This is a genomic window from Qipengyuania qiaonensis, from assembly GCF_019711515.1.
Lineage (GTDB): Bacteria > Pseudomonadota > Alphaproteobacteria > Sphingomonadales > Sphingomonadaceae > Qipengyuania > Qipengyuania qiaonensis.
Map to the genome: position 1 here is coordinate 1 of NZ_JAIGNO010000007.1, position 56,388 is coordinate 56,388.

Below are 56,388 nucleotides of genomic sequence, written 5' to 3' on the forward strand. Positions count from 1 at the left end.
TCACCGCGTGAGGCCCGCGGGTTCGGGCACCGTCGACTTTCCGACGCCTCGCGGCGTCCGAAACTCTAAACGAAAGCGGACCGTCCGATTCCCGGTGGGTGAGAGAACAACCCACTCTCAACTCCCACCGCCGCCGCATTATCTCGTAGAGGCAACTAGGACTAGATAAAGCATTGGCTTTCGGAAATGAACTCTACCTTCATCCCTTCACGCAGCCGTACCGCATTGCTCGGACTGCGCCCTTCTAGGTCAGCCTACAAGGCCAAGTTGCGAAACGCAGATCTTTCTCCGGCCCTTCGCGTAAGCTGTCGCTCTTGCCACTTGTCTCACTGATTTGGGGCTTTGTTGCTGGCCTCTCCGCTTGGCAGTCCGAATGCCCCTTCGACGTGAATAGGTCGACTAAAGACTCGTCACACTTCTAGTCAGTGAGGCTCAAGAAGCTGCCGAAGCACTTCCGCCAGGCAACGGTCTTTAAGACTCATCGCTTGAAATTCACGCCCACCCATACGGCGCGCCCATAGCGCACGAATTCGAACCAGTTCGGATTGCCGCTGACAAGATTCTGGTTGGTAAACTCCTGCTCATTCTCGAACAGGTTCCACACTTCGCCGAAAATCTCGAAATTGTCGGTGATCTTGTAGCCGATCTGCAAATCGGTCTGTTCGTAATCCTCGATCCTGAGATCGGCCGATCCATCGATCGACAGCCCTTGCGTTTGCGCGCCAGTGTGCTGCCACGCGATGCGACCGGACAGGCGGCCATCATCATAGAAAAGCGTTGCGTTGGCGAGGAAGTCGGACTGGCCTTCGGGGGCAACCGTACGCAGCACTGCCCCATCATCGTCGAGCAGATCGAGTTCACCGTCGGCGAATGTCACGTTGATCGATGTGCCGAAGTTGGCGAGCAGACCGGGCAGGAAGTCGAACCGATCCATGACAAGGCCAAGTTCGATGCCCCGTACATAGGCAGAACCGCCATTGTCCGGCTGCGTGAAGAACGCATCAACATCCACGCCCAGATCGTTCGTGAAGACATAGGGCGTCTGCAGATCGAAGATTTCGTTGCTGATGTCCTTGTGGAACAGCGCAGCTGAAAGGAGGCTGTTGCCGCCATCGAAATAATATTCAAGCGACAGGTCGAAATTGTTCGATGTGCGCGGCTTGAGATCGGGGTTGCCACGCTCGAAAAAGCCATTGTCATTGGGCGGGGTTTCGCCGCGCGCCAGATCGCGAATGTCAGGGCGCCCGATCGTTCGCGAGGCGCCTGCACGCAGCAGCACGTCTTCACTGACAAACCAGGTTAGCGCGGCTGAAGGCAACCAATTGCCGTAGCCCGCTTTGGTCTCGACAAAGGCCGCATCGTCAATGCGGTCAAAGCGATTGTTCGCGGTAGTGACGGTGTCTTCATACCGTACCCCGCCGACAAAGCGGAAATCGTCGCTGGCGTAGTTGAACAAGGCATAGGCCGCGAGAACTTCCTCGCTTACCTTGTAATCCTCGCCATTGGTGTAGCCCTGGACGCGGCCAAAGCTGGACGCGCCCAACCCTTCTGCGAATACCTTGAGAGCAGCAATGTCGCTCATGACCACTTGCGGGCTGTTGCCGCCGGGAAAGTTATAGTCTTCGACAAACAGAAACTGGGCGAAATCGAAATCATCGACCGGGTTGCGCCAGCGGAAGAAGCTCGCGCGGTAGTCTATCGCGGTCTCCTTGTATTTTGCCCCCGCTGCAAAGCCGAAGCCCCGATCATTCGCCGGGGTGCTCGTCCAGTCGAAACGGAAGCTATCGACGTCCTTGTCGAACTCTTCCTGGAAGCGGCGATATCCGTTGAAGACGTAATTGTCGGGATCGGTAAAGGCAGCAAGGCTCGCGGCGTCGAATTCATGGACGTAGAACTTGCCGTTAAAGGTGTAATCGCCGGAAAGCGGCCCGCCATAGAACCAATCGATGCGCGGGTCGTCCTGGAAGCTGGTTGATCCCGAGGTCCGGCCGATGGCGCTGATCGTATTGCGCTCATCGACGAACAGATCGAAAGCTGCCGTCCAGCTCAGCGAGTCATCGACCCCATAGACGATATCGTCGTTTCTCGCCGTTCCCACGCCGTCAGAGAATGTCATGGTATCGGGATCGGAATTCGCACCGAACATGGCGTGCTTGTTCTTCTTCTGGCCGGTGTCGCTGTCGAAATACGTCGCCGAGACATAGGCCTGAAGCTTGTCGCTCGGGCGGATCTCCAGCTTGGCAGTCCCGCCCCAGCTCGACTCATCGCGTTCGTAGAAAAAGCCGGTCACCTCATCGGGAATCTGGCGGACATCGTCTTGCGACCCGAAATAGGCAAACGGCTTCAGGTTATCGCGCTTGATCTCGCGGATATTCGCGTCGATCACCAGGCCGATCATATCATTGGCAAATGTCGTTCCGAAAGAAACATTGCCCTTCACGGACGGGTCCACATCCTGGAAAGGTACGTCTTCCTCGTATTGACCAACAGATGCGCCGATATTGAACCAATCCGACTTGCTGTCGATGGCCGAGCGGGTGACCAGATTGACAGTGCCGGCAATGGCATCCCCGTCCAGATCAGGGGTGACAGACTTGATTACCTCGACCTGGCTGACAAAAGTTGACGGCACGGCTTCGAGGTTTGCCCCCCGCAGATTGCGCTCGAAGGTGCGCGAGGCGACCGAAACTTCAAGCCCGTCCATGGTGAGATTGACGAATTCCTGGCTCAGGCCACGGATACCAACATACAGGCCAGCCCCTTCATCCTGAAAGGAAGTAAGGCCCGGAACGCGCGCAAGAGCTTCGGCCAGGTTCTGATCGGGCAGCTTGTTCAGGTCATCCGCGGCGAGAACGTCGATAATCTTGTCGGAATCGCGTTTGGCTTCGACGGCGCGCTGGTTTGCGAGGCGGATGCCCGAGACGACTATTGTGTTTTCATCCTCTTCGGCCTCCTTCTCCGCCTGATCCTGCTCCGGCCGGTCTTGTTCCTGCTGGGCCCAAGCGGCGTCGTGAGAGACAAGTGTTGCTGCAACAGCGGCCAGCGAAGCGGACAAACGAATGATGCGTAAGTGCGCGAGATATTGACGTGTCATTGGGTGCCCTCCGTGAAAACGAGAATCGGTTGATTCGAAGTTCTGCTGGGCGACCGCCTACCCCCGCATTATGACATTTTTACATATCACTATGTTATTTAATAAGGAGGTGACTTCTCGTCCCTTTGATCTAATCTCGCGCGAATGCAGGTGCATTCCCCAATCGAAGGCCTAGGAGACAGCCAACGCCGCGTGCTTGACGTGATCTGGCGCCACGGCCCGATCGCGCGTGTAAAAATCGGGCCGCTGACGAACCTTTCGACGATGTCGGTCACGCGGATCGTGAAAGAGCTTTCCGGCCTTGGCCTGCTGCGCGAGGAAGTCGAGCATACCGGAGCGCGCGGACAACCCGCACGCCCCCTGGCAATCAACGGCGATGCGGCGTTCGCGGCCGGGGTCTACTTTTCGCGCAAGTCGATGATTGTCGGTATCGTCAGCCTCACCGGTCGCCTCGTCGCGCAGCAAGCCGTCAAGCTGGAAACCAATGAGCTTGGCGAACTCGGTTACCGCGCCAATGCCTCGGTCAAATCGCTGCTAGAAGCCCAGCAGATCGATCACCCTTCGCTTATCGGGGTCGGCTTTGCCTTGCCCGGTGACTTCATCGACAATGGGCGCAGGATCAACGCGCACGCAGCCTTCCCCGCCCTTGGCGTCGATAATGTCGCAGGCCAGTTGCAGGACACCATCGAGTTTCCGATCTTTGTCGAAAATGATGCAGCGTGCTCGGCCTTGGGCGAGCGCCTGATGGGCGTGGGGCAGACCATCGACGACTTCTTCCTCGCCCATATCGGCCACGGTATTGGCGGCGGCCTGGTCCTCGATGGCAGACTTTATCGCGGCAAGCATGGCAATGCGGGCATCATCGGAGTCCAATTCCCGAACGACGCCCCCCGACCTTCCGGCACGGACCTGTTGGAAACGCTGCATCGGCAGGACCCGTCGATCGAGGATTTCGAGGACCTCGTGAACCTTACCCCGCAGGACAATCCAGCACTGCGAGACTGGATCAATCGCGCCTCGCGCCAGCTGCGCGAAGGGCTTTCTGTCACTGCCCGCATTCTGGACCCAACAGCAATCATCGTCGGCGGCCGCCTGCCATACCAGATCATGCAGGAACTGGTCGCGCGCATCGATGGGCCGGGCTTTTGCGATGAGGGGGTCATGCTGCCACGACCGCGCCTGTTTGCCTCCTCGCTCGGAAATACGGCCGGCGTAGCGGGGGCGGCAGCCGTGCCGCTCTACAAGACCTATTTCGATACGCCGTCTATCGAGAGGCAGGATTCAGCCTGATAGCGGCCATTGCAGCCGACATAGCCATCCCCAATCGCAACGCTGTAGTCGCTGTAGCGGCGATCGGGCGTGGGGAAATCCGTGGCGATAAGCTGCGCTCCGCTGGCTATCGCACGATTACGCTGCCTGCCATCGTTCTCGCGCGCTTGCGTCGTATGCTTGTCGGCCCGCGTGTAGATCAAGAAGCCCTGCTTCACGAGCGCCGCAATATCGGGCGCATCAGGGTCCGCGCGCTGGAGCCATGCGGTATGCGGCTCCTCCGGCCCAAGCGAAGGGAAAAGCACCATATCGGCTTCGCTCTCCTCTACAAACTGCAGATACTCCCGTTGCTTCTCTTCCGCATCGAGCAGGAGGAAAATCACCTTGCCGCGCGATGCGGCCAGGGACGGCCAGCCGCGCGCACGCACGGCTGCATTCAGCGAAGGGTAGTCACCCTGCAAATCGCTGGGCAGCAGCAGATCATCGCGCCCGAAGACGCTGTAGATTTCCTCATGCAAACGCGCGAAGGCTGCGTCGCCGAATGGCGCCCCCTCCGTGGGCTCGTACGCGTCCATAACCGCGGGCTTGCGCCCTTCTTTCGTCTCAAGTTTGATAATGATGGGAACGTGCGCCGGGTTCGAGCGCGACCATTCGCGGATTTCCGACAGGCACTGCACCACAGCAGGGGGCAGGTGCTTACGACATCAGTATCGGCGGTGTGAAATACCTTCATTCCCGGTTGCCGAAGCAAGGCATGATAATCCGGAGGCAGGTCAATATCGCTGCCCGCCAAACGCAAGGCGCGGAATATTCCGGGGTCAGAAAATCGCCCCCCGTCCGGATCGTCGTGCAGATCGAGTTCGAACAGCCGCAAACCAAGGTCGAGCTGCTCGGCAAGCGGTCTGTGCGTAAAGGAAAGTGCGGGGACCAGGCGATCGGCTGGCCATTCCTCGCTTTCGAGATAACCGCTTTGCATCATCAGCTCGAAAATGCCGGGATGGGGCTCGATATGATAGGAGTTATGCGTGCCGATGTACTGTAGCGCGGATATGCTGGGATCGGCCTGGACAGCTGTCGACAACGGCCCCGCCTGTATCGGAGCACACCCAGCAGCCAGCAACGCAGCCATTGCGCACAGGCTTGCACCGGCGTGCTTGAGTGAGAAGAAGGTCATCGAAGAATCCGGCACAATTAAATATCTTTACGATACCTATTTGATGCGTTTAGCGATTGCAACGCTGCTCTTGCAGAGCATCGTCACATAGGCGTTTCCCGGCCCCCTTGAGGACAAGCGTGAAGCAAATGAACATGGATGACGATCTGTCTGCGCCGCGTCAGCTGCTCTACTCGACCGGGAATTTCGGCAAGAATATACTGGCCAGTTCGATCGAGGTCCTGCTGCTGTTCGTCCTGACCGAGATGCTCGATATCGAGCCCGCGATCGCCGGGCTGCTCATCCTGTCCACGCTTATCGTAGATGCCCTGCTGGATCCGGTTGTGGGGGTCGCAAGCGACCGGACCTACGGCCGTTTTGGACGCTATGGTCCGTATATCCTGTCAGGAGCACCGCTGTGCGCCATCACCTTCGCGGCGATCTTCGCTTTGCCTGCCAGCGATTGGGCCAACCTCTTCACCATTGGCGCAGCCCTGTTCGGGTTTCGGATCGCCTATTCGCTGATCGATCTGCCGCATAATGCATTGATTATGATCGTTGCTCCTGGCGGCGCCATGCGCTCTCGCATCGTCATTTTCCGGTTCTTCTTCAGCACTCTTGCAACCCTCGCCGTGGCGCTGCTGCTGCGACCGATCACCGAAAGCGGCGCAGCTTCCGGGATCATTGCAAAAACCGGGCTGGCAATAGCCGTGCTATCGTGTTTCGTGATGATCGTATCCTATGGTTCCGTGGCACGCATTGACCGGTCTCGCCATCAGTCCAGCGCAGGAAAACAGGCAGAAGCGCGCAACAATGCTGGCCATTTCGCTGCTGTCGGAAGATCAAGGCATTTTTGGGCGATCATCGGGATCGGCATCCTCACCACGCTGAGCCTGCCACTTTTCCCCAAATCGCTCCTGTACGTCGCGACGGAAGTTATCGGCGATATCACACGGGCACCCGATCTGCTGACGGCCATGGTTGTCGGGCAATTCGTGGGCATTCTTGTCTGGCTGTTACCATCGAGCCGGTTTGGCTCCTCCACGTTGCTTCAAGCGTCCTATGCCGTGGCCGGTGCGGGATTTTGCACCTGCTACATAATGCTGAAGATATCGACGGAATGGCTGGAGGTGGGCGCTTTTCTGATCGGGCTCGGCGCAGCCGGTGCGTATTCCTTGATCTGGGCCTTGATCGCGGATGTGGCCGAGACCATCGCGAGAACTGTGGGGGCCCAGGCACAGGGCGCGATCTTCGCATTCTGCATCCTGTCCCAGAAGGCGGCGATTGGCGTTGGTTCCTTGTTGCTCGGGCTGAGCCTCGATCTGGGGGGCTATGGCGAGCCGAACGGTTCCGCAGCGACGGCTATCCTGCTTTGCGCGTGGGCTTTGCCGCTTCTCTTGCTCATTGCGAACTTCTGGTTGTGCAGGACGGTGCGTCGAGCGACGTCCGATGCGGGATAGGGAAGCGCGCCAATAGGTGGCGTCTCCTCATCTTTGACTTCGCTGGTTTTGAAAAGGCCGCAGGAATGTGTTCCAAGTCCTTTCCTCTTCAGTTCACTTGTTGCGAGATATTCTTGTAAGCGAGATTTTGCAACTTCCTCCACGAAAAGCGATTTCATCGTTTCCCCGACGGGAATGTCCGGTTCTGAAAATAGTGCCGTCGGATCGAGTGTCTTGAATGGGGCGCAAAGCGGCCATAGTAATCGACCGTTATTGCAGCTGCAGGGAGGGTGCCTTCCACCGCCAATCGGCAAATTGTTATCTGGCGACTTTAGCTCCGACCAGGCGCTCTATGCTTTCAACTGTAATTAGCGCACGGGAGCCGACTTTGGTTCTGACTAGGTCGCCTTTCCGCATCAATTGATCAACCTTGGTGCGACCCAACCCCGTGGCTTGCATGGTCTGTGCAATTGACGCCGTTAGGTCCCCGGCCTTGATTGGAAGCACTGCCTCCTGAGTCCGTTTCTGATCCTCAGACGATGGTTTATGGGGCTTCTCTTGAGTTGTCGGGCTTGCCTTAGGTGGGGCAGCTGGGCTGCGAACGGACGGATCCGCGCAATAGCGATCTAGTATCTTGGTCAGCGACGCTTCGGAGAAGCTTATGCCGGTTATCTGGATTGCCGGTAGTCCCCCCGGCATTTTGGACCCGTCCAGTTGAACTGTGCCACCGTTCAAAGCTGTCATGACATTGTCTGAAGCGACGATTCGAGCCCATTCCTCTTGCGGAATCTGGGAATCCCTGACCGTCTTCGTCGGGCCACCTGCGGGCCGTATCTCGCGCATCAGCGCATAAGTCTTGATCAGCCCAGCGGCCGCGTAATCGGCCAGAAGCTCTTCTGGGGCATCGAAGTGGCGGGATTTAACAAGTTCGATTGCTTTGCCGGGGAGGATAGGTCGGTGAAATGACATCATTCTTCTCGCTCTTTGGCGCTCAGACCTGCCAGCGAAACGTGAAGAAGGGGTAACTTGTTGGATCGATGCTTGAATCGGATGAAATTGGCTCAGCCAGGGATCGGAAGATCAAGACCCGAAAAGCACCGCTGATGTTCGCGGATGTCCACCCTAGTTTTTCATGTTTTTTTCATGGAAACGCGGACTATCTCTTCTAAGTATCTGAAAAGATGGTGGGCGCGGCAAGGATTGAACTTGCGACCCCACCCGTGTGAAGGGTGTGCTCTACCACTGAGCTACGCGCCCGCCCGTTGTAGTGGCTTAAACCAAGCCATGGGCAGGGGCGGGCGTTTACTGCGCGAATCGATGCGTTGCAAGTGCCTCACCCCAAGAGCTGAGCGACGATCCTGACGAGCCAGTTTTCGGAGTCCAGCCGTTGCGGCCGGTTCCTGGGCGCGGGACAGGCGAGGCAATAGGCCTGCACTCCTCTAGCTCCCAGCAGCCGGTCTGCATCCGCTGCAATCTGCGATACGAGCGAGTTTTGACCCTGCGCCATACGGGCGAACACATCGCCCCCTGTTTCGGCGTCTTCTCCGTCACCGATCAGCCACTGGCGAAGCAGCGTGTCGTAGGTCGACGGCGTGGTACCTAGATAACGCACATGCCAGTTGTTGCCGAGCTTGGCCTGGGCTGCTGTCCATTCGAGCGCTTCGGGCAGACCGCCATATTCGTCGACGAGCCGCAATTGGCGCGCCGTGCCGCCGTCCCACACCCGGCCTTGCCCTACGGCATCGACTTGGTCGCGCGTCATGCCGCGTGCTTCACCGACGCGGGCGAGGAAATCCTCATATCCGTTTTCGATGAAGGCCTGCATAATGGCGTCGGTTTCGGGGGTGAAACCGCCAATAATGTCGGGTTGGCCCGAGAGCGGAGTGGTGCGCACGCCGTCGCTGGTCACGCCAGCCAAGGCGGCTGTTTCCTCGAAGGTCGGGATCACCGCGAAGATGCCGATGGAGCCGGTTATGGTTTCGGGCTCGGCAAAGATGCGGTCGGCAGGCGTGGCTACCCAATACCCCCCGCTCGCTGCCACGTTGGCCATGGAGACGGCCACCGGGATGTCGCGCGCCTTGTGGCGCAGAATGGCGTCGCGGATCATTTCGCTCGCCAGAACCGATCCGCCGGGCGAATCCACGCGCACCACGAGGCCGGCCAGATCGTCTTCGAGCGCTTCGTCGAGCAACGTCGCGATGCGGTCGCCACCCGCCATACCCGGCCCTGCCTCGCCGTCGACGATTTCGCCTGCAACGGTGATCACGCCAATGGGCTTGCCCGTGCTGGACAGGGGATTGTCCTCCAACCATGCGGTGAGCGTCGTGTGCGGATAGGCGTTCGGGCCTTCGCCCCATTCGTCCTCGCCCACCAGCTCGACGATGCGCTTCTCGAAATCGGAGCGGTTGCCGAGCTTGTCGACAAGTCCAGCCTGCAGCGCCGCCGTTGCCAAGTCCCCGCGAGCGGCCGCCACCCACTCGACGGGCTGCGTCGTGATACGCTCGATGTCTGCTCCTGGCCGCACCTTCTTGAGGTTTGCGCGGTATTCCTCCCATAGTGTCTCGTAGAGTGCGCGTGCGTTCTCGCGCGCCAGTTCGGACATACCGGTGCTGCTATAGGGTTCGACGGCGCTCTTATACTCTCCGACCTTGTACACGCGCGCGTTCACTTTCAGCTTTTCCAGAAGGCCTGCGTAGTAGAGCCTTTCGCCCCCAGGCCCCGCTACTACTGCACCGCCGAGCGGGTTGACCCAGACTTCGCTCGCATGCGCGGCAAGCAGCATCGCATCGTCCGTATAGGCCGTTGCGTAAGTCAGTACCGGCTTATCGGCGGCACGGACGCGGTCGAGCGCTTCGCCTACATCCCGCAAGTGCACTTGACCGCCGCCGATAAAGCGATCGAGATCGAGCACGACGGCGGCAATTCGTTCATCCTCGGCTGCTTCGTTCAGCGCATGGACGAGATCGCGTGCCTGGTACTCGCCCATCGGGGCCTGCCCCGCAAGCAACGCTTCGACGGGATCTATTTCGGTACGTTCCTCCACGACGATGCCGTTGAGGTCCAGCAGCAGCGCTCCGTCGCGCACCGATGCCGGGCTGGGTCGCGCGGTCAGCACCGCGAAGAGAGCGGAAAAGAAGAGCAGCATGAAAACGAGTACCAGCCCGTCCTTGATGCCGACCAAAAGGCGCCAGACCTTTCCAGCGAAACGCATGTCAGTAATCTCCTGTTGCCCCCGAGTTAGGGAAGGGCGCGACGCATTGCCACTGGAAAGCGCTTGAGCGCGCCACTGGCCTCGACTAAGGGCGTGGTCTCAATGACATCAACGGAAAACTCGCCCCATGCGGCCCGCTATCCTGCGGGCGCGCTCGCGTTCCCGCACCGCGACCTGATCGGCATCGGCCATCTTGAGCGACACGAAATCCTCTTCCTGCTCGATGAAGCGGAACAGTGGGTGACGTTGAACCGGCAGGCGACCAAACATGAAAACTTGCTGTCGGGTATGACCGTAATCAACGCCTTCTTTGAAAACTCCACCCGTACATTGTTGAGCTTCGAAATCGCAGGAAAGCGGCTGGGCGCGGACGTCGTCAATATGCACGCTGCGCAATCGAGCGTGAAGAAGGGCGAAACGCTGATTGATACGGCGATCACGCTCAATGCCATGCGGGCCGATGCAATCGTGATACGCCACGGTTCCAGCGGGGCGACCCAGTTGATCGCGGACAAGGTCGACTGTCCCGTACTTAATGCGGGCGATGGACAGCACGAACACCCGACTCAAGCGCTCCTTGACGCGCTGGCGCTGCGTCACTCCTTGCGCGAGAGGGGCGAGATGGCGGAGGATTTCACTGGCCTCACGATCGTGATCTGCGGCGATATCCTGCACAGTCGCGTGGCCCGCTCAAACTTGCTGTGTCTGCAGGCGCTCGGCGCGACGGTCCGTCTTTGCGCGCCGCCTGCGCTAGTGCCAATGGGTATCGAAGCGATGGGCGCCGAAGTGTTCCATGATTTCGACGCAGCGCTTGCAGGGGCGGACGTCGCGATGATGCTGCGGCTACAGACCGAACGCATGAGCGGACAGTTCATCCCTTCGGCGCGCGAGTATCACCACCTGTACGGCCTTACGAAAAAGCGCTTGGGCAAGGCGGCTAAGACCGCACTGGTCATGCACCCTGGGCCAATGAATCGCGGGGTCGAGATCGATAGTGAGGTGGCCGATATGATCGATCGATCGATCATAACACGGCAGGTCGAAATGGGCGTCGCCATGCGTATGGCCGCACTCGACATATTGACGCGCCGCGCGCGGGGCGTCAATGGATGGGGAGAAGCGGAATGAAGCAGCAGCGCCCGCTGACAATCTCCGGCGGCCGGATCGTGACGCGCGAAGGCGTGCGTGAAGGGACCGTGCGACTGGTCGACGGTCGCATCGACGAAATTTGTGGCCAACCGCATGAAAACGATGAAGTCATCGACGCCGGGGGCAGGCTGGTCACGCCGGGTCTGGTGGATCTTGGCGTGTTCGCGGTCGACAAGCCCGCCTTCCACTTCGGTGGAATCACCCGCGCGGCTCTGATGCCGGATCAGTCGCCGCCCTTGGACCTGCCGAGCCGCATCTCTTACATTGCAAAGAGCGGCAAGCCCGATTTCTGGGTCCACCCTCTCGCCGCCGCGACACGCGGTATCAATGGGCGGGAAATTGCCGAACTTGCGCTTATGCGCGAGGCGGGCGCCCGCGGCGTCGCTACTGGACGTCAATGGATTGCAGATTCGGGAGTCATGCTGCGTTTGCTCCAATATGCGGCGATGCTGGACATGACAGTCATCGCTCATGCCGAGGACGCGGCGCTGGTTGGCGCAGCGGTCGCCACAGCGGGTGAGGTTGCCACACGCCGCGGCCTGCCCTGCGCGCCGGCCCACGCTGAGGCTATTGCCATCTCCCGCGATATCGCGTTGGCCGAGATGGCCGCTGCGCGCATTCATTTTCGGCAGGTCACCACGAAGGCCGGACTCGATATCGTCCGCGGGGCCAAGGCGCGTGGAGCGAGAGTGACCTGCGGGGTTACCCCCGCGCATTTCATGCTGTCGGATCTCGCGACTGTCGATTTCCGTACCTTTGCGCGCCTCTCCCCTCCGCTGCGCAGCGAGGAAGACCGACACGCTGTGCGCGAAGCTATCAGAGATGGCACGATCGATGTCATTGCCAGTGGGCATGATCCACGCGGACCGGAGGACAAGCGCCTCCCGTTCTCAGATGCCGAGCCAGGAATGGCCGGAGCCGAAACTTTGTTGGCGATGACGCTTTCCCTTGTGCGCGACGAGGTGATCGACTTGGTCAAGGCTTTCGAACTGATCGCGATGGCGCCAGCGCGCATTCTCGGCGTAGAAGCAGGCGCGATTGCGGCGGGTCTGGAAGCCGATATCGCGATAATCGACCCCGAAAAGCCTTGGATCATCCAGAGCGCCAAAATGGAAGCTGCGGCCGGCAACACGCCCTTCGACGGTCAGCCGACGCAGGGCCGTGTCAGCGCGCTCTACAAGGGCGGCGTTCTGATCGACCTTTAGGCCAAACGAGAAACCCCGCCCGGATTGCTCCGGGCGGGGTTTTCGCAATTACGATGAAGTGTGCGGAATTCTCTTAGCGCGCCGCAACCCGTACGTCGTTATCGATGACGTCGATTGCGCCCGGCAGCGGACGGTTTGACGCATAGGCGATGCAGCCACCGCCCTTACCCTTGACCGTGCGACACATTGACTGGGCAGATGCCTTCGCAAAGCCGGCGGCGGCGACACGATAGTAGATTTTGCCGTTGACGCGCGCCTTGGTGATCACCCGCTCGGCATCCCCGAGTTCAGGGTAACGCTTCTGGAATTGCTTCCAGGCTTCGTTGGCGTCCGACATGGAAAAATACGAACCGAGCTGAACATTGTAATTCCCGCCACGCACGAGGCTGGCAGCGGCTCGAGCCGAGTTCCCGCTGGTCGGCGAGACGACCGGCTTGCTGGCCTTTGCGGGCGTACTCTGGACGACTTCGTTCGAGACGAAGCGGACACCACCGTTGCTGGGGGTGAGGCCAGCGTCGGCCAAGGCTGCGTCCGCGCTGTCGTATGTCGCCGGTGTTGGGTCGATGGCGGGCAACTCGGCGGCAAAGGCGAAATCGCTCTCGGGCGTTTCCACAACCGGCTCTTCCACTGTTGCAGCGGCGAGCATGTCGATGCTGGGGTGGTTGGCCAACGCAAGCATCTTCGGCTGCCCCGGATCGACCTGTGGCTGGACGCCGAGCAGGCTGGTCACACGAAGCGTGAAGGCTTCTGGATGGATCATTGCTGCCCATTCGGCCATCCGATCGCCGACTTCGCCAGCAGGCACATCTTCAGCCGCCATAATACGGGCCGCGCGCCAGTTACCCTGCAGTGCATAGGCATAGGCTAGGTTCTGACGAACTTTCGGCGTATTCTGACCGCCGCGCAACGCGTTGCTTAGAACATGAACGCCATAGTCCGGTCGGCCGGCTAGTGCGATAGCCAGACCGAAATCGGCAGGATCGAGCGTAGCTTCGAAGCGCTGAAGGGTATCGAGCGCACCCGGCTGGTCACCGACGGCAATCTGCGCGAGCGTGTAGCTGATGATCGTCCGCGCAGCGGTGTCACCCAACTCGATGGCTTCGGCAAACGTGGCTGTCGCCGATGTAAACCGGCCATCTTCGAGATAGGCGTTGCCGAGCAGCGTGCGTGTATAGGCGTCGCGCGGGTTGGCCAGCACGGCGGCTTCGGCATGCTGAACACCCTTCGAGATTTTGCCTTTGGCCAATGCCTTTTCGGCATGCGCTGCCGAGTATGCATGGCTTGGTGCTACCTGCCCGGTACATGCCGTCAGTGCGGTAGTAGCCAGCGCCGTGGTGACGGCGAGTTGGACGAACCGCTTGTTCCTGGCTTTCGTCTCGGTACTCATTCTTACCCCCTTACAGGCGATCCCACGTCGTCAGTTCTATTTGCCGCGATGCTGCACCTGGGCAGCAAGGCTTGCGATTTCCGGCATTTCCGCGAGCAACGCATCGAGCGCATCGGTCACTAATTGTTGCGCGCTTCGGCCGCGAACGGTGCACGCCAGTCGCAGCATCAGATGGCGCTCCTGGTCGAGGCGCAGGGTGAAAGCTGCGCGCTTGCCCTGCGCGGCGGCAGGTTTGCGCGACACCGGCCTGGGCTGGGCGGGCCGGTCGAGTTGTGCCTGAATCTTGTTCAGCGATTCCCGTACCTGGTTGGGTGCGCCGCTTTCATTGGCAGCGCGGCGCAGGCCTGCATTAGGCGCGATGGCCACGACCTTTTCCTGCAGAGGCGATGGTCCGTTGGGACCTTCGTCGCCCATATCGTTCCACCCGAGATCTTCGAGATTGGCGGCGGCTTCCTTGCCGTCGACCGGACCCGGGATTCCCGATTGCGGCCGCATGGCAGGCTTGGCGCCGCCCTTGCGTGCCAGCAGGGTGGAAGAAAGCGAGGCGAAATTGGCGTCAGACATCCGGCAGTCTCCGCCCTCAGCTTCTTATTGTGCCACTCGGCGGCCGAAGCCGCCTGCGGGGCGATGAGCACCGGGAATTGCGCTTTGCATGTTCGGTGCGGCGAAGATCGTGCGGCGAAAGTTCTTTTCCAGACGATCGGCGATATACTTCCACAAGGCGGTGACCTCGGCGGCCGAGCGGCTTTCTGGATCAACCTCCATAACCGTGCGGCCGTCGATCATCGAAGCGGCGAAATCGGTCCGGTGATGGAGCGTGATCGGCGCAACCGTGCCATGCTGCGATAGCGCGACGGCGGCTTCCGAAGTGATTTTGGCCTTGGGGGTGGCGGCGTTGACGACGAATACCAGCGGCTTGCCCGCGCGTTCGCACAGATCGACCGTCGCGCCTACCGCGCGCAGATCGTGCGGACTGGGGCGGGTCGGAACGACGATCAGTTCGGCCACCGAGATGACCGATTGGATGGCCATTGTGATTGCCGGCGGTGTATCGAGCACCGCAAGCTTGAAGCCTTGCTGGCGCAGGATGGTGAGGTCGGTAGCCAGGCGGGCGACCGTGGTCTGGGCGAAGGCGGGATATTCGTCCTCACGCTCGTTCCACCAGTCGGCCAGCGATCCCTGCGGGTCGATGTCGATTAGGACGACCGGGCCTGCGCCAGCGCGCTGGGCCTGAACGGCGAGATGTCCCGAGAGGGTGGTTTTCCCCGATCCGCCCTTCTGCGATGCCAATGCCAGTACACGCAAGACTTGGTCCCCCTGGTTTGCGCCTTTATCCAATTCACGGTGCTGCGAACTTATGCAGCGGTGTTGTCATGGCAATCGCAGACCAGCCCTAATTTTAGGTTAACCCGCCGACACTTATGGGCACGCCCGTGAGGAGCTCTGCGTGGCAACATTTTGCTAAGAGCTGATTTACTATAGGGTGCAGCCTATCCGGCGCGCTTGGGCACGTCGTCGCAGGTAAGGGGTGCGCAATGCTACGATTGGCGAAAGCGGCATGGATGGCCGGCATTGCGGCCGCCGCAATCGGCTTTTCGACATCGGCCCTGGCCGATGTCAAAGCGGGCGTCGACGCTTGGACGCAAGGTGACTTCGCCAATGCCGTGCGCGAATGGGCAGACCCTGCGGCCGCGGGTGACCCCGATGCACAGTTCAACATGGCGCAAGCTTACAGACTCGGGCGTGGGGTGTATGCCGACCTTGCTCAGGCCGAAGCGCTCTATGCCAAGGCTGCAGCGCAGGGGCACGTGAAGGCGGCCGACAATTACGGATTGTTGCTCTTCCAGCGTGGTGCACGTCAAGAAGCGATGCCTTTCGTTTCCGCTGCTGCGCTGCGCGGCGACCCGCGTGCGCAGTATCTGCTCGGCATCGCCCACTTCAATGGCGATCTCGTCGAGAAAGACTGGGGCCGCGCTTATGCCTTGCTGACGCTTGCCAACTCCACGGGGCTCCCCCAGGCGCGCGGAGCGCTTGTCCAGATGGACGAGTACATATCGTTGGAGGATCGCCAGGAAGCACAAACGCTGGCAGCCACCTTGAAGGCCGATGCCGACGCGGCACGAGCGAGAGAACTGGCAGCCATCGATCTCGCGCTCGGGGTCGGTGCGACTCGGGACTCTAGCGAGCCGTCCGCGTTCCTTGCGGCAGGGGCGGACTACACGGTACCCACGCCACGTCCCGAGGTGGTCGCGAGCCGGAACTACGAAATGCCCACGCGGCAGGCGGTGGTAGCCACGAGCAGCCCTGCTGCGACACCCGCGCTACCCGTATCCGGAGCAAAGCCGTCCGGGCCGTGGAAAGTACAACTCGGTGCTTTCGGCGTGCCGGGCAATGCCGAACGTCTGTGGGGACGGCTTTCGGGTCGATCCGAAATCGCGGGGTACGAGCGCCTTCTCGTAAAGTCTGCCAATCTAACGGTACTTTCGGCGGGCGGCTATTCCACGCGCGGCGAGGCAGACGCGGCCTGCACTTCTCTCAAACGCAGCGGGCTGGATTGCCTCGTCACACGCTAAGGACAGACGCTTGGCAATGTGATTTACCGTGATAATACGGTCCTCCAGGGAGACTGTATGCACGATAACAACGATGGCACACCTGACATGACAGAGCAGGCTGCCGCCGCACCAATCGCCGCTTCGAGCACCGGCAGGATAAGCAGTCTCGATTTCATCCGTGGTATCGCGGTCATGGGAATACTGGCGGCCAATATCGTCGCCTTCGGACAGCCGATGACGGCATATATGTTTCCCGGTGCCTTTGCTGTCGTGCATAGCGAGACGGAAGACTGGATGTGGGTGGCCCAGTTCGTGCTGATCGACAACAAGATGCGGGGCCTGTTTTCCCTGCTGTTCGGTGCTGGCATGTACCTGTTCCTGGAAAAAGCATGGGCTCGGCAACAGGGCGCCTGGCTGCAGATACAGAGACTGTTCTGGCTCGGCCTGTTCGGCCTGTTCCACTACTTCTTCATCTGGCGCGGAGACATTCTCTTTCTTTATGCTTGCGCGGGCATGGCGGCACTGTTGTTCGTTGGCTTGTCGCGGCGCAAGCAACTTGTGCTGGGGCTGTTCGGATATCTCGGTGGGGCGCTGCTTTATGGCGGTTTCCTCGGCTTCCTCCCGGTTATAGCGGATACCGACTTCGGCAAGCGCCCAGCGTTCGCGCAGATGGCCGATGAACTTGAGGCGGACAAACAGGAAGCTCTCGCCGAGGGCGAACTGGAGACAGGGTTAATCTCGAGCGGCAACTATGGAGAGTGGGTGCAGTACAATTTTTCAGCCCATACCGAAGAACTGCCCTTCTATCTTTTCATGTTTTGGTTCGAAACGTTGCCGCTCATGATGATCGGGATGGCTGCATATCGCTATGGGCTTTTCGACGGGGGAATCGAAGCGGGGCGTCTGCGAAAATGGGGTTGGTCGCTGCTACTTGCCGGGACGGCGTTGACCGTACCGGTTGCATTATGGGCCAAGGATGGCGGGCTGACCTACTACGGCACACTCGCGGCCATGGCCGGATGGTCGAAGATTCCATGCGGGTTGGCCATCTTCGGACTGGTCGCGCTGCTCGCACTTTGGGGTCAACGCGCAAGCGGTTCGCTGGCCGAACGCATTTCGGCCGCAGGGCGCGTCGCATTCACCAATTATCTCGGCACCTCAGTACTGATGCTGTTTGTTTTCCACGGGTGGGCAGGCGGTCTGTTCGGCAAACTCGGTCGTGGAGAACTCTATCTTGTCGTGATCGTGACATGGGCGGTGATGCTGATCTGGTCCAAGCCCTGGTTGGAGCGCTATCGTTTCGGTCCGCTCGAATGGCTGTGGCGTTGCCTTACCTACCGCCAGATATTTCCCTTGAAGCGATAGCGCAATCGCTTGCTATTGAGAACAACTCTCACTACAAACGCTCTTGCGAGTCAGTCGCAGGAGTTTTCTAGTGTACGTTTGCATCTGCAATGCGATCAGAGAAAGCGACCTCCGTCGCGCCGCGCATGACGTGTCCGGCGATGCGGAGGCATGCTATGCTGCCTTGGGCAAAATGCCTAGCTGCGGTTCGTGCCTCGACGAGGCCGAGTGTATCTTGCAAGAAGAACGCGAACTGGGATTTGTGCCCGCCGCAGCGTGATTTTCCGCTAACGCGAATCGCTTGCGACTGGCGGAATTCTGCCGTTTTTTCCGGATTTGACCCTTGCCAAGTACCCAGCTGGAGGCGCATAGGTGCCGCCTAACAAGCGACAGGGAGCCGCAGGCATGAAAGGCGATCCGAAGGTCATCGAGTTCCTCAACAAGGCGCTCACAAACGAACTGACCGCCATCAACCAGTACTGGCTCCACTATCGCGTGCTGGCCGACTGGGGCGTGACGAAACTGGCCGAGTACGAGCGACACGAGTCGATCGACGAAATGAAGCACGCGGACGTGTTGGCCGAGCGGATCTTGTTCCTGAACGGACTTCCCAACTTTCAGGCGATTCACAAGCTGAAGGTCGGCGAGACGGTGGAGGAAATCCTGAGGGCCGATCTGGCCGTGGAGATGGAAGCGATACCGCTGCTCAAGGACGCTATCGCCCACTGCGAAGAGGTTCGGGATTACACCAGTCGCGAAATCTTCGAACGCATTCTCGAAAGCGAGGAAGATCATGTCGACTTCCTCGAAACCCAGTTCGACATGATTGCGCGGATGGGCCTGGAAAACTATGTCCAGCTGAACAGCAAGCCAGCGGGCGAAGGTGAGGACGACTGATTGTCAGCCTGATCCCTCAGTTGAGTCGCCAAAAGGTTGCGTGAACTCCGCCATGCTTGGAAAGACGGGCGAGGCGGTGTTCTCCATCCCAGATTTCCGCGCCACCCCGGCCGACGTTGATATCGGCGATCGTGAGCGCAGTGGCGATGTCGAGCGCCTCGAGAGCGAAATCTTCGTCTTGGAGTTCGGTTTTCCCGTGGATCGCAACGCGGAGCTTGGTCATCTCTCACCTCTCTTGCCCCGGTGGATGTTATGGCACGCGGAGATGAACAACAGCAGACGGTTCTGTGCCAATTGTCGCGAATTTGACTTCGGCTGATCGTCAGCAGTGCGCAGAAAGCGTCAGGACGTTACGGCATCCCTGCGTTCGCGCATGCGTTCACGATTGCGTTTCGCGGCCGTGCGGGTTTCCATCAGGAACGAGCCAAGACCAGCAACCAGCAAACCCATGCAGCCGACCCAAGTTATGGCGACCAAGGTGCCGAGGGGTGCATACACGAAGGCGCTGACGAAGAGCAGAACGATAACGATGCTGATCGCCAGCGCGGATGCTGTGCTGAACATCACGGCACGTTGCGCGAAGATGCGCCTCTTTTCCAAAGCTGGCAGTTCTGCGCGCATGGCAGCTACATCGCCATCCTCGCCGGCATCCAAGATTCGTTCGATCTTGTTCGCGACCCAGATCAGCCTGTTTGTCATGACATTCATGACCGCGCCGATACCGGCGAGCAGAAAGGCTGGAGCGAGGCTGAGCTGTACAACCTGTTGAACGCGCAGGCTCGAGCTGGTCCGCTCGAGTAATTCGCTTCCAGGCAGGGCAACAAGGATGTCGAGCAGCATGGCGCTCAATCCTTCTGGTACGGGTTTTTCGGGCTTTTCAGTACCACGCGCACCGGTACCGCGTCGAAGCCGAGCTTGTCGCGAATACCGTTGACGAGATAGCGCTCGTAGCTCTTTGGAAGCATATCGAGCCGCGTCCCGAATACCACGAAACGTGGTGGGCGGATGCTGGCCTGTGTGATATAACGCAGCTTGATTCTCTTGCCCTTCGGCGCCGGAGGTGGATTGGCTTCCAAGGCGTCGTCGAACCAACGGTTAAGCGCGGCGGTAGGCACGCGGCGGCTCCACGCCTCACGCAGCTCGAAGGCGGCACCGAGCATCTGGTCCAGACCCTTGCCGGTCTTGGCGCTGACGGCGAAGAGCGGCACGCCACGAACCTGAGCAAGCCCCTCGTTCAGAGCATCGCGAATACCATTGAACAGAGCGCTTGCCCCTTCGGCCACGTCCCACTTGTTGATCGCGATCATCAGCGCGCGTCCCTCATCCAGCACCATACTGGCAATCTTGAGGTCCTGAGCCTCGAGCCCACGGGTGGCATCAAGCAGCAACACCACAACTTCCGCGAAGTCCACGGCGCGGCGAGCATCGGCGACGGAGAGCTTTTCGAGCTTGTCGATCACTTGCGCTTTTTTGCGCATTCCGGCGGTATCAATTAGTCTAACATCACGCGTATTGCCGATGATCGGGTCTTGCCATTGCCAGTCGATGGCGATCGAATCGCGGGTGATACCGGCCTCGGGACCCGTCAGCAGGCGGTCTTCGCCGAGCAGGCGATTTATCAGCGTCGATTTGCCCGCGTTCGGGCGGCCGACGATTGCGAGTTTGAGGGGCCCTGCAAGAAGAGCTTCCTCGTCGTCCTCATCGACCCGCGCTGCGATTTCGGAGCCTTCGGCTTGGGCGCCGATAATCGGCCACAAATGATCGAACAGGTCCGCGATACCCTCGCCGTGCTCGGCGCTGATGCCGGCGGGTTCGCCAAAGCCCAGCGAGAAGCTTTCGAAGATTCCAGCGTCGCCCTGGCTGCCCTCGGCCTTGTTCGCGACAAGTACCACCGGCACCTCCTGCCCGCGCAGCCAGCGGGCGATTTCCTCGTCGAGCGGGGTGATGCCCACGCGCGAATCGAACACGAACAGCGCGGCATCCGCCCCTTCGAGGCTAACCTCGGTTTGCTTGCGCATGCGGCCGGGGAGGGTGTCGGGATTTTCATCTTCCCATCCGGCCGTATCGACGATCTGGAACTCGAGCCCCGCAATCACCGCATCGCCGAAACGCCGGTCACGCGTGACGCCGGGCTGATCGTCGACCAGGGCCAGCCGCTTGCCCACCAGCCGGTTGAACAGCGTCGATTTGCCGACATTCGGGCGGCCGATGATGATGACCGTGGGTTTGGCTGAGGAGGGGATCATTATGGCGCGGCAAGTGGCGCTTTACGCGCCGCATTGCAAGCGCATGCCGCCGGTTCCGGGCTTACAGTACGGCTGTGAGCCGCAGCATGATCAACTGTGCGGCACGACCTTTACGGATAGTCAGTCCGCCTTGGCGATGGGCGGATCGTCGCCCAGATCTTCGAACCATGCTTCCACCGGACCGTTGAGCTTGAGGGTCAGCGGATTGCCGCGGCGGTCCACCGTCTTGCCAGCCTGTACGCGCACCCAACCTTCGGAAATCGAATATTCCTCGATATCGGTACGCTGCTTGCCCTTGAAGCGGATTCCCACGCCGCGTTGGAGCACCTCGACCTGGAAGTGTTCGCTTTTCGGATTGACCGAGAGGCGGTCGGGCGGGGTCTGGCTTCTGGTTTCTTCGCTCATGGCGCGCCGATACTGTGCAGCGCCAGGCCGGGCAAGATCAATCGGGCGGCGGCGTTTCCACCGGGCTGCGGTCGGGTTCGTCGAAATCGGGTTGCGGCGGTTCGAATCCCGGCGGTTCCTGCATCGGAGCCTCATCGGGCAGGCTGTCCGGCGGCATCTCGTCGGGCGCGCCGGGATCGATCGTGTCAGGGTTAGGGTCAGGTTGGGTTGCCATCACTATGTCCTCAATCGGGAGGAAGGGTGTCCAGTGCGGATTCGCCCGCACCATCGCTCCCGCCTTCCTGCGCGGCGCTCAGCGCCTTTTCGACCTCGATCTCGTCCTCGTCGGCCGAGTGCTCCAAGACCTCGCCTTCGTGTTCTCCCTCGGCTTCCATTTCGGCGGAAGTCTTGGGTTTCACCTTCGGATCGATGACCGGCGGGGTGTTGGCGGGCGTGGTCGGTTTTTCATATTCGCGCATACATCGGAAACGGTCGATCGCTCGAACCTGTTCCCTCACCCGTCGCCGCGCTTGCGCATTTGGTCTCATCCGACTAGAGGCACGCGCCTACACGCGGAGGAGCTAGCGCCTTTCGCGCAGCTTCGTTCGGGTTTGCGGGCGTGGCGGAACTGGTAGACGCGCTGGTTTTAGGTACCAGTATCGAAAGATGTGGGGGTTCGAGTCCCTTCGCCCGCACCAGTGCCGCCCCGGCGCGAGCCTCTCGCACATTGTCGCATTTGGAAAGTCACGAGTTTCAACCCATGCAGATCAAAGAGACCACCAACGAGGGCCTCAAGCGCGCCTACACCGTCAGCATTCCGGCCAAGGAAATCGACGAGCGCGTAAACAGCGAAGTCAAGAAGATCGCCCCGCAGGTGAAGATGCCCGGCTTCCGCCCGGGCAAGGTGCCCGCGAATCTCGTACGCAAGATGCATGGCGAACAGCTGCATGCCCAGACCGTGAACGACATGATCCGCGAATCGGTCGACAAGGTGATGGCCGAAAACAAGCTGCGGCCGGCCATGCAGCCCAAGGTCGAACTCGAGGAGGGGTATGAAGAGGGCAAGGATGCTTCGCTGTCCGTCGAGCTGGAAGTGCTGCCCGAAGTCGAGGCCCCCGAAGTCGAAGGTCTCAAGCTTGAGCGCCTGACCGTTCCGGTGACCGACAAGCAGGTCGACGAAGCTGTCGAGCGGATCGCTTCGAATAACAAGAGCTACAAGGATGCCGCCAAAACCAGGAAGGCTGCCGATGGCGACCAGCTGATCATCGATTTCGTCGGCCGTGTCGACGGCACCGAATTCGATGGCGGCAAGGCGGAAAACACGCCGCTAACGATCGGCGCCGGCCAGTTCATTCCCGGGTTCGAAGAGCAGCTCACTGGCGTGAAGACCGGCGACAAGAAGACCATCACGGTGACCTTCCCCGAAGACTATCCGGCGGAAAACCTGAAAGGCAAGGAAGCCGAATTCGACGTCACCGTGCAGCAGGTTAAAGTCCCGACCGACACCAAGATCGACGACGAATTCGCCAAGAATCTCGGCCTCGAAAACCTCGACAAGCTGAAGGAATTGCTGCGCGGCCAGCTGGAGCAGGAAACCTCGGGCCTGACCCGCACGCAGATGAAACGTCAGTTGCTCGATACACTGGCTGCAGGTCACAATTTCGCCGTGCCGCAGGGAATGGTCGATGCGGAGTTCGATCAGATCTGGGCCCAGCTGCAACAGGAAGCCGCGAAGTCGGACGACACCGAAGCCATGCTCAAGGAAATGGAAGACGAGAAGGACGATTACCGCAATATCGCCGAGCGTCGTGTCCGCCTTGGCCTGCTGCTTTCGGAAATCGGTCAGAAGAACGGCGTCGAGGTCAATGCCAACGAGATGAACATGCTCATCCAGCAGGCGGCCCAGCAATATCGTGCGGAAGATCGTGAGCGGTTCGTCCAGTACGTCCAGTCCGAACCGATGGCTGCTGCCCAACTGCGCGCGCCTCTCTATGAAGACAAGGTCGTCGACTTCCTGTTCGACAAGGCCGAGATCACCGACCGCGAAGTGACGCGCGAGGAACTCGAGGCGGCGATCGAGGCTGAAGAGACCACCGAAGAGAAGCCGAAGAAGAAGGCGCCCGCCAAGAAGGCAGCTGCCAAAAAGACCGAATCGAAGAAGGCGGAAGAAGAGCCTGCTACGAAGAAGGCTCCGGCCAAGAAAGCTTCGGCCAAGAAGGCCGAGGACAAGCCGGCTGCAAAGAAGGCACCAGCCAAGAAGCCTGCCGCGAAGAAGGCTCCGGCCAAGAAGGCTCCCGCCAAGAAATAAGCCCGGTCGAACCGGTATCACCCGAGGGGCGGCGGATTATGGTTCGCCGCCCCTTGTCGTTCGGAATGCCATTTCGCCCGAGCCGTCAGCCGTCGGGCGACCAACGCCTCAGCGACGGTTCCGGGATGGCGACAGTGCGAGCGCGCTCGTAAGCCGCACCAAGCTGCAACATACGGTGGTCGGCCCATTTGCCGCCCATGAAACTTATGCCCACCGGCAGCCGCTCTACTGCGCCCATCGGAACGGTCAGGTGCGGATAGCCGGCAATTGCCGCGAGTGAGCCTGCGCCAATGCTGCCGTTGTAATTGTCCCCGTTCAAGAGGTCGCTGGTCCAGGCAGGGCCGCGCGTAGGAGCGACGAGGACTTCGACATCATATTGTTCGAGGAGACGGTCGATACCTTCTTCGCCTGCCAGCCGGAGCGATTTTGCGCGCGCCTCGCGATAGGTGCCTTCGTCCTCGGTTTCGAGCGCCGCCTCGAACAGGGACTGGCCGAACCAGCGCAGTTCGCTGTTGGCGTTTTCCAGGTTGAAGGCGATCAGGTCAGCGAGGTCACGCGGGGTGTCCTCGCCGGGTAAGGTCGCGAGATAAGCAGCCATGTCGGTGTGCAGTTCGTACAGCAGTACCGTGAATTCGGCGGCCCCCATGCCTTCCGGCTCTTTAGCGTCGATCTCGACAATCTCAGCACCCGCCAAGCGCAGGTCTGCAAGCGCCACCTCGAAGACCTTGCGCACGTCGGTGCGATTCCCGATCGCATTCACCAGCACGCCGATCCGAACGCCTGCCAACGATGCGGTCGCCAGCCCTGCGGTGAAATCCGTGAGCCGTGAATCGGTGTCGGCGGTTGCGCTATCTGCAGGGTCGCTCCCCGCGATTGCATTCAAAAGCAGTGCGGCATCGGCGACGCTGCGTGCCATCGGGCCGGCGGTGTCCTGCGAGTGGCTGATCGGCACCACATGCGTGCGGCTTACAAGGCCGACGGTCGGTTTGAAGCCAACGATCCCGTTGACGCTTGCAGGACAGGTGATCGAACCATCGGTTTCGGTGCCGATTGCGGCCCAGGTCAGGTTTGCCGCCACGGCCGCGCCGCTACCGGATGACGAGCCGCAGGTGTTGCGGTCGATTGCGTGCGGGTTGCGTGTGAGGCCGCCGACTGCGCTCCACCCGCTGGTCGAATTAGTGTCTCGGATATTGGCCCATTCGGAGAGGTTCGTTTTGCCGAGGACAACGCCGCCCGCTTCACGCATGCGGGCGATTAACGGTGCGTCGCGGCCGGTCATATTGTTGGCGAGGGCCAGGCTTCCCGCGGTGGTCGGCAATTCGCGCGTCTCGATATTGTCTTTCACCAGCACCGTGCGCCCTGCCAGCGGCAGGCCCTGCGCTTCTGCTTCGGCGGCTTCGTGCGGAGCATCGGGATTGACCGCGATGACCGCATTCAACTGAGGACCTGCATCGTCGATGGCGGCAATCCGGTCCAGATAGGTGCGCGCATCGCTCTCAGCCCGCTGAGCGGAAAGCGGAGCGGCAAGAGCGAGTGCCACGAAGGGCAGGGCAGCGATACGCATGCCGGCAAACTGCCAGCTTCGCATGGCTTTGCAAGTATGGGCCTAAAAATCGCCGCTTATCGTCAAACGGAAAATCGGGCCTATCCGGCGATCCACGAACTCGTTGAACAGCACCTCGCCATCCGGCCTCGACCCTTCATAGACTTTCCTGCGGATGTAGTTCCGCGCGCCAAGCAGCGTATTCACTGCCTGTGCCCGGACAGTCAGCCCCAACACGTCCTTGTTTTCGATGAAGAGCGCGTCGAAGAATGGGCCTTCCCACTCGCGCCCCTCTTCGTAACGTCTTGCATATGGAGCACTGTCGAAGTGTTCGACGCTGGCACCCCATGCCCAGTCGGTCGACGGAATGTCATGACGGAAGTCTATTTCCAGGGCGCCTTCCTGATCGTAGGAAAAGCCGCGTTCGATCCCGGTGAACGGGTCGTCGACATACATGAAGCGCTTGACGGCAATGACGTCGAAGCGCGCGCCCTTCCAGCCGATCGGGTCCATCTTGATCGTTGCGTTCGCCTCCAGATGCAGGCGTCGCGCATCGCCGATGTTGCCGCGTGCCTCCCGGCCGTTGGGTAACGGGAACCAGTCGATGAAATCCTCGAACCATGCCTGGCGGGCTTCGAACTTGAGCGAGCCCCACGGCCCGAAAGTCTTGTTGGCCTCGAGCTCCACGTTCCAGCTCTGGTAGGGGACGAGTTCGTTGTTGCCGCCATTTTCGTTGTCGTTGTTGAGCGACACGCTGGCGAGGAAGTCCCCGAACGACAACTGGCTGACACGCTTTGCCAATGTCAAAGAGATGTCGAAATCGCTCGACGGCTTCCAGGTCGCGGCAAAAGAGCCCTTGGGCCGCTTGAAGCTGCGCGAATTGGGCGTGGCGCCGGTTTGCTCGATCTTCGAGAATTCCACCGCGCCGATCGCCTGGATCGACACTGTCGGGGACAGGGCGCGCGAAAAGCTGAGGCTGGTCTCATAACGATCTTCCCGAACCCCGCCGGTGCCCGCGGGGAAGGACAGCTCGACGAATTCGCCCTCGGGAGTGAGTTCGAACAGGGCCGAGCGGCGATCCAGCCGGTTGAACGCCGCCTCGCCCGAAAGCTGCCAGTCGGCCTGCCACAGTTTCCAGCTATATTCTGCGCGCCCGATCCGTTCGCCAGTGCCGTTCGTCTGGTCGAAACGGAAGCCCGTGGCCGTGCTGCCATCGTCGAAACGGTCAACCAGCGTCTGGGTGAAATTGTCGCGTTCGTAGCTTTCCAGCCCGATCAGCTTGAGCGTGCCAGGACCAAGCGGGAACTGAATATCGCCGCCGATCTCGTATTGCGGTCCATCTTCATGCGTGCGCAATTCGCGCGTGCGCACCGGCCCGACGACCGGCGTGCCGATTTCCGGTTCGTTGCGGTAGTAAAAGTCTTCCGCGTAATTGAGGTTGAGGTTCGCCTGCACGCCCCCGCCGAAATCGTACGCCAGCGTGGTAGCGAGCTTGGGTTCGTCGAACTTGCCCGAGAGAATCGAATATTGCTGTTCGATCAATTCGCCGCTGGCATCGGTGATCGTGATCGGGCCGTCTGCACCGAAGCGATCGTTGGGATTGGACAGGGCGACGGTGTAGTCGAGTTTTCCGCTGCTGCCCGTCACCGAGATCTCGCCGCCAAACAGTTGAGCCTCGGTGTTGTGGGGCCTGAAACCGGTCGTCCAGCGGAATTGCCCCGATACACCGTCGCTCTGGTAGACGACATTGGCGACCAGCCCCGTCAGGCCGGGAATGTCCAGCGTATTGCCGTCGACCAGTTCGATCCGGACGACGTCGGTCGCCGGGATGCGGCGCAACTGGTCCTCGACACTGTCCGATTTGCTCGACAGGCGCTCGCCATTGACGATCACATTCTGCGTCGCCTGACCGAGGCCGCGCTGACCCTGATCGTTGCCGCCGGTGATGATGAAACCGGGAATGCGGATCACCATATCGAGCGCATTGCGCGGTGCGAACTGGACGAAATAGGCCGGTTCGAAAGTCCGCGCAGATCCGGGAGTCGATTCGGCGATCACCGCCTCTTCCGCATCGGATTGCGGCGTATCCTGCCCGAGCACGGGCGAGGCGATGCCGCCCGCAATGGCAAACGACGCCGTGCCAAACAGGCTCTTGCGTAAGTACATGAAAGTCATCCGTCCCCGTGACCTCGATACGCCGCGTTTACATTTGTAGGCGATTAGGCAAATCAGGGTTCGACGGGCTACATTCTGCCTCCGACCAACGGAATCGGCGAGCAATTCGGCCGGATGAACGGCAGGCGCGACAAGTATCCCCGCATTCGCGCGGCAAGCCTCTTGAACATCACGGGATGCATGGCGACATAGGCGGCCAACCGATCCGACGAGAGGACTTTACATGATCAACCTGTTCGGCAGCGATGCCCACGGCACCCAGGGCCAGTTCACACGTGAACCGGAAACGGGGGCGCTTGTTCCCGTGGTCGTTGAGCAGACCAGCCGCGGCGAACGCAGCTTCGACATCTTCAGCCGCCTGCTGCGCGAACGCATTGTCTTTGTCACCGGCCAGGTCGAGGACGGCATGGCATCGCTCATCACAGCGCAGCTGCTGTTTCTTGAGAGCGAAAACCCCAGCAAGCCGATCAGCATGTACATTAATTCGCCCGGAGGCGTCGTGACGGCCGGCATGGCGATCCATGATACCATGCAATATATCAAGCCGCGCGTTTCGACCGTCTGCATGGGACAGGCTGCATCGATGGGTAGCTTCTTGCTGGCCGCCGGTGAACCCGGCATGCGAATCGCATTGCCTAATGCCCGCATCATGGTTCACCAGCCTTCGGGCGGCGCGCGCGGCATGGCCAGCGATATCGAGATTCAGGCGAGAGAAATCCTGCGTATCAAGAAGCGCATGAACGACCTGTATGTGAAGTATACGGGCCAGAGCCTGGAAGAGATCGAAAAGGCGATGGACCGGGATACCTTCCTCGAAGCCGACGAGGCGATGAAATTCGGGATCGTCGACAAGGTCTTCGAAACCCGTCCCGAATCCGAGGGCAGCGATGCCGATGGCTCGGGTGGTGCGCCCGAATAGTTCGGGCACTGGGTTCGGCGCGGGAAGTGTTCCCGCGCGGGACTGTTGCAAGAATGTCGTAGGAAATTTGCAACCTTGCCGCTTCAGCTTGCTGCAAGGGGTGTGTGTTATCTAGGATATTGACCCATATTCCGTGGCCCCTACAGTCGGGATTCTTCCGAGGGGTACGCGGGGAAGATGTTTAGGATATGACAAAGTTGAGCGGTACCGACAGCAAATCGACACTTTACTGCAGTTTTTGCGGCAAATCGCAGCACGAGGTGAGGAAGCTCATCGCGGGCCCGACGGTGTTCATCTGCGACGAATGCGTCGAATTGTGCAATGACATCATCCGCGAGGAAACCAAGGCCGGCCTTACCGGCAAGAAGGAAGGCGACGTTCCGACGCCCGCAGAAATCTGCGCGACGCTGGCCGATTACGTGATCGGACAGGAACGTGCCAAGCGGGTTCTCTCGGTGGCAGTCCATAACCACTACAAACGCCTGAAGCACGGTGCGAAGGCGGGCGATGTCGAACTGGCCAAGTCGAACATCCTCCTTGTTGGTCCGACCGGCTCGGGCAAGACGCTGCTCGCGCAGACGCTTGCGCGTACGTTCGACGTACCCTTCACGATGGCCGATGCCACCACGCTGACCGAGGCCGGTTACGTGGGCGAGGATGTCGAAAACATCATCCTCAAGCTGCTTCAGGCCTCCGACTACAATGTCGAGAAGGCTCAGCACGGCATCGTCTATATCGACGAGATCGACAAGATCACCCGCAAGGCGGAAAACCCCTCGATCACCCGTGACGTGTCGGGCGAGGGCGTGCAGCAGGCACTGCTCAAGCTGATGGAAGGCACCACGGCAAGCGTACCACCGCAGGGCGGCCGCAAGCATCCGCAGCAGGAGTTCCTGCAGGTCGACACGACCAATATCCTGTTCATCTGCGGCGGGGCCTTTGCCGGGCTGGACAAGATCATTGCCGATCGTTTGCAGAAGCGCAGCATCGGTTTCGGCGCGCATGTCGCCGATCCGGACAAACGCCGCGTGGGCGAACTGCTCGAGAAGAGCGAGCCGGAAGACCTTCTCAAATTCGGCCTGATTCCCGAATTCGTCGGTCGCCTGCCCGTTATCGCGACGCTGCACGATCTCGATGTCGATGCACTGGTGACGATCCTGCAGGAGCCGAAGAACGCCATCGCCAAACAGTATCACAAGCTGTTCGAACTCGAGGATGTCGAGCTGACCTTCACCGACGAAGCGCTGCGCGCGATTGCCGAACGGGCGATCAAGCGCAAGACCGGTGCTCGCGGCCTGCGCTCGATCGTCGAAGCGATCCTGCTCGACACGATGTTCGACCTGCCCGATATGGACGGCGTAACGGAAATCGTGATCGACAAGGACGTGGTCGAAGGCAAGAAAGAGCCGATCCAGGTCCACGGCGGCAAAAAGGAAGAGAAGGAAGCCGCGGCCTGAGCCGCCAGGTTTTCACTTTCTCTTTCGGAAGACCGATAAAGCCCGCCCCACCCGGCGGGCTTTATATTGCCCGATCAGCAACCCGCTCTGCAGTCGTTGTGACCGATCTCGATCTGGACGGTCGTATGGCCGATATTGTGGCGCTGCTGGAGTTCGTGCGCCACTTCCTGCAGAAATGCATCGCCCGGATGACCGGAGGGGATGACGAGGTGTACGGTCAGCGCCGTTTCCGTCGTGCTCATCGGCCAGATATGGAGGTCATGCACCGCCTCCACACCCGGTAACGCGAAGAAGTAGGCACGTACCCGGTTCTCCGAGATGCCCTTGGGGACGCCCAGCATGCTCATAGCTACGCTGTCCTTGAGCAGACCCCAGGTGCCCCAGGCGATCACCAGCACGATTGCAAGACTTACGGCCGGGTCGATCCAGCTTTCTCCCGTCCACATGATAGCCAACCCGGCGATAACGACGCCGGCGCTTACCAGCGCATCTGCGGCCATGTGCAGGAAGGCGCCGCGAATATTGATATCGTGCTGGCCGCGCATGAACAGCGCAGCCGTGCCGGCGTTGATAACGATGCCGATCCCGGCAATAATTGCCATTTTCTCGCCCTCGACTACCGGAGGCTCTGCAATCCGGTTGAGCGTTTCGAAAAGGATCGCGCCGATGGCAAGGAGAAGCAACCCGGCGTTGAGCAACGCAGCGAGGATCGTCGAGCTCTTGTAGCCGTAAGTGAAGCGTTCCGAACCCGGGCGCTTGGCTGCGATGCTTGCTGCCCAGGCAAGCAACAAGGCCAGAACATCCGACAGATTGTGCCCGGCATCCGCAATCAGCGCCATCGAGCCGGAGATCCAGCCGTACACTGCTTCAACGATGACGAAGCCGGCATTGAGGATGATGCCGACCATGAATGCATTGCCGTAATCGGCCTGGGCATGGCTGTGACCATGCCGATGCCCGTCCGAATGGCTGTGACCTGCACCCATGCGCTTTGTCGACTGTCCCGTTTAGTCCTGGTTGCGCCGCCTACTTCAAAGGTTCGACCGGCGACAAGAAAAAACTATTAAAAACAACTAGATATATAATATCATCGCCCTTTGATATCGCAACATACATCGAGTTGCGGCGTATGCTACCGGCGTTCCGAGGCACGTTCCGATCCGATACGCGATCAGATGCAGCTATCCAGCCCATCGCGCTGCACCGATCCGATGCGGGCGGAAATCGTGTTGCCATGGCGGGCGAGCCAGCCTCGCGGGTTCTTGACCGACCGTTCCTTCGGCAGTGGCAGCGCAGCGGCCATGCGCGCGGCCTCCAGCGAAGTGAGCGAGGCCGCCGATTTCCCGAAATAGCGCTGGGCCCCGGCCTCGACACCGTAAGTGCCGATACCGGTCTCGGCTACGTTCAGATAGACTTCCATGATCCGACGCTTGCCCCAGATTTGCTCGATCAGAACGGTGAACCAGGCTTCGAATCCTTTGCGAATATAGCCGCCACCCTGCCACAGGAACACGTTCTTCGCTGTCTGCTGGCTGATGGTCGAACCGCCGCGAATACGCCCGCCTTGCGCATTGCGCCGCATGGCATCCTCGATAGCCTCCCGGTCGAAGCCATCATGCGTGCAGAACTTGCCATCTTCCGCCGCAATTACCGCGCGTACCATGTTGCGATCGATATTCGACAGCGAGGTCCAGTCCTTGGTCATGCCGTTCCTGTCCATCAGCATGGTAGCGGTGACGGGCACCGGTACGAACTTGAACAGCAAGACAAGCGCGAGGCTGAGGCCGACAAAGCCGATCAGAACCTTGAACAGAAATGTTATGATGCGACGCATGGCCGCTCTTTAAGTGCGGAGCTGTCCAACCGCAATCGCCGCCGCGGGCTGAGGGTCTTGCGAGCATGGTAACATTCGTTGCCGCCCGGCTTCCTGTCATGATCGGTTGGTTGCGGTCGATCAACGGAAAAGGGACGCGAACCGAAGTTCGCGCCCCTCTTTCGTATCATCCGAGTTTGCGTCAGGCCACGCCAGGCAACAGCCTCTCACCGGCAATGGCCTTCATTGCCTTCTGAAGCTTTTCGAAGGCGCGCACTTCGATCTGGCGAATACGCTCGCGGCTTACGTCGTAGACCTGCGAAAGCTCTTCGAGAGTCTGCGGGTTTTCGGTCAACCGGCGTTCGGTGAGGATGTGCTTTTCGCGATCGTTGAGGCTGTCCATAGCTTCGACCAGCATATCGTGCCGAACTTCCGATTCCTGCGCGTCGGCTACCAGCTCGTCCTGCAACGGGCCGTCATCGGTCAGCCAGTCCTGCCACTCGCCCGAGCCATCTTCGCCATTGCGCATCGGCGTATTCAGCGAACCGTCGCCGCCCATCAGCATGCGGCGGTTCATGTTGATCACTTCCTGCTCGGGCACGCCCAGATCGGTCGCGATCTTGGCCACGTCGTCCGGGTGCAGATCGGTGTCTTCGTAGGCGTCGAGGTTCTTCTTCATCCGGCGCAGGTTGAAGAACAGCTTCTTCTGCGCGGCGGTGGTGCCCATCTTCACGAGGGACCAGCTGCGCAGGATGTATTCCTGGATGCTCGCCTTGATCCACCACATGGCATAGGTGGCCAGCCGGAAACCGCGATCGGCTTCGAACTTCTTGACGCCCTGCATCAGACCGACATTACCTTCGGAAATGAGATCCGATACCGGCAGGCCGTAGCCGCGATAGCCCATGGCGATTTTCGCCACGAGGCGCAGATGCGAGGTGACGAGCTGCGCTGCAGCTTCGGTATCGTCGTGTTCCTCGTAACGCTTGGCGAGCATATATTCCTGCTCTTGCGTCAGCACGGGGAACTTCTTGATTTCGGAAAGATAGCGGTTGAGGCTCTGCTCCCCGCCGAGCGCCGGAACGCTCAAAGTTTTGGTATTGCTCACTTGTACCCTGACCTTTCTTGCGTCAGCCGCACTTGCCAGACCCCTGACGGGCATCCGACTCTCGGGCTACTTCGGTTACATATAGCGGACGTTGCCCAAATTGCACACGCGTTTCGTCGATTTCAACGAGCGGTTTGGTCGATGAGTTCCCGCATGTCGGACGGCAATTCGGCGCAGAAATCCAAGGTTTCAGCGCTGATAGGATGTCTGAATCCGAGCCGAGCCGCGTGCAGTGCCTGACGACTGAAACCGAGTTCGTCGAGAAGGGCCTTGAGGGCTTTGGGAGAGCGTCCGTAGACAGGATCTCCCAATAGCGCATGACCGATTGATGCACAGTGAACGCGGACCTGATGAGTGCGCCCTGTTTCCAGGCGACATTCGATGAGAGAGGCGTGATCCAGACGGCGCAGGGTCTCGTAATGCGTCACGGCATGCTTCCCGCGCGTGGTCTCGGCGGGAAGAACGGCCATCTTCTTGCGGTCGCGGTCGGAGCGACCGATACGGGCCGAAATCGTGCCCGACGACGGGTTGGGGTGGCCTGCGCAAACGGCAAGATAGCGCCGGGTGATCGAGTGGTCGGCGAATTGCCTGGCGAGCCCCTCGTGCGCAGCGTCAGATTTGGCGACTACGAGCAGGCCGGAGGTGTCCTTGTCGATTCGGTGAACTATGCCGGGACGCGCAATGCCGTTGATACCCGAAAGCCGGCCCTGGCAATGAAACAGGAGCGCGTTGACCAGCGTCCCGTCGGGATTGCCGGCGGCCGGATGCACCACCATACCTGCGGGCTTGTTCACGACGATCAGGTGTTTGTCCTCGAACACGATGTCGAGCGGGATGTCCTGCGGTATGGCTGCCAGAGGCTCGGGCGGGGGCAGGGCTATGGCGAACGGGGTGCCTCGATCGACCTTGGCCGAGCCGCTCTTGGCGGGAACTCCGGCGATTTCGACGGCGCCACCGACGATCAGCCCCTTGATCCGTTCGCGCGAAAGATCCGTCGCCTCGGCAAGCGCCTTGTCCAGCCGGCCACCGCTGGCGAGCGTTCCAGTGATGATTTCGCCATCGGCCATGCTAGGGCCATGCGCGATGCCGGTCGAAGTCTCAAGCGATGTCGTCGAACGCCTCCTTGCCGAGGCAGCTTCGTTGTATCCTGCGGAATGCTGCGGTATCCTGCTGGGTGACGGAGATCGGGTGACGTCGGTCGCGCCCGCCGCCAACATCCATCCCGAACCCGCCAGCCATTTCGAGATCGACCCGCAGACGCTTGTTGACGCCCATCGCCAGGCACGTTCCGGTGGCCCGCATGTGCTGGGATACTATCACTCGCACCCCAACGGCCTCGCCAGACCCTCCGCGACCGATCGCGCCACCGCGGCGCCCGACGGGTCGATCTGGGCGATAATCGCGGCGGGGCGAATCACGTTATGGCGTTCCGGGGATGCAGGTTTCGAAGCGCTTCCCTATGAGATCGCCCCTCGCTAAGACGCTAATTCAATCTTCACTATCCGGGATCCCAATGGACGACCGCCAATCGATCGACCTCGCAGCAATGCTTTGCTCGCGCCTATGCCACGATATGCTCAGCCCCGTGGGGGCGTTGTCCAACGGGCTCGAGCTGCTCGCGATGGAAACCGATCCGGAAATGCGCGCCAACGTGATGCAATTGCTGGAGCAGAGCGCGCTGATAAGCACCAACAAACTGAAGTTCTTTCGCCTGGCGTTCGGCGCAGCCGGCGGTTTCGGCGAGCAGGTCGAAGTCACCGAACCCAAGGCGCTTATCGACGCTCTCGTTGCGGACAAGCCAAATATCGCAATCAATTGGGCACTTGCGGAAAGGACGCTGGCAAAGCCCGCGGTCAAGGTTCTGCTGAACTTTGCCCAGATATCCATCGATGCCCTGGTGCGTGGCGGCACGCTCGATATTGGGGCGGAAATCCGCGACGGAGCTTGCGAAATCGTGGTTCGCTCAACCGGTCCGAAGATCGCTTTCGACGACACGATCGGCAAAGCGCTCGATGGCTCGCTCGACCGGTCGGAACTGACCAGCCGCACGGCCGCAGCGCACATGATCAATTTGCTCGCGACCGAAAGCGGTGGCGGGTTGCAGTATCATAAGAGCGCCGATGCGCTGGTTCTCGGCGCGGTCCTGCCGCAGGGCGAAGGGCTGATCGGTTGAACTCGGATTTCGGCAGGCTTGGGGAGGGGTTGCCCGCCAGCAAGGACGAATTGGTCGACAGGGAGGTGCTGTCGCCCAATCACGATAAGCGCGCCATGCCCATTTCCATGGTTGTCATTCATTACACTGAAATGGAAGACAAGGGCTTCGCCATCGAACGCCTGTGCGACCCTGAGGCGAAAGTTTCTGCGCATTACCTGATTGGCGAGCAGGGCGAGGTTGTTCGACTGGTGCCGGAAGACAAGCGTGCCTGGCATGCAGGCGTGTCATATTGGCGCGGCCACAAGGACGTGAATTCGGCCAGCATAGGCATCGAACTCGATCACCCAGGCCATAAATATGGCTATCGCGAATTCAACGACGCGCAATTCGATGCGCTGGTGCCCCTGGTTGCGCGCATGGTCAAAGAGTACGATATTCCGCGCGCGAATGTTGTTGGCCATTCCGATGTCGCGCCCGCACGCAAGATCGATCCGGGCGAGCTGTTTCCCTGGGACCGACTGGCCGAGTACGGACTGTGCCTCCCGCGGCCGAAAAAGCTCGAGCGTGGCGATCCGTTCGACAATGACGCGGCGTTCTATCTCGCCCTCGAACGCTTTGGCTATGACATTACCGACGGGCACAAGGCCGTCGAAGCATTCCAGCGCCGTTGGCGTCCCGAAAAGATCAACGGTCAGATCGATGGCGAAGCGCGCGCGATTCTGTTCCAGTTGCTGCTGGATCGTGACCGCGGCCATACGCGCTAGAATTCCTATGCGGTCGCCTGTAGATCGCTGATCGCCGCCATTCTTCTCATGACCTGTCGGTACCGGGAATTGCTCATGCCCGCAGTATGGCGTAGGGGACGTGCATGGATCATTGCGACGTCCATTCCATTTTCACCTCGCTAACCGAGAAGCAGGACGAAGCCCTGCGCCTTGCTTGCCAACATCTGACGTCCAAGCAAATCGCCAAGGAACTGGGTGTCGCGCCCGTCACCATCGACAAACGTATCGATGCAGTGCGTGCAAAACTGGACTACATGCCGCGCATCGAGGTCTTGCGGCACTACCGTGCCTGGGCGGAACGGTATGACCGAACCATAGATGATCCGACCATACTAACGAATTCTCCACCGATCGCTGCACCAACGGCATCGCAGCCAAGTGAGCGTTCCTACGTCTTCGAAGACTCTCTTGCGTTCGACGCAAGGGCCTCTTGGGACCGGAATTCAAGCTGGTTGCAGCCGGGGATCAAACCTTCGGACCTGGGTGTTGGCGGCAAATTGCTGTTCATACTCGCCGGTGCGGTTGCGATCATGATCGTCGCCGTGCTCTCCATGGCCTTCGCCAACGCGTTGGGCACCATGGTGTAGGTTCGCGGCATCTCCTCGGCCGATATGCCAGAGGAGAAAATGAATGTCTCTTGATCTCACTACCGCCACGGCCCGTATCGCTCGCGAACTGGGTGAATCCGAACTTGCCATTGCCGATGCGCTGGCAAGAACAACGGCTTTGCTGCACAGCGCCGCGCTCGCCAGCCGCGATGTGGTTGGTGCGCCGGAACTCGAAACCCAACGTACTCTGCTCCGACTGCAAAAGATTGTCGGCGGTCTCATCGACGCTCGCGGCGAAACCAGTCGTGTGCATGGCGAACTGAGCCGGATTGCGGTCGAAACTGGTGCAGGCGAGGAACCGACCTGTCCCGACAAGTCGTTCACCTCTGCCGAGCGTGTAACGACAATCGCGGCCTGACTTGCCTAGGCGAAGGCGAGGGGCCAAGAGCATGAGCAATGACCCGGTTCTTTATCCAGGTGGCACTCACGCTCGCGGTTCTCGCCTTTGCTTGGAGCAGGGGCGGAAGGCCTGAACGCTATGTTGCCACAATTTACTTCCTTCTGGTCTCTTCGGGCATCGCACGCTGGCTTGCCACCGGGCAGTGGAGTCAGGAAGGCTATGGTGAACTCCAGATCTTCCGTTTCGTTGCCGACATTGTTGCATTGGTCGCAGTCACTGCGGTGGCGCTGTCATTCGATCGCTGGTGGACCCTATGGGTAAGCTCGGCGCAATTCATCGCCGTGGTCTCGCACTTGCTCCGCGCAGCGAACCTGCCCCTAGAACCGATTGTCTACGCCATTATGGAGCGCTGGCCGGTGTGGCTGGCACTGATCATCACGGGTCTGGGAACATTGGCGCACTACCGACGAATGAAAAGCACCGTCACCACCTGACTGGGCTGCTGGCGCCGCTTTCGACCGAACCTAAAGAACTTGCCGATCGGCTGCTGAGCCGGTTCGGATCGCTTAGTGCGATAACCTATGCCAGCGAGGCCGATCTGCGCCAGTGCGCCACCCGGGGGGAGCCATGGGTGGAAGCTCTCCTGGCGGTGCGGCAACTTCTGCATGACGGCGCGCGCGAAGAGGTCGTGCGGACACGGCTCGGCGGCGATCGCAGGGCGCTCGATCGCTATCTGCTCGAGACTATGGGAGGGCTCGGCCGTGAGCGCATGATCGCCATATTCGCCGACGATGCGGGTTTCGTAATTTCCGAAGAGGTTATCGCCGATGGCCTGGAGGGGCGAATTCATGTTTCTCCCCGCATCTTATTCGGTCGCGCTCTTTCGCTCGATGCCCGCCGCATGCTCATCGCTCACAATCATCCCTCCGGCAGCGCGGAGCCCAGCGCTTCAGATATCAGCCAGACCAGGGAGATCATCTCTCAGGCCGAGCGTTTGGGCGTCATGCTCATCGACCACCTCGTTGTTGGACGCGGCCAAGTGGTGAGCATGCGTGGCAGAGGGCTGATATGACGCCGGTAGAACGGGCCCTTGACCGCTGTATCGCCGCAAAGCTGATCTCCTTTGCCGAGTGGGAGCGATCTCTTCGCTCCGTTCGCGCGAGCGACACCGCAGAATTGATGGTCAACAGCGACGACAGCGCCGGGTTGCCCACGTCCAGCAAGCTATTTGACGAGCCGATGTGGGGCATGCTGATCTACCTGTTCGTGACACATGCGAATGGAAGATCTGCCAGCCTGGCCGGCTGTTGCCGTGTTGCAGGTGTTTCGCGTTCCTCTGGCTTGCAATGCGTCGCGACGTTGGTCGAGGATGCCATCGTCGTTTTTAACGGCAATCTGCGCAAAGCGGAAAACCCGAACCTGGTCCTTTCGGTCAAGGGAAAGCAGATCGTCGAAGAGGCGATGCGCAACTTCGTAGCGACGCGATCGGACGAAAATTTCGCCAGCGCAGCCTGCATGCCGGTCAGCGACAGCCGCCTGAACGAGCGGATCGCACGGGAACTGAAAATAAGTCTTGGCGCGGTCGCAATGCACCGCGCCAATATGGCGGCGACAAATGACTAAAGCGCTTTCTCGATCAGGCTAATTGCCGACGAAGCGCTGATAGGGCTCGTCGGCGATGATCGCGAGTGCTGCGGCTGCGATGGCACCCGTCATTGCGAGTGCCAGGCAATTCTCGCTCGAGAAGGTCTTTTCAATGCCGAGTTCGGGAAGCGCCACTGTAGCAATGGCGTAGCCCGATTGCGAACGCGAGGTCATTGTGCCCACCCGTTCGGTGGTGAGCAAAAGAATTTGTTCGAGGGCTCTGCTTTCGAACAGGGGCTTGGCGACAGCATCGGCAGGTGGCTCGAAATGTTGCCTCATGGAATCCGGCGCTTGGTGGAGTAGATCGAACAACTGCAGAACCATTGCATGCGAATGGTCGCCGGTTGGGGCCGGCGGTTCTTCGCACCGAGTTAGAAATTCGTCGAGTTCTTCGTACCACGGAATGCGGGGTGAGGTGTCCAAGCTCCATCTCCTTAAATTGCTAAAGAGAGTCGTATCGTTGCGAAGTCAAGATGGGGCGTTCTTGAGCTTCTAGTCCCGCCATCCTGCTCGCCGTCCCAACAGATCTGCAATGCGCAAGGATGGGTTTGACTTAACTTGCAATAGGTTACGCACTATTCCCGATGGGCGGGCTGGCTGACAATTGCAGATGCTAACCGGTTACATTGCTTTCTTGGCAAAACATCCGATCTGACTTATCAAGCGCGACGCCAGGGGGCCGGGCAGCTGCGTGCCGTAAGGTACGAGGAAAGTCCGGGCTCCACGAAACAAGGGTGGCGGGTAACGCCCGCCCGGCGCAAGCCGAGGGAAAGTGCCACAGAGAGTATACCGCCGATGACCTGTTCGCAGGCTCAGGCAAGGGTGAAAGGGTGCGGTAAGAGCGCACCGGGGCTTCGGCAACGCGGCCCGCATGGCAAACCCCACCCGGAGCAAGGCCGAATAGGGGCGGCGCGCTGGAGACAGCTGGTGCGTTTCGCATCGACCGCCCGGGTTGGCTGCTGGAGCCGCGGAGCAATCCGTGGCCTAGACGAATGGCTGCCTCTGCGCGGCTGGTGTGCAAGCATACCGCGTGCAGGACAGAACCCGGCTTACAGGCCCCCTGGCATATCTTCCGCATCGGGCAGCAATGACGGGGCGGGTTCTTTCTCGGGGAGAATCTGGCCGTCGACCTCCATCCCCTCGAACGGGCGGCAGGCTTCATTCATTTCTTCGGAATGAAGGTGTACCTTCATCATCGGATCGGCCCTGCTCCAATCGGTTCGCGGATCGTCGCGAACGACGCACAATGCGCGCCAGGCAATCGGCAATTCCTGAAGCTGCTCGATCGTCGGAAGCCCTTCGATCAATACTTCATGTCCGGAATAGCTACCGGTAGCCCGACCAACGAATTTCGTTTCCGTACCGCGTATGTGTATCCTGTCGCTACTCTTGTCGAAGCGGGCAAAAGTATCGAGCCGGATCGAGAAGGCTGCCCAGATGGAAATGCCGACGAGCAGAACTAGCGCCACCATAGTAGCGACGACAGTCCACTTTGCTGCCGGATTATCCAGCCCTTCCGAATGATCGAGCGACAATCAGGAAACTCCTTCGATATAGCTGCATTGGACAAGCACGGGCATGTACAAGCGGTTCCCGAAAACCATGCTCGACAGATAAAGCAATACGACTGTCACTGGAACTCACGGTGCACGATGGTGATCGTGCCGGTTTGGTCCTGAGCCTGAATTATCCTGCGTTTATCGCCTTCCAGGACCAGCGCGGTAAGGTTGCCCGTTCGGAACGCGCCGGTATCGATGCCGATACGATTGCTGTTATGTTCTATCTCTTCGAAGATCGTGTGTCCGTGAACAACGACATGGCTGAACGGTTCGCGATGCCTGAGGAACCGTTCGCGTATCCAGCGCAGGTCCGACTTTTTCTGATCTTCCAGACGGCGCTTGGGATTGATGCCCGCATGCACGAAGACGTAATCACCCGCGATCACGATGTCTTCCATGTCTTGGAGAAACTTGCGGTGCTTCTTGGGGACGAGCTCGTTAAGTTCGATCTGGAGTTCCTTTATCGTCAGCTCGTTATAGCGTTTTCGTTTGATACCGTAGCTTAGTAACGTTTCGCGACCACCGTGCTTGAGGAAATGACGCAGCATTTCCTTGTCGCCAAAACTCTCGAGGAACATTTCCTCATGATTTCCAGAGATGTAGCGAACGCGGCGGCGCTTACCCCACTTGCGCGCGGTTTCTATCACCCGGGCGCTTTCCGGACCGCGATCCACCAGATCTCCCAGCAGCACCACCGTGCTATCGGCTTGACCAGCCTTCCGATCGTCTTTCTCGATAGCCGCGATAAGAGCGTCGAACAGATCGCAACGACCGTGAATATCGCCGATGACATAGAACCGTTCGCCTTCCGGCACCCGCGGTCGACGCTTGGCCTTGCCGTCCTTCTTGAAGAGTTTCGCGAGTTTTATCATGGTATTCTACGATAACCTGCGACCTGAAGCGGAAGACTGACGCGGAGATACGCGCTTGCGACCAAGGGGGCAACAAACGCTCCAGTGCCGATAATATTGCAGTTGCGTGAAAAGCACATCTTTTGCTGCATATGCGAAAAACTCTTGGCGCGATCTTGCGTAAAGAGGCCATTTTGTGCAGGTTTATGACTGTATCCGGATGAGGAGCCTAATAAAGTGGCCCCAACGGATTCGCAGGTGGGACGAAGCGACACTCGTACAGGAGTTTGTAATGCTAACGTCCTTTCGCGGCCTCATGGCCGTATCGCTCGCCGCTGCGGGCCTCTCAATCGCAAGCCCAGCTATGGCCCAGTCGGAAGATGAAGGGGCCGATAGCGGTTTCACAGCTTCCGCCAACGTGGCGTTGACAACCGACTATCGCTTTCGCGGAGTGTCGCTTTCGGGCGGCGATCCGGCTTTGCAGGGTGGTTTCGATTTGGCCCACGATAGCGGTTTCTATATCGGTACATGGGCTTCGTCTATCAAAGGTGGCCCGTCTTACGGCGATCTCGAACTTGATATTTACGGGGGCTGGAGCGGCAGCCTGACCGATGCGGTCAGCGTCGATATCGGCATATTGTATTACCTCTACCCGACCGAAGATCTGGGCCTCGATACGGATTACATCGAGCCATACGCGTCGGTGAGCACAACTCTGGGTCCGGCAGACGCGACCTTCGGCGTGGCATATGCTCCCAAGCAGGACTCGCTGGGCGGCGATGACAATCTTTATCTCTACACCGATCTCGGTTTTGGCATCCCGGATACGCCCATCTCGCTCTCCGGCCACCTCGGATACACGGATGGATCGCTCGCACCGCCGTTTCTCGCGGGAACTACCGACGACACCGGACTCGACTGGTCGATCGGCGCTAGCGTGGCAAAGGGCAACTTCGAGATCGGTGTAGCCTATATCGGTGTCGAAGGGCCTTCGATCGACGGTTTCACAGACGACGCCATCGTGGGCACGATTTCCGCTAGCTTCTGAGAGCTTACTCACGGAAATGCTGGGGGTGCGCTGCTGCGGCGGCGCGCCCCCTTCGCAATCAATCGAGCGCAAAGTCTATCGTGGTGACCACACGAACCTTTTTGAACGGCGTGTCTCCCACGCCCCATCCGCCAGCTTCACCATCGCGCGCGTCGATGGAGAAATAGCCCTGGGTAGCGTTGCGGATGCTTCCGACATTGGCGCCGCTGTCTTTAGCGAACTGTTCGGCGGCTGCGCGAGCATCCTTCGTCGCCTCCGCTACCATCTCCGGTTTGACGGCATTTAGCCCGGTGAAGGTGTAGCTGATACCCGAACCATCCTCGAGTACTACGCCCCGGCGCACCAGTTCCGCCTGACGCCGCGCAGCCTGCTGGGCGCGCTCTATATCCCTCGTCCTCAGCACAACGCGTTGACGAACCGTGTAGAAAACCGTCCCGTCGTCGGTGTAGTTCGAGACATTGACGCCGGCGGGCGTCAGTGCGCTGTCCGGAAAGCCGAGCGTGTCGAAAAACTCCCTTACGGCAACAGCGTCACGGTCGGTGTTCGCCTGCGCGGTTTGCAGATCGGTGGCCGTCGAGGCGAAGGATAGCGTCCACGTAGCCAGGTCGGCAGTCACCTCCCGTTCGGCGAGGCCGCGTACCGTGACCGAGCGCTCCGCCGCTTTCATGCGGACGAGCCCGTCGCCCAGCAGGAAGCCGCCAATGACGAGGCCAACGGCGATAATGCTGGCACTGATAATCCACCCGCGTGTGCCCGTTCGATCATTCGTATGCGGCATGGGTGCAGGGTTGTCGGACATGTGGGCACTCCTTAGTTCAAGGCAACCTCAAAGGCGGCAATATCGCGATAGCGATGAACCGTGCTTTAATGACGATAAATGGAGTTTGCTTTGGTAAAATATCTGCACAGCATGATCCGCGTTGCAGACCCTGCGGCAACCGTCGAATTTCTGAAGCTGGTCGGCCTTGAGGAAGTCCGCAGGTTCGACAACGAGAAAGGGCGCTTCACGCTGATATTCCTTGCGGCCCCCGGCGAAGAGGGCGTGGCCGAGGTGGAACTCACCTATAACTGGCCGCCCGAAGACGGCAGCGAGCCGGAAGAATACGATGGCGGCCGCAATTTCGGCCATCTCGCCTATCGGGTCGAGAACATCTACGATACATGCCAGGCGATCATGGATGCTGGGCATATCATCAACCGCCCGCCGCGCGATGGGCACATGGCGTTCGTCAGGACCCCTGACGGCATCTCGATCGAGCTATTGCAGGACGGCTATTTGGAGCCGCGAGAACCGTGGGCAAGTATGGAAAACACCGGTAGCTGGTAACCGGCCTCAGTCGATATAGGGCGAGCGCGAATCGTTGGGGTGGGGAGCCGACATGCGCAAAATCGTGTAACCGGCGACGGCGGAGATCAGCGATCCCAGCAGAATGCCGATCTTGGCCTCGTTGATCAGTAACTGCTGTTCGGCAAAGGCCAATCCGCTGATGAATAGCGACATGGTGAAGCCGATCCCGCACAGAATCGAAACGCCCCAAATTTCGGGCCAGCTTGCCTGGTCGGGGCGAGGCGCGAAGCCGACCTTGTCGGCCACGAAGATCGCAAAGAATATGCCAATCTGTTTGCCCAGGAACAGGCCGGCTGCAATTGCCAGAGGCAAAGGTGCGAAGATCTGTTCCACGCCCATCCCGGCCAACGGTACACCGGCATTGGCAAACCCGAACACGGGTACGATAAAATAGGCGCTCCAGGGAGCCAGGCCGTGTTCCATACGCTCGACCATGGTTTCGTCATCGGGGCCGACCATCGGAATGCACAAGGCTGCAACGACGCCCGCGATCGTGGCGTGAATTCCGGAATTCAAAACGAAGTACCACAGCACCAGTGCGAGCAGAATGTAGGGCCAGTATTTTGCCACCCGCATCCTGTTCAGTGCCATCATCGCCACGACAACCGCACCTGCGGCGGCAAGCCAGACGAGCTTGATTTGCGCGGTGTAGAACAGCGCGATCACCAGCACGGCACCGATATCGTCGACGATGGCCACGGTAAGCAGGAACAAGCGAAGCGAGGCGGGGCAGCGATTGCCCAGCAGCCCAAGTACGCCCATCGCGAAGGCGATGTCCGTAGCGGCCGGAATGGCCCAACCGCGCAAAAGCTCCGAATTCTCGCCTACGACGCCCACATAGACCAGGGCGGGGATGGCCATCCCGGCGGCGGCTGCAAGAATGGGCAGGCGGCGCGATTGCGCACTCGACAATTGCCCTTCGATCCACTCACGCTTCACCTCGAGCCCGACGACGAAGAAAAAGACCGCCATCAGTCCGTCATTGATCCACAAATGCAGATCGTCGAGCTTGGAAATGGGCGTCCAGGGCAATTCGCCATAGAATAGCTGCTCGTATTCGCCGGCAAGGGGCGAATTGGCAGCTAGCATGGCTGCTACGGCCACCAGGATGAGCAGGATGCCAGCCGAAGCGTCGCTTACGAAAAGCGCGCGGACGGGGGCAAATACGAGGCGAAATGCTGAAGGGCGATCGTTCATCTTGGGGACGCTCTCTTCCGTAAAATACCTTATGTTGCAAGCCTAGTAAGTCGAGGTTATCGCGCCAGGTAGGGGGTTGCCGCTTGGTGTTGGGGTCGTTTTCCATCGCGGAATGGTTCGTGCTCGTGCAGCACGAGTTGCTGTTGTTTACAGCTGCCTTTTTTGCGCTCGGCATTGTCGACGAATTGGCGATCGATTGCACCTACGTGTGGTATCGTATCAGCGGGCGCATCCGGACCTGGCGTCTCGAAGAAGGCGATCCCGACGCGGTGACAAGCCTTGCCGGGAGAGCCGCTGTATTTATCGCGGCCTGGCGCGAGGAAGGCGTGATCGGGCCGACGCTCGTCCACATGCTCGACGTTTGGCCGCAAAGCGAACTTACCGTCTACGTCGGCTGTTATCGCAACGACCCGGCAACCATGGCCGCTGTCATCGCAGCGGTCAGGGGCGATCCGCGCGTGCGCCTCGTCGTGCATGGCAAGGATGGGCCAACCTCGAAAGCGGACTGCCTTAACCGATTGTACCGGGCGCTTGTCGATGACGAGCTGCGTTCGGGGGTGAAGGCGAGTATGGTTGTACTCCACGATGCGGAGGACATGGTCGATCCGGCAGCGTTGGTGTTGCTTGATAGGGCCATGTGGCAGGCCCAGTTCGTGCAGTTGCCGGTACTTGCACTACCGCAGCGGCGCTCCCTCTGGGTCGGTTCGCATTACTCGGACGAATTTGCGGAATCGCACGGGAAAGCCCTGGTGGTTCGGGACGCTCTCGGCGCGGCGATCCCCGGTGCGGGGGTGGGCTGCGCCATCGCGCGCAGCTCGCTGGCAAAGTTGGCCGACGACCATGGCGGCGATCCTTTCGCTCGGGAGTCGCTTACCGAGGATTACGAACTGGGCCTCAAGATCGCGAAGGCCGGTGGGAAAGGGCGGTTTCTGCGCGTTCGCACTGCCGACGGACGCCTGATCGCAACGCGAGCATTCTTTCCTACCGGCCTCGACGAATCGGTGCGCCAGAAGACGCGCTGGATACACGGCATCGCCCTTCAGGGATGGGACCGGCTGGGTTGGGAAGCTGAACCTGTCGAAATGTGGATGCAATTGCGTGATCGTAGAGGGCCGCTGGCTGCGATCCTGCTCGTCATCGCCTATCTTTTGCTGGGGTTCGGAGCGATTTCGATCATAATCGATGTTTTGGGTCTTGTCGCGCTCCCGCCATCCTCGCCGCTGCTTTCGATCCTGCTCTGGATCAATCTGATTGGGCTGGTTATGCGCCTCGTCGCGCGGGCCTGTTTCACAGCGCGCGAATATGGCTGGCGTGAGGGATTGATGGCAATTCCCCGAACTCTGGTATCCAACATCATCACGATCATGGCCGCGCGGCGGGCTCTTGTAGCCTATATCAAAACCCTGCGCGGTGCTCCGGTCATCTGGGACAAGACGGAGCATTTCGATCACCCGGCGTTACTCCACGCGAACCAAAACCTCGGTGCATAATCTGATCGCTCAACGGCAGGGCCAGCCGGTCCTGTTTCTTGGCCTGCTCGCTGCCGGGTGGTTCTTGCTGCGTATCCTGACCTGGCAAAATCCCTGGATGGAGACGGAAATCCTGTCCCAGCCATTTATGCTGGTTGGAGAAGGAGCCGGTGCAGCATCTCCGGTCCCGCACAAGGCAGCAAACAGCGAGCTGCAAACGGCGCTTTCCCGGAATGCGTTGCCAGAACAGGCCCACATATTGGCCCTGAGCCACCTCAAACGGCCACGCGTCGGTCCGGCTTCGGGGCCCTCCCGGTACGAGAATGATGGATTGTCCTTCGTGGTGAAACACGCAGCGCGCGGCATGGACGGTTGTATCGGCGACTGCGCGTCAGTCTCCGTTGCGTCTCCCGACGATCGACCGATCAGCGCAAGCTTTCGAACGATACCGGGAGAAGGTGCGATGGTCCCGTCGATACCGGGGTTGCACATATCGGATTGGCGTGTCGATGCTTGGCTGGTGCTTCGCGAAGGCGCTCCCACGCAGACGGATGGCGGGACGTTGCCGGCAAGCTACGGAGGCAGTCAGGTTGGCGCCGTCCTTGCCTATCGGCTCGCGCCTGCCAGCCGGTTGCAGCCGGCGGCGTATTTCCGGGCAAATCGAGCGATGGGCTCGAACGGACAGACCGATGGCGCATTGGGTTTGCGGGTGCGCCCACTGAAACATGTCCCTGTCGATATTCATGTCGAAGCGCGCCTTACCGATCGGGAGGGAGCAACAGAGATTCGCCCCGCCGCGTTCGTGGCGGGAGGGTTCGATCGAGTGACGCTGCCTCTGGACCTGTCCGCACGCGGCTATGGCCAGGCAGGGTATGTCGGTGGCGATTTTGCCACACCATTTGCCGACGGAGCGGTCGTTGCCGAGCGCGAAGCGATGAGATTGGGGACGGCCAGCCTGGCCGTAGGCACCGGTATGTGGGGCGGCGCCCAGAAAGGGGCATCGCGGTTCGATGTAGGACCGGCTGTCACCGTGAACATGGTTGCCGGCAAGGCCGCTGTAAGACTTGAGGCCGGGTATCGCATACGTGCCGCGGGCAACGCTGCGCCGGGCAACAGCGGCGTTCTGACTCTTTCGACCGGCTTCTGACACAGTTCGGCTTTTATCCATCCGCACGCTGCGATAGGGCGCAGGAATGGACGTCTATCTCCCCATCGCGAACCTGTCCGTAAATGGACTTTGGATAGTCGCGCTGGGAGCTTTGACGGGGATCCTCTCGGGACTGTTCGGCGTTGGCGGGGGTTTTCTGACCACGCCTCTGCTGATCTTCTACGGCATTCCCCCGACAGTGGCGGCGGCCTCGGCCTCGACCCAGGTGACCGGTGCCAGCGTCACCGGCGTGTTGGCGCATGGTGGACGTGGCGGTGTCGACTACCGCATGGGAATAGTGATGGTTGCGGGCGGCATCATCGGCTCCGGCTTCGGAGCGCTGCTGTTTCGCTTCTTCCGTTCGATCGGGCAGATCGATGTTGTGATCAGCGCGCTCTACGTCATCCTGCTCGGAACGATCGGAACGCTGATGGCCCGCGAGGCGGTGCAGACGATCCGCGGAACGGGGAACACCCAGGCAGCGCGACGGCGGCATCATCCGCTGGTCGCCAGTTTGCCGATGCGCTGGCGGTTCTATCGTTCCGGCCTCTACATTTCTCCGCTGGCACCGCTGGTCGTGGGCATCGCGGTGGGCGTTCTGACGATGTTGATGGGGGTGGGCGGCGGCTTCATCCTGGTTCCGGCCATGCTCTACATACTCGGCATGAGCGCCAATGTCGTCGTGGGCACGTCGCTCTACAACATCCTGTTCGTGACCATGGCGACCACGATCATGCATTCGCTCACCACCAAGGCGGTCGATATCGTGCTGGTTTTCCTGCTCTTGCTCGGCTCGGTAACCGGTGCACAGATCGGTTCGCAGATCGCGGTCAAGGCCAAGCCGGAGATCCTGCGTCTGATCCTCGCTGCAACGGTCTTGCTGGTGGCTTTCCGCATGTTTCTGGGCCTGTTCTACAAGCCCGATGAAATCTACACGTTGTATCCGCTGTGAGGGCATGGCTACTCGTGCTGTTCGCCTTCGCGCTCATGGGACAGCGCGATCCCATTCTCGTTCCGGAAGTCAGCCAGCACGAGGTTCAGGTGCGACAGGGGTTCACGGGCACCGAACTGCTGCTGTTCGGCGCAGTTCTCGACCCCGCGGGCCGGGCGGCCGGTAGCGGCTACGATATCGTGGTCGTGCTCAAGGGACCTTCCGAACCAGTCCGGCTGCGGGAGAAAGAGCGCTTTGTGGGTGTGTGGATCAACGCTGCGAGCAGCGATTTCCGATCGGTGCCATCCTTTTTCGCCGTTGCCTCGTCGCGCCCCATCGCCGAGATCGTCGATGAGAAGACTGCCGCAATCTATGAATTCGGAACCGATTACATCCAGTTGTCGCCCAGTGGTGCGATCGACCCGGAAGAACAGGCGCGCTTCAAGACCGGGCTGGTCGATCTCAAGACCCGACAGCAGCTCTACAAGCAGGATTTTTCCGGCGTTCAGATCAGCGAACAGGTCCTCTACCAGTCGCGTATTTCGCTCCCTTCGAACGTGTCGACTGGCGCCTATACGGCGGAGACCTTTGCCGTCCGCGATGGACGGGTCATCGCTTCAGCGTTGGCGGAGGTGGAGGTGAAGAAGGTCGGGTTCGAACGGATTGTGGCGGATTATTCTCAGGAATGGGCGCTCGTCTACGGCTTGCTGGCCGTGGCCCTGGCGGTCGGGATGGGCTGGGCCGCCGGCCGCCTGTTCGCACTGATGTGAACGTTCCAGGACGGCGTTGTTGACCACATCTTAAGTACTTTCGGGCAGGCGATGTACGGGCACGTCGGGTGCGCGTTACATGGGGCATGGCCAGACCGATGAACGACATGGGCAATACGAACTTTCGTACTTTCGATCCGTCCAAGGAAGACGGCGCCGAGCCGCCACAGGCGCGCAGCAACTCCTTGCGCGACCGGATACGCCGCAGTGCGGAGCAAGCCTCGCCGTCCATATCTCCGTCAGGCTATGTTCCTCAGCCGCAAGCCATTGGGGAAACCAGTCAGCCGGCTTCGGATTCCCAGTGGACCGAGGTGGATCGCTCTGCTGCAGAGCCGCTCGCCGACAGGCCGACCCCTGCACTCGGCGATGCACCGCCGCGCCCGTCGGATCTTGCAGCCAAGCCGTCACCGGTCGAGACGGCGAACCAGCAGGACGAAGCCGCAGCGGCCAGCGAAAACGCGACCCAGCCGGTGGGCGTCGTGCTCGAAATCGCGGGATCGGGATCGATGATCGCCATCGATTTGCAGCGTCTGAACGAATGTGGCGAAGACCCCGACCCCTCGATCGCGATGGCCGGTCAGGTCGGCTCCCAGATCAAGATTCGCGTCGGCGACAACTGGCTGCTCGCCAGTGTCCGCAATCAGCGCCAGGACCGCAAGGCGGGTTCCATTCTCGCCGATATCGATTTCCTGGGCGAAGGGATCGAGGAAAAGCTGACCGGGAAACTGCACGGCTTCCGCCGCGGTGTTACCCGCTATCCGGTTCCAGGCGCACTGGTCTATCCCTGTACGACGCAGGATCTGAAGCAGGTCTACGCCAGCGACGGCCGCAGCGCAGTCACGATCGGCAAGGTCTATCCGACCAAGGACATTCGCGCGGGGCTCTATGTCGACGCCATGCTCGGCAAGCATTTCGCGCTGCTGGGTTCGACCGGTACCGGCAAATCCACCAGCGCCGCGCTGATCCTGCACCGGATATGCGAAGCAGCGCCCGAAGGTCATATCGTGATGATCGACCCGCATGGCGAATACTCGTCCGCGTTTCGGAATACCGGGGTCATTCTCGACGTATCGAACCTGCAGATGCCGTACTGGATCATGAATTTCGAGGAGCATTGCGAAGTGCTGCTCACGAGCAACGGCAATGAACGGCAGGTCGATGCGGATATTCTGGCAAAGTGCCTGCTCAAGGCGCGGCAGAAGAGCCGCCTTGCCGAAAGCATGGGCAAGATCACCGTCGATTCGCCAATCCCCTATCTGCTGTCCGACCTGTCGAACGAGATCCAGGACGCGATGGGCAAGCTCGACAAATCGACGACCTCCGCGCCCTATATGCGGATCAAGAACAAGCTCGACGAGATCAAGGGCGATCCGCGCTACCAGTTCATGTTCTCGGGCATGCTCGTCGCCGATACGATGGCGAACTTCATCGCGAAGATCTTCCGCATGCCTTCGAACGGCAAGCCGATCGCGATCATCGACGTGTCGGGCGTTCCGTCGGACATCACCTCCACCGTCGTCGCCGTACTCAGCCGGCTGGTGTTCGACTTCGCCATCTGGGGCCGTGAGGAACGCACTTCGCCGATCCTGCTCGTCTGCGAAGAGGCGCACCGTTACGTGCCGAACGAGAAGAATGCCGATGGCAACTCGGTCGGCACGATCCTCAGCCGTATCGCCAAGGAGGGCCGTAAATACGGCATCTCGCTCGGCCTGATCACGCAGCGTCCGTCCGATCTTGCCGAAGGCGTGCTGTCGCAATGCGGCACGATCATCTCGATGCGCCTCAACAACGATCGCGACCAGGAATTCGTCCGCGCGGCGATGCCCGAAGGCGCGCGCGGTTTCCTCGATGCCATCCCGGCCCTGCGCAACCGCGAATGCATCATCTGCGGCGAGGGCGTGGCCATCCCCATCCGCGTGAGTTTCGACAATCTCGAGGAATCGAAGCGCCCGGCTTCTGAAGACCCCAGCTTCGTCGAGCTATGGAACAAGACCGGCGGCGAAGAGGACATCGTCCAGCGCACCGTGCAGCGTTGGCGGTCGCAGGGTTAGGTCCCTCTCGTATCGCCGAACAGGTGGATATGCAGGCGGTCGCTCAGCCGGAAACCGTGTTCGACGCATAGGGGGGCGAGCCATTTCTCGCGGGCGCGCAGCGTTTCGCTGTCGGTGCCTTCGGGCATCAGGAAGACGTGGCCGGGCCTGAAGCGATAGCGATCGCGCAGGGCCAGAGCCTCGTCGACGTCCGACGGTCCGGCGATCACGAACTTGAACCATGCCCGCGGATCGGTGGCGTAGGCGTCAAGCTGTTCGGGCAGCAATGCGAGCTCTGCCGGGTTGCCGCTATGCGCCAGCTTGGGGCTGACATTGAACTGGTCGATACGAATGTCGAGCGCGGTCGGTGCCTTCGTGGTGCCGTTGGTTTCGATCTCGACGCTGACATCGGGCAGCAGATCGAGCAGGCGGGCGAGGGCAGGGGCCTGCAGCAGCGGTTCGCCTCCGGTGATCACGAGGCGCTTCTGGCCCAATGCGGTAATCCGCGCCGCGACTTCCTCCTCGTCCAGCGTCAGCTGATTGGCCTTGCGATCGTATTCGAGCCCGTCGCGATGCGCGCGATCATCACCGTCGAAGTGCCAGGTATAGGCCGTGTCGCACCAGACGCAGGCGAGATTGCAGCGCGACAGGCGCACGAAGGTGCACGGCATCCCGGCACTGGGACCTTCGCCTTGCACGCTTGCGAAGATCTCGGGCTCGCCGGGAGCTTGCGTGGCGAGGACTAGCGGCACGGTAAGTCTCCGCACGGTTCGTCGCACGTGGTGAACACATGGACCGCATGGACCACGGTCCAAAGGCAAAAATCGGATCGATCAGTCATGTGGGGTTTAATCGACCGGGTCGATTGAAGATGCGCGTCGCAGGCGAGGGTGGGGTGTGAGCCATTGCTGCGGTCATGACACAAACACGCCGAGTAGGAAATCGCCGCCCGCGTTCACCCCATCCGTCGCCCCGGATCAAGTACGGGGCGACGGAGAGCGGGTGGCGCGCGAGGTCAGCCCAGCCGTGCGAGCGCGGCTTCGAGACGGGCGACCTCGGCGGTGTGGTGCGCATGATCGGCGCGCGCCTTCTCGACCGCTTCGGGCTTGGCGCGTTCGACGAAGTTTGCGTTCGACAGACGCCCTTCGAGCGATTTCGCTTCCTTGACCGAGGTTTCGAGCGCTTTGCCAAGTCGAGCCTTCTCGGCGTCGATATCGATGACGCCTTCGAGTGGGATCACGAAGGCATCCTCGCCAGCTGCGATCTGCATAGCGGCGCCTGCCGGGGGTTCGGCGAAGTGGATCGGCGTCAATCGGGCAAGCCGCTCGATCGCCGCGCCGTTGGCGGTCACGACCGATCTGGCCAGCGCACCGGGTGCCGGGCAGAACGCTTCGAGCTTTGCGCCCGGCGCGATGCCGAGTTCGTTCTTGGCGGTGCGCACCGAGCTGGTCAGCGCGATCAGCCAGTCGATCTCCGCCTTCGCGTCGGCATCGACCTCGGCCTGCGGATCGGGCCACTGGGCAGTGATCAGCGGGTAATCTGCGCGGTCGCCCTGCTTCGACCACAGCTCTTCGGTAATGAAGGGCATGAAGGGGTGCAGCATGACGAGGATCTGGTCGAGTGCCCAGCCGGCGACGGCCTTGGTTTCCTCGTCGAAATTGCCCTTGATAAGCTCGATATACCAGTCGCAGAACCGGTCCCAGACGAAGTGGTAAATCGTGTTTGCGGCGGCGTCGAAACGCAGTTCGGCGAGCGCCTTGTCGAGCGTATCCCTGGTTTCGATCACCTCGCCGATGATCCAGCGGTTGACCGCGTGGCTGGCTGTGGGAGCGGCAATGGTGGTGCTCGCCCCGATACCGTTCGACTGGCAGAAGCGCGTGGCGTTCCAGAGCTTGGTCGCGAAGTTGCGATAGCCCTCGATCCGCCTGTCATCCATCTTGATGTCGCGGCCCTGGCTTTCCATCGCCGCCATGAAAAAGCGCAGCGCATCCGCGCCATACTGGTCGATCAGGCCGAGCGGGTCGACGACATTGCCCTTGGACTTGGACATCTTCTGCCCATCCGCCGCGCGCACGAGGCCGTGGAGGTAGAGCCTGGGCCAGGGGTTCTGGCCGGTATTGTACTGCCCCATCATCATCATCCGCGCATCCCAGAAGAACAGGATGTCGAAGCCGGAGATTAGCAGGCTGTTGGGATAGTGCTTGGCGAACAGAGAAGCCCTCTCCCCTTGCGGGAGAGGGTTGGGCGAGGGGTCTGCCGCGTAAGCGGCAGCTTGCGCTGCCGTCCCCTCACCCTCCGCGCCTGATGGCGCTCCTCCCTCTCCCGCAAGGGGAGAGGGATTTGTGCCCGGCCAGCCGAGCGTTGCGGACGGCCAGAGGGCGGAAGAGAACCACGTGTCGAGCACGTCTTCGTCGCGGGTAAGAAAAACCCTGCTCTCATCGGCAGGATCACTTACAAAGCCAACCGTTTCACCATTTGCATGCGCGTCGAGGATCTTTGAAATCTCATTTGTCCAGACCGAAACGTCCCTGTCCGGGCCATAATGCGCGCGTGCGAGTTCAAGTGCTTCGTCTTCGGTCTCGGCAACGAAGACTTTTTCGTCAGGACCAAACCAAGCCGGGATGCGATGACCCCACCACAATTGCCGTGACACGCACCAAGGCTGGATGTTCTCCATCCAGTTGAAGAAGGTCTTTTCCCAGCTCTTGGGGACGATTTCGACGTCGCCGTTCTTCACCGCCTCGATCGGCTTCTTCGCCAGTGTCTCGGCGTCGACGTACCATTGGTCGGTCAGCCAGGGTTCGATCACCACACCGCCGCGGTCGCCGAATGGGGTGGCGATAGTGCGCGGTTCGGCGTCGTGCTCGGTCTCGTTGCCGTCCTTGTCTTTCGTGACATGCGGGATCAGGCAGCCGAGTTCCTTGAGGCGCTGGACCACCAGTTCGCGCGCGCCGTCCACGCCGTCGCGCCGGAAGCGGTGCAGGCCGAGAAATTCCTCCGGCACCAGTCCGTCGGCGGTCTGGCAGACATTGGCCTCGCCATCGAGCATGTTGAGCATTTCGCCCGCCTGGAAACCGGCGCGCCTGCCCACGTCGAAGTCGTTGAAATCGTGGCCCGGCGTAATCTTCACCGCGCCGCTGCCGAGTTCGGGATCGGCATGCTCGTCCGCCACAATGGGCACGCGGCGGCCGGTGATCGGCAGCACGATATGCTTGCCGACTACACTCTTGTAGCGCTCGTCATCGGGGTGGACCGCCACCGCCATATCGGCGAGCATGGTTTCGGGGCGCGTGGTGGCGACCTCGATATAGTCGCGTCCGTCAGCGAGCGTGACGCCATCCTCGAGCGGATATTTGAAGTGCCAGAAGCTGCCCTTCACATCCTGCGTTTCGACCTCGAGATCGGAGATCGCAGTCTTGAGCTTGGGGTCCCAGTTGACCAGCCGCTTGTCGCGATAGATCAGCTTGTCGTTGTAAAGATCGACGAAGGTCTTAAGCACGGCCTGCGAGAAATGCTCGTCCATCGTGAACTGTTCGCGGCTCCAGTCCATCGAGCAACCGAGGCGTCGCAGCTGGCGGGTGATCGTGCCGCCGCTTTCCTCTTTCCATTCCCACACCTTCGCGACGAAATCCTCGCGGCTGTAATTGGTGCGCTTGTCCTGTTGTGCCTCGAGCTGGCGTTCGACGACCATCTGCGTCGCGATCCCGGCGTGGTCGGTGCCGACCACCCACAGCGCATCCTTGCCGCGCAGCCGTTCGTAGCGGATCATGACGTCCTGCAGCGTGTTGTCGAGCGCATGGCCGATATGGAGGCTGCCGGTAACGTTGGGCGGCGGGTTGACGATCGTATAAGGTTCGCGGTCGGGCCGGTCGGGCCGGAACAGGCCGTTATCTTCCCAATGCGCATACCAGCGCGCCTCGATTTCGGCGGGATCGAATGTTTTCGGTAGCTCGGTGCTCATGATTTCCTGTTCGCTGACGCTCACGCTCTGGTCCGACTGGCGCAGCCAAATGTCGAGCACCGCCCATGCCAGCCGCTTTTGTGCGATGCAACGTTCCTCTGGAGAGGCGAGGATCGGCGCTTGGCAAGCGACCGATTTCCTCTCATAGCCTGCCCCAATGGGTGGTTTCGCCGAATATGAACTGGTCGATGGGGACGACGGCGGCAATGTGCTCGTTCTGTCGGGCCCCTATCTGGTATCCACCATCGGAGCCGTCGAGCGGGATTTGCGTGCGCTGGACGGTGAGATCCGCAAGGTCGATCTGTCGGGTGTCAGCGAGATCGACACGGTCGGTGCGTGGGTGGCGTGCAGTATCTCCAGTGACTTCGGAGCGGAAATCGTTGGTGCGAACGAGCGCGCGGAGCGCCTGATCGGCGCGCTGAAAGGGATGAGTTCCGAAGAGGAAATCTCTGCGCCGCGCCTGCCGATGCTGGAGCGCGTTCCCGACGCGATCGGCCAGAAGGTCTATAACGCGCGCAGCGGTGCCTATGGCGTGGTCGGCTTCCTGGGCGCCCTGCTGCTTTCCGTCGGAAGCCTGATCCGCCATCCGCAGCGGTTTCGCTGGCTGGCGCTGGTGCGTCAGCTCGAACTGGTGGGCGTATCCGCGCTGCCGATCATCGGGCTGATGAGCTTCCTGATCGGTGTCGTCATCGCGCAGCAGGGCGCCGTGCAACTGGCGCAGTTCGGCGCGGAGACGCTGACCGTGAACCTCGTCGGCCGATTGACCCTACGCGAACTGGGTGTGCTGATGACCGCCATCATGGTGGCGGGCCGGTCGGGCAGCGCCTTTGCCGCGCAGATCGGCACCATGCGCCTGACCGAGGAAGTGGACGCCATGCAGACCATCGGCATCTCGCCGATGGAGGCGCTCGTCGTCCCCCGGATCATGGCCGCGATCCTGATGATGCCGCTGCTGGGCTTCTATTCGGCTGCGGTGGCAATCATCGGCGGGGCCGTGGTCGGCCAGTTCATGTTGGACATACCCTTCTGGACTTTCCTCATGCGCATTCAGGATGTGGTGCCGATCCACGATCTGTGGGTCGGCCTGCTGAAGGCGCCTGTGTTCGGCCTGATCGTGGCGCTGGCCGGTTGTTATCACGGTATGCAGGTGAAGGGGAATTCGGAGGATGTCGGCCTGCGTACGACCATGGCGGTGGTTACCGGTATCTTCGCGGTAATCGTGATCGATGCCTTTTTCGCCGTCTTCTTTACCGAAGTCGGGTGGGGCTGATGGCGCAGGACGAAACCGGCCGGAACCTGGAACGTCACGAGCGCTTCCGCGGCGAATATCCTATCGTGGTCGAAGGGCTGACCAATCGCTTTGGCGACCAGGTCGTCCACGAGGATCTCGACCTCAAGGTGCGGCGTGGGGAAATCCTCGGCGTGGTCGGCGGTTCCGGGACGGGCAAATCGGTGCTGATGCGCTCGATCATCGGGCTGCAGGTTCCGGCGGAGGGGGACATCCACGTCTTCGGTCGTTCGGTGCTCGATACCGATCCCGAAGAGGATGACGGCATCCGCAATCGCTGGGGCGTGCTGTTTCAGGGCGGCGCGCTGTTTTCGACCCTGACGGTGGGCGAGAACGTCGAGGTGCCGCTGAAGCAGTTTTACCCCAATATAGACCCCCGGCTGCGCCACGAAATCGCGCGCTACAAGACTATCCTGTCAGGCCTTCCGGAAGAAGCGGTCAGCAAATATCCGAGCGAGCTGTCCGGTGGCATGAAGAAGCGCGCCGGTCTCGCCCGTGCGCTGGCGCTCGATCCGGAACTGCTGTTTCTGGATGAGCCGACCGCGGGTCTCGACCCCATCGGCGCGGCGGCTTTCGACAATCTCACGCGCGAGTTGAAGGA

At 60.5% G+C, this 56,388-nt stretch carries 54 protein-coding genes, 2 tRNA genes, 1 other RNA gene and 1 pseudogene (1 of these 58 only partly in view); 31 read left to right on the forward strand and 27 right to left on the reverse strand.

Annotated elements, in window-relative coordinates; genetic code table 11:
- Positions 1 to 478: 478 nt before the first annotated feature.
- The gene (locus K3174_RS11450) at positions 479 to 3,094 is read right to left on the reverse strand and encodes a TonB-dependent receptor (protein WP_221558454.1); all 2,616 of its coding nucleotides are present in this window, start codon (positions 3,092 to 3,094) and stop codon (positions 479 to 481) included.
- 192 nt (positions 3,095 to 3,286) lie between these two features.
- Here K3174_RS11450 and K3174_RS11455 point away from each other — a divergent pair, with 192 nt between their 5' ends.
- Complete coding sequence (locus K3174_RS11455; protein ID WP_221558456.1) at positions 3,287 to 4,384, forward strand: ROK family transcriptional regulator; 1,098 nt, start codon at positions 3,287 to 3,289, stop codon at positions 4,382 to 4,384.
- Here K3174_RS11455 and K3174_RS11460 read toward each other — a convergent pair.
- Both K3174_RS11460 and K3174_RS17155 read right to left on the reverse strand, forming a co-directional pair.
- Complete coding sequence (locus tag K3174_RS11460) at positions 4,342 to 5,043, reverse strand: Ca2+-dependent phosphoinositide-specific phospholipase C (RefSeq protein WP_345719638.1); 702 nt, start codon at positions 5,041 to 5,043, stop codon at positions 4,342 to 4,344. The genes K3174_RS11455 and K3174_RS11460 overlap by 43 nt on opposite strands.
- A gap of 59 nt (positions 5,044 to 5,102) precedes the next feature.
- A pseudogene (locus K3174_RS17155) lies at positions 5,103 to 5,492 on the reverse strand (Ca2+-dependent phosphoinositide-specific phospholipase C); the annotation flags it as partial.
- Here K3174_RS17155 and K3174_RS11470 point away from each other — a divergent pair.
- Together K3174_RS11470 and K3174_RS11475 are read left to right on the forward strand one after the other, a co-directional pair.
- On the forward strand, positions 5,413 to 5,628 hold the full coding sequence (locus K3174_RS11470; RefSeq protein ID WP_221558891.1) for a hypothetical protein: 216 nt from the start codon (positions 5,413 to 5,415) through the stop codon (positions 5,626 to 5,628). The pseudogene K3174_RS17155 and the gene K3174_RS11470 overlap by 80 nt on opposite strands.
- Positions 5,629 to 5,665: 37 nt before the next feature.
- Positions 5,666 to 6,976 carry an MFS transporter gene (locus tag K3174_RS11475; protein ID WP_247712134.1) on the forward strand — a complete coding sequence of 437 codons (1,311 nt, stop codon included), beginning with the start codon at positions 5,666 to 5,668 and terminating at the stop codon, positions 6,974 to 6,976.
- 297 nt (positions 6,977 to 7,273) lie between these two features.
- On the opposite strand, the gene K3174_RS11480 is transcribed toward K3174_RS11475, so the two are convergent.
- The 3 genes from K3174_RS11480 to sppA form a co-directional block, all read right to left on the reverse strand.
- On the reverse strand, positions 7,274 to 7,927 hold the full coding sequence (locus K3174_RS11480) for a hypothetical protein (protein WP_221558462.1): 654 nt from the start codon (positions 7,925 to 7,927) through the stop codon (positions 7,274 to 7,276).
- Between the two features lie 210 nt (positions 7,928 to 8,137).
- Positions 8,138 to 8,212 (reverse strand) — tRNA-Val (locus tag K3174_RS11485).
- Between the two features lie 76 nt (positions 8,213 to 8,288).
- Positions 8,289 to 10,166 (reverse strand): signal peptide peptidase SppA, encoded by a 1,878-nt coding sequence (gene sppA / locus K3174_RS11490; RefSeq protein ID WP_221558464.1) that lies wholly within the window; start codon positions 10,164 to 10,166, stop codon positions 8,289 to 8,291.
- 102 nt (positions 10,167 to 10,268) lie between these two features.
- Between sppA and K3174_RS11495 the strand changes: the two genes are divergently transcribed.
- Both K3174_RS11495 and K3174_RS11500 read left to right on the forward strand, forming a co-directional pair.
- A complete protein-coding gene (locus K3174_RS11495) occupies positions 10,269 to 11,294 on the forward strand; it encodes an aspartate carbamoyltransferase catalytic subunit (protein WP_221558466.1) in 1,026 nt (341 codons plus the stop codon).
- A complete protein-coding gene (locus K3174_RS11500) occupies positions 11,291 to 12,520 on the forward strand; it encodes a dihydroorotase (protein ID WP_221558468.1) in 1,230 nt (409 codons plus the stop codon). Before K3174_RS11495 ends, K3174_RS11500 begins: the two co-directional genes overlap by 4 nt.
- Positions 12,521 to 12,593: 73 nt before the next feature.
- Here K3174_RS11500 and K3174_RS11505 read toward each other — a convergent pair whose 3' ends face one another.
- From K3174_RS11505 to K3174_RS11515, 3 genes are read right to left on the reverse strand one after another with little or no spacing between them, the layout of a single operon-like run.
- Positions 12,594 to 13,907: an SPOR domain-containing protein gene (locus K3174_RS11505; RefSeq protein WP_221558470.1), complete on the reverse strand. Its 1,314-nt coding sequence runs from the start codon at positions 13,905 to 13,907 to the stop codon at positions 12,594 to 12,596.
- Between the two features lie 36 nt (positions 13,908 to 13,943).
- On the reverse strand, positions 13,944 to 14,471 hold the full coding sequence (locus K3174_RS11510; protein WP_221558472.1) for a hypothetical protein: 528 nt from the start codon (positions 14,469 to 14,471) through the stop codon (positions 13,944 to 13,946).
- A gap of 24 nt (positions 14,472 to 14,495) precedes the next feature.
- A complete protein-coding gene (locus K3174_RS11515) occupies positions 14,496 to 15,212 on the reverse strand; it encodes a ParA family protein (protein ID WP_221558474.1) in 717 nt (238 codons plus the stop codon).
- Positions 15,213 to 15,469: 257 nt separating this feature from the next.
- Here K3174_RS11515 and K3174_RS11520 point away from each other — a divergent pair, with 257 nt between their 5' ends.
- From K3174_RS11520 to bfr, 4 genes are all read left to right on the forward strand, one after another.
- Positions 15,470 to 16,480 (forward strand): SPOR domain-containing protein, encoded by a 1,011-nt coding sequence (locus K3174_RS11520; RefSeq protein WP_221558476.1) that lies wholly within the window; start codon positions 15,470 to 15,472, stop codon positions 16,478 to 16,480.
- Between the two features lie 57 nt (positions 16,481 to 16,537).
- Positions 16,538 to 17,827, forward strand: a complete 1,290-nt coding sequence (locus K3174_RS11525) for a DUF418 domain-containing protein (RefSeq protein ID WP_247712119.1) — start codon at positions 16,538 to 16,540, stop codon at positions 17,825 to 17,827.
- 70 nt (positions 17,828 to 17,897) lie between these two features.
- Positions 17,898 to 18,086, forward strand: a complete 189-nt coding sequence (locus K3174_RS11530; RefSeq protein ID WP_221558477.1) for a (2Fe-2S)-binding protein — start codon at positions 17,898 to 17,900, stop codon at positions 18,084 to 18,086.
- A 125-nt stretch (positions 18,087 to 18,211) separates the two neighbouring features.
- Positions 18,212 to 18,703, forward strand: coding sequence for a bacterioferritin (gene bfr / locus K3174_RS11535; protein WP_221558487.1), 492 nt, complete (start codon positions 18,212 to 18,214; stop codon positions 18,701 to 18,703).
- Between the two features lie 16 nt (positions 18,704 to 18,719).
- Here the strand turns inward: bfr and K3174_RS11540 are convergent, their stop codons facing one another.
- The 6 genes from K3174_RS11540 to K3174_RS11565 form a co-directional block, all read right to left on the reverse strand.
- Entirely contained in the window at positions 18,720 to 18,926 is a 207-nt protein-coding gene (locus K3174_RS11540; protein WP_221558489.1) for a hypothetical protein, read from the reverse strand.
- A 119-nt stretch (positions 18,927 to 19,045) separates the two neighbouring features.
- Positions 19,046 to 19,543 (reverse strand): DUF2721 domain-containing protein, encoded by a 498-nt coding sequence (locus tag K3174_RS11545; protein ID WP_221558491.1) that lies wholly within the window; start codon positions 19,541 to 19,543, stop codon positions 19,046 to 19,048.
- Positions 19,544 to 19,548: 5 nt separating this feature from the next.
- The gene (gene der, locus K3174_RS11550) at positions 19,549 to 20,949 is read right to left on the reverse strand and encodes a ribosome biogenesis GTPase Der (RefSeq protein WP_221558493.1); all 1,401 of its coding nucleotides are present in this window, start codon (positions 20,947 to 20,949) and stop codon (positions 19,549 to 19,551) included.
- A 120-nt stretch (positions 20,950 to 21,069) separates the two neighbouring features.
- The gene (locus K3174_RS11555; protein ID WP_221558495.1) at positions 21,070 to 21,354 is read right to left on the reverse strand and encodes a DUF3297 family protein; all 285 of its coding nucleotides are present in this window, start codon (positions 21,352 to 21,354) and stop codon (positions 21,070 to 21,072) included.
- Between the two features lie 37 nt (positions 21,355 to 21,391).
- On the reverse strand, positions 21,392 to 21,568 hold the full coding sequence (locus K3174_RS11560) for a hypothetical protein (protein WP_221558497.1): 177 nt from the start codon (positions 21,566 to 21,568) through the stop codon (positions 21,392 to 21,394).
- 10 nt (positions 21,569 to 21,578) lie between these two features.
- Positions 21,579 to 21,812: a hypothetical protein gene (locus tag K3174_RS11565; protein WP_221558499.1), complete on the reverse strand. Its 234-nt coding sequence runs from the start codon at positions 21,810 to 21,812 to the stop codon at positions 21,579 to 21,581.
- A gap of 134 nt (positions 21,813 to 21,946) precedes the next feature.
- Between K3174_RS11565 and K3174_RS11570 the strand changes: the two genes are divergently transcribed.
- A tRNA-Leu gene (locus tag K3174_RS11570) sits at positions 21,947 to 22,031 on the forward strand.
- 62 nt (positions 22,032 to 22,093) lie between these two features.
- On the forward strand, positions 22,094 to 23,641 hold the full coding sequence (tig, locus tag K3174_RS11575; RefSeq protein ID WP_221558502.1) for a trigger factor: 1,548 nt from the start codon (positions 22,094 to 22,096) through the stop codon (positions 23,639 to 23,641).
- 85 nt (positions 23,642 to 23,726) lie between these two features.
- Here tig and K3174_RS11580 read toward each other — a convergent pair whose 3' ends face one another.
- Both K3174_RS11580 and K3174_RS11585 read right to left on the reverse strand, forming a co-directional pair.
- Positions 23,727 to 25,205, reverse strand: coding sequence for an amidase (locus K3174_RS11580; protein ID WP_221558504.1), 1,479 nt, complete (start codon positions 25,203 to 25,205; stop codon positions 23,727 to 23,729).
- A gap of 42 nt (positions 25,206 to 25,247) precedes the next feature.
- Positions 25,248 to 27,350, reverse strand: a complete 2,103-nt coding sequence (locus K3174_RS11585) for a TonB-dependent receptor (RefSeq protein ID WP_221558506.1) — start codon at positions 27,348 to 27,350, stop codon at positions 25,248 to 25,250.
- A 232-nt stretch (positions 27,351 to 27,582) separates the two neighbouring features.
- On the opposite strand from K3174_RS11585, the gene K3174_RS11590 reads away from it, so the two are divergent.
- Both K3174_RS11590 and clpX read left to right on the forward strand, forming a co-directional pair.
- The gene (locus K3174_RS11590; protein ID WP_221558507.1) at positions 27,583 to 28,278 is read left to right on the forward strand and encodes an ATP-dependent Clp protease proteolytic subunit; all 696 of its coding nucleotides are present in this window, start codon (positions 27,583 to 27,585) and stop codon (positions 28,276 to 28,278) included.
- Positions 28,279 to 28,466: 188 nt separating this feature from the next.
- Entirely contained in the window at positions 28,467 to 29,735 is a 1,269-nt protein-coding gene (clpX, locus tag K3174_RS11595) for an ATP-dependent Clp protease ATP-binding subunit ClpX (RefSeq protein ID WP_221558509.1), read from the forward strand.
- A 74-nt stretch (positions 29,736 to 29,809) separates the two neighbouring features.
- Here clpX and K3174_RS11600 read toward each other — a convergent pair whose 3' ends face one another.
- The 4 genes from K3174_RS11600 to K3174_RS11615 all read right to left on the reverse strand — a co-directional run bounded on the left by K3174_RS11600 (position 29,810) and on the right by K3174_RS11615 (position 33,723).
- Positions 29,810 to 30,721, reverse strand: a complete 912-nt coding sequence (locus tag K3174_RS11600; RefSeq protein ID WP_221558511.1) for a cation diffusion facilitator family transporter — start codon at positions 30,719 to 30,721, stop codon at positions 29,810 to 29,812.
- A gap of 185 nt (positions 30,722 to 30,906) precedes the next feature.
- A complete protein-coding gene (gene mtgA, locus K3174_RS11605; protein ID WP_221558514.1) occupies positions 30,907 to 31,569 on the reverse strand; it encodes a monofunctional biosynthetic peptidoglycan transglycosylase in 663 nt (220 codons plus the stop codon).
- Between the two features lie 181 nt (positions 31,570 to 31,750).
- Positions 31,751 to 32,656 carry an RNA polymerase sigma factor RpoH gene (rpoH, locus tag K3174_RS11610; RefSeq protein WP_221558516.1) on the reverse strand — a complete coding sequence of 302 codons (906 nt, stop codon included), beginning with the start codon at positions 32,654 to 32,656 and terminating at the stop codon, positions 31,751 to 31,753.
- A 122-nt stretch (positions 32,657 to 32,778) separates the two neighbouring features.
- The gene (locus K3174_RS11615; RefSeq protein WP_221558518.1) at positions 32,779 to 33,723 is read right to left on the reverse strand and encodes an RluA family pseudouridine synthase; all 945 of its coding nucleotides are present in this window, start codon (positions 33,721 to 33,723) and stop codon (positions 32,779 to 32,781) included.
- 16 nt (positions 33,724 to 33,739) lie between these two features.
- Between K3174_RS11615 and K3174_RS11620 the strand changes: the two genes are divergently transcribed.
- The 8 genes from K3174_RS11620 (at position 33,740) to K3174_RS11655 (ending at position 38,167) form a co-directional block, all read left to right on the forward strand.
- A complete protein-coding gene (locus tag K3174_RS11620) occupies positions 33,740 to 34,135 on the forward strand; it encodes a M67 family metallopeptidase (RefSeq protein ID WP_221558520.1) in 396 nt (131 codons plus the stop codon).
- 34 nt (positions 34,136 to 34,169) lie between these two features.
- Positions 34,170 to 34,829: a histidine phosphotransferase family protein gene (locus K3174_RS11625; protein ID WP_221558522.1), complete on the forward strand. Its 660-nt coding sequence runs from the start codon at positions 34,170 to 34,172 to the stop codon at positions 34,827 to 34,829.
- 95 nt (positions 34,830 to 34,924) lie between these two features.
- Positions 34,925 to 35,575 carry an N-acetylmuramoyl-L-alanine amidase gene (locus tag K3174_RS11630; protein WP_221558843.1) on the forward strand — a complete coding sequence of 217 codons (651 nt, stop codon included), beginning with the start codon at positions 34,925 to 34,927 and terminating at the stop codon, positions 35,573 to 35,575.
- A gap of 104 nt (positions 35,576 to 35,679) precedes the next feature.
- Entirely contained in the window at positions 35,680 to 36,183 is a 504-nt protein-coding gene (locus tag K3174_RS11635; RefSeq protein ID WP_221558524.1) for a sigma factor-like helix-turn-helix DNA-binding protein, read from the forward strand.
- 43 nt (positions 36,184 to 36,226) lie between these two features.
- Positions 36,227 to 36,562, forward strand: coding sequence for a hypothetical protein (locus K3174_RS11640; protein ID WP_221558526.1), 336 nt, complete (start codon positions 36,227 to 36,229; stop codon positions 36,560 to 36,562).
- Between the two features lie 38 nt (positions 36,563 to 36,600).
- A complete protein-coding gene (locus K3174_RS11645; protein ID WP_221558528.1) occupies positions 36,601 to 37,038 on the forward strand; it encodes a hypothetical protein in 438 nt (145 codons plus the stop codon).
- A complete protein-coding gene (locus tag K3174_RS17115) occupies positions 36,963 to 37,616 on the forward strand; it encodes a JAB domain-containing protein (protein WP_221558530.1) in 654 nt (217 codons plus the stop codon). Before K3174_RS11645 ends, K3174_RS17115 begins: the two co-directional genes overlap by 76 nt.
- Positions 37,613 to 38,167: a hypothetical protein gene (locus tag K3174_RS11655; RefSeq protein WP_221558532.1), complete on the forward strand. Its 555-nt coding sequence runs from the start codon at positions 37,613 to 37,615 to the stop codon at positions 38,165 to 38,167. The genes K3174_RS17115 and K3174_RS11655 overlap by 4 nt, the downstream gene beginning before the upstream one ends.
- Positions 38,168 to 38,185: 18 nt before the next feature.
- On the opposite strand, the gene K3174_RS11660 is transcribed toward K3174_RS11655, so the two are convergent.
- Positions 38,186 to 38,611, reverse strand: a complete 426-nt coding sequence (locus K3174_RS11660; RefSeq protein WP_221558534.1) for a hypothetical protein — start codon at positions 38,609 to 38,611, stop codon at positions 38,186 to 38,188.
- A gap of 248 nt (positions 38,612 to 38,859) precedes the next feature.
- Here K3174_RS11660 and rnpB point away from each other — a divergent pair.
- Positions 38,860 to 39,256, forward strand: an RNA gene (gene rnpB / locus K3174_RS11665) — RNase P RNA component class A.
- Positions 39,257 to 39,818: 562 nt separating this feature from the next.
- Here rnpB and K3174_RS11670 read toward each other — a convergent pair.
- Positions 39,819 to 40,619, reverse strand: coding sequence for a metallophosphoesterase family protein (locus K3174_RS11670; protein ID WP_221558536.1), 801 nt, complete (start codon positions 40,617 to 40,619; stop codon positions 39,819 to 39,821).
- A 271-nt stretch (positions 40,620 to 40,890) separates the two neighbouring features.
- Between K3174_RS11670 and K3174_RS11675 the strand changes: the two genes are divergently transcribed.
- Positions 40,891 to 41,646 carry a TorF family putative porin gene (locus K3174_RS11675; RefSeq protein ID WP_221558538.1) on the forward strand — a complete coding sequence of 252 codons (756 nt, stop codon included), beginning with the start codon at positions 40,891 to 40,893 and terminating at the stop codon, positions 41,644 to 41,646.
- A 58-nt stretch (positions 41,647 to 41,704) separates the two neighbouring features.
- Here K3174_RS11675 and K3174_RS11680 read toward each other — a convergent pair whose 3' ends face one another.
- On the reverse strand, positions 41,705 to 42,424 hold the full coding sequence (locus K3174_RS11680) for an SIMPL domain-containing protein (protein ID WP_221558853.1): 720 nt from the start codon (positions 42,422 to 42,424) through the stop codon (positions 41,705 to 41,707).
- A 111-nt stretch (positions 42,425 to 42,535) separates the two neighbouring features.
- Here K3174_RS11680 and K3174_RS11685 point away from each other — a divergent pair, with 111 nt between their 5' ends.
- Positions 42,536 to 42,973 (forward strand): VOC family protein, encoded by a 438-nt coding sequence (locus tag K3174_RS11685; RefSeq protein WP_221558540.1) that lies wholly within the window; start codon positions 42,536 to 42,538, stop codon positions 42,971 to 42,973.
- Between the two features lie 6 nt (positions 42,974 to 42,979).
- Here K3174_RS11685 and nhaA read toward each other — a convergent pair whose 3' ends face one another.
- Positions 42,980 to 44,191 (reverse strand): Na+/H+ antiporter NhaA, encoded by a 1,212-nt coding sequence (nhaA, locus tag K3174_RS11690; protein ID WP_221558545.1) that lies wholly within the window; start codon positions 44,189 to 44,191, stop codon positions 42,980 to 42,982.
- A gap of 86 nt (positions 44,192 to 44,277) precedes the next feature.
- On the opposite strand from nhaA, the gene K3174_RS11695 reads away from it, so the two are divergent.
- From K3174_RS11695 to K3174_RS11715, 5 genes are all read left to right on the forward strand, one after another.
- On the forward strand, positions 44,278 to 45,681 hold the full coding sequence (locus tag K3174_RS11695) for a glycosyl transferase family protein (RefSeq protein WP_345719639.1): 1,404 nt from the start codon (positions 44,278 to 44,280) through the stop codon (positions 45,679 to 45,681).
- Positions 45,674 to 46,807 carry a hypothetical protein gene (locus K3174_RS11700; RefSeq protein WP_221558549.1) on the forward strand — a complete coding sequence of 378 codons (1,134 nt, stop codon included), beginning with the start codon at positions 45,674 to 45,676 and terminating at the stop codon, positions 46,805 to 46,807. Before K3174_RS11695 ends, K3174_RS11700 begins: the two co-directional genes overlap by 8 nt.
- Positions 46,808 to 46,853: 46 nt before the next feature.
- Positions 46,854 to 47,759: a sulfite exporter TauE/SafE family protein gene (locus K3174_RS11705; RefSeq protein WP_221558551.1), complete on the forward strand. Its 906-nt coding sequence runs from the start codon at positions 46,854 to 46,856 to the stop codon at positions 47,757 to 47,759.
- 35 nt (positions 47,760 to 47,794) lie between these two features.
- Complete coding sequence (locus tag K3174_RS11710; protein ID WP_221558855.1) at positions 47,795 to 48,508, forward strand: TIGR02186 family protein; 714 nt, start codon at positions 47,795 to 47,797, stop codon at positions 48,506 to 48,508.
- A gap of 86 nt (positions 48,509 to 48,594) precedes the next feature.
- Positions 48,595 to 50,559 carry an ATP-binding protein gene (locus tag K3174_RS11715; RefSeq protein ID WP_247712124.1) on the forward strand — a complete coding sequence of 655 codons (1,965 nt, stop codon included), beginning with the start codon at positions 48,595 to 48,597 and terminating at the stop codon, positions 50,557 to 50,559.
- On the opposite strand, the gene K3174_RS11720 is transcribed toward K3174_RS11715, so the two are convergent.
- Both K3174_RS11720 and K3174_RS11725 read right to left on the reverse strand, forming a co-directional pair.
- On the reverse strand, positions 50,556 to 51,290 hold the full coding sequence (locus K3174_RS11720) for a 7-carboxy-7-deazaguanine synthase QueE (RefSeq protein WP_221558553.1): 735 nt from the start codon (positions 51,288 to 51,290) through the stop codon (positions 50,556 to 50,558). The genes K3174_RS11715 and K3174_RS11720 overlap by 4 nt on opposite strands.
- 263 nt (positions 51,291 to 51,553) lie before the next feature.
- A complete protein-coding gene (locus K3174_RS11725) occupies positions 51,554 to 54,499 on the reverse strand; it encodes a valine--tRNA ligase (RefSeq protein WP_221558859.1) in 2,946 nt (981 codons plus the stop codon).
- A 157-nt stretch (positions 54,500 to 54,656) separates the two neighbouring features.
- Between K3174_RS11725 and K3174_RS11730 the strand changes: the two genes are divergently transcribed.
- Complete coding sequence (locus K3174_RS11730) at positions 54,657 to 55,769, forward strand: MlaE family ABC transporter permease (RefSeq protein ID WP_221558555.1); 1,113 nt, start codon at positions 54,657 to 54,659, stop codon at positions 55,767 to 55,769.
- Positions 55,769 to 56,388, forward strand: partial view of an ABC transporter ATP-binding protein gene (locus K3174_RS11735; protein WP_221558557.1) — the 5' portion only. It continues 289 nt past the right edge of the window; only the first 620 of its 909 coding nucleotides appear in the window; it begins with the start codon at positions 55,769 to 55,771; its stop codon lies beyond the right edge, outside the window. The genes K3174_RS11730 and K3174_RS11735 overlap by 1 nt, the downstream gene beginning before the upstream one ends.

Bases quoted from the DNA above. Each gene is read 5' to 3' on its own strand.
- K3174_RS11450 (WP_221558454.1), bottom strand. From the start codon at position 3,094: ATGACACGTCAATATCTCGCGCACTTACGCATCATTCGTTTGTCCGCT.
- K3174_RS11470 (WP_221558891.1), top strand. From the start codon at position 5,413: ATGCTGGGATCGGCCTGGACAGCTGTCGACAACGGCCCCGCCTGTATC.
- K3174_RS11475 (WP_247712134.1), top strand. From the start codon at position 5,666: ATGAACATGGATGACGATCTGTCTGCGCCGCGTCAGCTGCTCTACTCG.
- K3174_RS11480 (WP_221558462.1), bottom strand. From the start codon at position 7,927: ATGATGTCATTTCACCGACCTATCCTCCCCGGCAAAGCAATCGAACTT.
- sppA (WP_221558464.1), bottom strand. From the start codon at position 10,166: ATGCGTTTCGCTGGAAAGGTCTGGCGCCTTTTGGTCGGCATCAAGGAC.
- K3174_RS11495 (WP_221558466.1), top strand. From the start codon at position 10,269: ATGACATCAACGGAAAACTCGCCCCATGCGGCCCGCTATCCTGCGGGC.
- K3174_RS11500 (WP_221558468.1), top strand. From the start codon at position 11,291: ATGAAGCAGCAGCGCCCGCTGACAATCTCCGGCGGCCGGATCGTGACG.
- K3174_RS11505 (WP_221558470.1), bottom strand. From the start codon at position 13,907: ATGAGTACCGAGACGAAAGCCAGGAACAAGCGGTTCGTCCAACTCGCC.
- K3174_RS11510 (WP_221558472.1), bottom strand. From the start codon at position 14,471: ATGTCTGACGCCAATTTCGCCTCGCTTTCTTCCACCCTGCTGGCACGC.
- K3174_RS11520 (WP_221558476.1), top strand. From the start codon at position 15,470: ATGGCCGGCATTGCGGCCGCCGCAATCGGCTTTTCGACATCGGCCCTG.
- K3174_RS11525 (WP_247712119.1), top strand. From the start codon at position 16,538: ATGCACGATAACAACGATGGCACACCTGACATGACAGAGCAGGCTGCC.
- bfr (WP_221558487.1), top strand. From the start codon at position 18,212: ATGAAAGGCGATCCGAAGGTCATCGAGTTCCTCAACAAGGCGCTCACA.
- K3174_RS11540 (WP_221558489.1), bottom strand. From the start codon at position 18,926: ATGACCAAGCTCCGCGTTGCGATCCACGGGAAAACCGAACTCCAAGAC.
- K3174_RS11545 (WP_221558491.1), bottom strand. From the start codon at position 19,543: ATGCTGCTCGACATCCTTGTTGCCCTGCCTGGAAGCGAATTACTCGAG.
- der (WP_221558493.1), bottom strand. From the start codon at position 20,949: ATGATCCCCTCCTCAGCCAAACCCACGGTCATCATCATCGGCCGCCCG.
- K3174_RS11555 (WP_221558495.1), bottom strand. From the start codon at position 21,354: ATGAGCGAAGAAACCAGAAGCCAGACCCCGCCCGACCGCCTCTCGGTC.
- K3174_RS11560 (WP_221558497.1), bottom strand. From the start codon at position 21,568: ATGGCAACCCAACCTGACCCTAACCCTGACACGATCGATCCCGGCGCG.
- K3174_RS11565 (WP_221558499.1), bottom strand. From the start codon at position 21,812: ATGCGCGAATATGAAAAACCGACCACGCCCGCCAACACCCCGCCGGTC.
- tig (WP_221558502.1), top strand. From the start codon at position 22,094: ATGCAGATCAAAGAGACCACCAACGAGGGCCTCAAGCGCGCCTACACC.
- K3174_RS11580 (WP_221558504.1), bottom strand. From the start codon at position 25,205: ATGCGTATCGCTGCCCTGCCCTTCGTGGCACTCGCTCTTGCCGCTCCG.
- K3174_RS11585 (WP_221558506.1), bottom strand. From the start codon at position 27,350: ATGTACTTACGCAAGAGCCTGTTTGGCACGGCGTCGTTTGCCATTGCG.
- K3174_RS11590 (WP_221558507.1), top strand. From the start codon at position 27,583: ATGATCAACCTGTTCGGCAGCGATGCCCACGGCACCCAGGGCCAGTTC.
- clpX (WP_221558509.1), top strand. From the start codon at position 28,467: ATGACAAAGTTGAGCGGTACCGACAGCAAATCGACACTTTACTGCAGT.
- K3174_RS11600 (WP_221558511.1), bottom strand. From the start codon at position 30,721: ATGGGTGCAGGTCACAGCCATTCGGACGGGCATCGGCATGGTCACAGC.
- mtgA (WP_221558514.1), bottom strand. From the start codon at position 31,569: ATGCGTCGCATCATAACATTTCTGTTCAAGGTTCTGATCGGCTTTGTC.
- K3174_RS11615 (WP_221558518.1), bottom strand. From the start codon at position 33,723: ATGGCCGATGGCGAAATCATCACTGGAACGCTCGCCAGCGGTGGCCGG.
- K3174_RS11620 (WP_221558520.1), top strand. From the start codon at position 33,740: ATGCCGGTCGAAGTCTCAAGCGATGTCGTCGAACGCCTCCTTGCCGAG.
- K3174_RS11625 (WP_221558522.1), top strand. From the start codon at position 34,170: ATGGACGACCGCCAATCGATCGACCTCGCAGCAATGCTTTGCTCGCGC.
- K3174_RS11630 (WP_221558843.1), top strand. From the start codon at position 34,925: ATGCCCATTTCCATGGTTGTCATTCATTACACTGAAATGGAAGACAAG.
- K3174_RS11635 (WP_221558524.1), top strand. From the start codon at position 35,680: ATGGATCATTGCGACGTCCATTCCATTTTCACCTCGCTAACCGAGAAG.
- K3174_RS11640 (WP_221558526.1), top strand. From the start codon at position 36,227: ATGTCTCTTGATCTCACTACCGCCACGGCCCGTATCGCTCGCGAACTG.
- K3174_RS11645 (WP_221558528.1), top strand. From the start codon at position 36,601: ATGACCCGGTTCTTTATCCAGGTGGCACTCACGCTCGCGGTTCTCGCC.
- K3174_RS11655 (WP_221558532.1), top strand. From the start codon at position 37,613: ATGACGCCGGTAGAACGGGCCCTTGACCGCTGTATCGCCGCAAAGCTG.
- K3174_RS11670 (WP_221558536.1), bottom strand. From the start codon at position 40,619: ATGATAAAACTCGCGAAACTCTTCAAGAAGGACGGCAAGGCCAAGCGT.
- K3174_RS11675 (WP_221558538.1), top strand. From the start codon at position 40,891: ATGCTAACGTCCTTTCGCGGCCTCATGGCCGTATCGCTCGCCGCTGCG.
- K3174_RS11680 (WP_221558853.1), bottom strand. From the start codon at position 42,424: ATGCCGCATACGAATGATCGAACGGGCACACGCGGGTGGATTATCAGT.
- nhaA (WP_221558545.1), bottom strand. From the start codon at position 44,191: ATGAACGATCGCCCTTCAGCATTTCGCCTCGTATTTGCCCCCGTCCGC.
- K3174_RS11705 (WP_221558551.1), top strand. From the start codon at position 46,854: ATGGACGTCTATCTCCCCATCGCGAACCTGTCCGTAAATGGACTTTGG.
- K3174_RS11710 (WP_221558855.1), top strand. From the start codon at position 47,795: ATGGGACAGCGCGATCCCATTCTCGTTCCGGAAGTCAGCCAGCACGAG.
- K3174_RS11715 (WP_247712124.1), top strand. From the start codon at position 48,595: ATGGCCAGACCGATGAACGACATGGGCAATACGAACTTTCGTACTTTC.
- K3174_RS11725 (WP_221558859.1), bottom strand. From the start codon at position 54,499: ATGAGCACCGAGCTACCGAAAACATTCGATCCCGCCGAAATCGAGGCG.
- K3174_RS11730 (WP_221558555.1), top strand. From the start codon at position 54,657: ATGGGTGGTTTCGCCGAATATGAACTGGTCGATGGGGACGACGGCGGC.